We start from the raw sequence: 57,671 nt of genomic DNA, 5'->3' as shown, positions 1-57,671 counted from the left end.
TCTAAGAAATAAAAAACCTAATTTGCGTGCAAAAGGTTATGCAATAGCTTTTCGCTACGTCAGACCTTTTGCCACTTTCAAATCTACAAAGTTTTTTACTATTTCAATATCCTTCTTTTTTACCCTATTCAACCTTCAAATGGAACAACTTATCAACGAAAAAACTGCCGCTCAACAAAGCAAACAGATTTTCAACAATCCGCTTTTGGAGAAGCTCACGCGCACACATATTGCTGTGCCATTGGTAATTTTTTATGTTACAGCAGCCGTTTTGATGTACTATGGTAGCCTCTACTCGTCGCTTACGTGGAAGGAATTAGTGCCTGTTTTTATTGCCTCTTTCTTTCTTTTTACGTTGGTAGAATATTTGGTACATCGCCATGTGTTTCACATGTTGCCCACTACGAAGATGAAAGCTTGGATTGCCTACAATTTTCATGGCGTGCATCACGATTATCCAAAAGATAAGACGCGCCTTGTTATGCCGCCTGTGGTGAGCGTTTTGTTGGCTACGATTCTTTTTTCAGTTGCCTATCTTAGCATTGGCGATTGGGCGTTTGGCTTTATTCCGGGTTTTATTTCGGGCTATGCTTCTTATTTGGCGGTACATTATATCGTGCATGCGATGCGTCCGCCTAAAAATTTCTTGAAAGTCCTTTGGGTGCATCATGGGATTCATCACTACAAAGACAGCGAAGCCGCTTTTGGCGTTTCTTCACCACTTTGGGATTGGATTTTTCGCACTATGCCTAAAAAAACGTACAAATAAGAAAAGACTCAAAAATAGTTTGGTGTCTAAAAAAGCGAATCCACTTATCGGGTGGGTTCGCTTTTTTTCTGGTAACAAAATCTTGGATAACTTCGATAACTTTTCAGACTTTGATAATTTTTAGATTTGACCTTTAAAAACGGGAGTGGCTGCCCCAATAAGGTAGATGTTTTCAAAATGGTCGCCTTTTTTTTCAAAACTCACTTCTAATTTTCCCCCTAAAACCTCAACTTGAATTGGACTTTTCAAACCCTCTTTTTCAAAAGCCGCCAACGCGCAAGCCGTAACCCCTGTGCCACAAGAAAGTGTTTCGTCTTCTACGCCTCTTTCGTAGGTACGCACGCGCAGGGCATTGTTGCCGATTTGTGCCACAAAATTGACATTGGTGCCACCTTCAAATCGTGAGTCGTGGCGAATGGCTCTGCCTTTTTCTACCACTTCAAAATGTTCTAAAATTTCTGCCTTTTCCAAAAAGGCTACATAGTGAGGCGAACCTGTGTTTAAAAAATAATAGGCAGGCATCAAATCGTCTGCTCCCTGCTCGATTTGGCTTACAGGGTTCATTTTCAAATGCACTTTTAGTTCATTTTCTTGGCTGCTTTTATTGTTTTCTTTTTCTATAAAAGCCTGATGCAGTCCGTCGTAAGCCAAAAAAGTAGTTTCTCTTTCTATGATACCCAAAAAATGGGCAAAGGCTACGGCACAGCGTCCGCCATTGCCACACATCGAACCCAAATTGCCGTCAGCATTAAAATAAACCATTTCAAAATCTATTTTTTTAGCCGCTGCCTTGTCGCTTATCTTTTGAGAGGGCGCGTTTTGTATCAAAATTAAGCCATCTGCCCCAATGCCAAAACGTCGATGACAAAGGTGTGTAATCCATTGCTGCCTATTTTTTGTAGGGAAAGGCGAAGCAAAATCAAGCCCTCTGTTGTCTATCAGGATAAAATCGTTTCCTGTGCCTTGATATTTGTAAAATTCTATGCTCATTTTTTTTATGAAAATTTTATGATTTTTTTACAAAAAGAAGTTTTGTTTTTTGATGATTTTGAGAAAATGACTTTCTTGCTCCTTTCAGAAAGCAAGATAGCGAAAAAAAAGAGAGTGAGAAAATAGGCGGCGTGCTTTCTAAGTAGTCTTATTCTGAAAAAAAATTAAACCTATCAAAGTCTTGGTGCAGGACTTGAATTTTTATCGTCTTTTTCTTACATTTGTAAGTACAAAATACTTGGCGTAGCTTCTTATTGCTTCTTATTTTTGCTTCTGCCGCTCATTGTGCCTTTACACCCACTACCTAACATTTGTGTTTTTTAAAGCCAAACGACCATCTAAACTTCTTGAAAATGAAATACCTGCTTATTTTTTGTAGCCTTTTTGCTTTTTTAGGGCAGACAAAGGCACTTTTGGCACAAACTACTCCCTTTGAAAAGGCGGAGAGTCAGAAAAATAGGGTACAATATCGCAGTTTTGAGTGGGAATTTTATGCCTCCGACAATTTCGACGTTTATTTTTATGGGGGAAATGAAAGTTTGGCGCGACTTACCGCCCAATATGCCGAAGCCGAATTTCCGCGTCTGACCGATTTGCTTGGCTTTTCGCCTTATAGCAAGATTCGAATTTTTGTCTATCAGTCGGTAGAAGATTTGCAGCAAAGCAATATCGGGATTCAGGAGCAGGGATTTAGATTAGGCGGGCAAACTAATTTTGCAAAATCAGTAGTCGAAATTGCCTTTACCACAGATAGGGAAGCCTACCACAAGCAGCTCACGCGCGAGGTCGCTGATATGATGCTTTTCGAGATGCTTTATGGGGGCAATATTCGCGAGGTCTTACAGAGTTCGTATTTCCTAACGCTGCCCGATTGGTTTATTGCGGGGGCTTCTGCCTATGCCGCCGAAGGGTGGAGCTTGGAAATGGACAATTTTATTCGCGTCAATATTCACAACAAAAAGATAAAAAATATAGACAATTTTTCTAATATAGAGGCGCGTTTGGTAGGGCAGTCCATTTGGAATTATTTGGCAGAAAGTTATGGGAAAAACACAATTTCTAACGTTTTAAACCTAACACGTATCGTGCGAAACGAGCGGAGCAGTATTCAAAATACGCTTGGTATCAATTTTTCAGAATTTATCGACCGCTGGTATGAATTTTACAAAAAACAAAACGAACCACTATTTGCCCAACTTGTAAAGGCAAATCAGGTCTTAAAATTCGAAAGCAAAGCCTTGCAGCGCAAACAGTGGGAATTTTCACAAATTTCGCTTTCGCCCTATGCTACACACGCTGCTGCGGTGCGACATAAGGACGGAAAGTATGAAGTTTTGGTTCAGGATTTATCTAATAAAAAAGAAGAAATTGTACTCAAAGCGGGTATTTATGTAACCAATCAGGTTTCTAATCCGCATCTGCCTTTGGTGGCGTGGCATAAAAAATCGCAAAATCTACTTTGCATTTTTGTAAAAAATGGAAAGTATTATGCACAAATTTATTCCTTGCTCGAATCAAAAGCCATCAAGGTAGAAGCCCTTTCTAATTTGGACAATTTGGGCAGTTTGAAACAAATCGACTGGGCAGAAAATGGCGAAGACCTCGTGTTGGCGGCTACCCAAAATGGGCAGAGCGACCTTTTTCTATACAATCTTTCGTCTAAAAGTTTGAAAAATCTTACACAAGACAGGTTTGATGAAAAAGACCCTGTTTTCAAAGACGATAAAACGCTGCTTTATGTTTCGAATGAACAACAGGAGGAAATTTTGCAGCAAGCCGAAGCCTTTCGCGAGCAACTTTCCATTTTTCATCTCTACGAACTTGATTTGACAAACAAGCGCAAAACGCCGCTAACCAATCTAACTTCACAGATTGCACAACCCAGCCTCGACGAAAAGGGACAAATTTTCTGCCTTAGCAATCAGACAGGTATCAATCAACTTTACCGTTTCGAGCCTAATGATAAAAGTTTGATACAACTCACGAATTGGGCAGCCGCGATAGAAGATTACAGTTTTTCTAACCAAAAATTGATTTTATTATTGCGAAAAGAAGAAAAACGCCTGCCTTTTCTTTTTGAAAACATAAGTCTTGAAAACAGCACCTTTACCCCTAAATCGGCTGCACAATCGTTACAAGATTTGCGACTTCTAACCAAAATAAAAGAACTTAGGCGCAAACAAGAAGATAGAAAGGCAGAGCAAAATGAAGGGAAAATAGAGAAAAATCAGCAAATAGAAAAAGAGAAAATCATTGATAATCAGGCAGATAGTACCCAAAAAGTAACCGTTCAGGACACAACTTCCTATCAATTTGATACCTTCGGAAAAAAGGGAAAGGCTACGGTTCGCCTGCTGAAAGACTACGACTATTTCGCCAAACGTGCCGCCTCGGATAGTTTGCCCGACTTGCGCCTGCGTGGGGCTTATCGTTATGAAAGTAAATTTAGTATTGACCGTACAGTTACCACTTTTGCCTTCGATGCCCTTCGCAATTTCGGATTGCTTTTTGAGATGGGCATGGCAGACGACTTGGAAAATCACCGCTTTGACATGGGACTTTTCGTTACGGGAATCCTCAATTTTAGCAGTGGCATGGTTTATGGCGAATATCAATATCTGAAAAATAGATTAGACTATGGTGCAAGGATAGAACGTTTTGGGTACAGTTTTGCGACAACTTTGTATTCACAACAGTATAGCCTGATGCGTTTTTCGCCCAAAGTTGCTTATCCTATCAATATCACAAGCCGCATAGAGGTTTCGCCTTTCTTTGCCCAAACCCTTTTTAATACCAGCAGCGAAGCCGACCCCGCCATTCAAGCCTTTCCAAAAGTGGTGCGAAATTATGCAGGATTGCGACTTGAAGCCATTTTCGACAACAGACTCACCACAGGCGCGAATACCTACAAGGGAACTTTCCTCAATGCCAAAATAGAGCAATATGTTGGAAGAAATGCTACCAGCTTTGCTTTTTTACATTTAGAAGGCAAACATTACATCAAACTTTTCAAAAACATTACTTGGGCAATGCGCTTGGCTTATGGCAGTTCCTTCGGACAAGCACCGAAAACCTACCGTTTGGGCGGAGTCGATAATTGGGTCTTTCAGCGGCAGCCCGACCCTACGGAAGTAGCCCAAGAAGACCCCTTTTTCCTCGATTTGCGCAATCCTGATGCCTACCAGAATGATTATAGCGATTATCTATTTTTGCAATATGCTACGCCTTTGCGTGGTTTTGACTATAATGCGCTTTTTGGTACAAATTATTTACTTACCAATTTAGAACTGCGGATTCCCTTCTTAGACGTTTTTTATCACAAAAGCGTGCGTTCTAAATTTTTACAAAACTTACAACTTATTGCCTTTACCGATATAGGTTCGGCATGGACAGGCATTTCACCCTTCAATGAGCAAAACGCCCTCAATACGATAGAAATTGGTGGCAATGCAGGTGAGCCTTTTTATGCACGTGTTTCCAATTTTAAAGACCCTTTCTTGTGGGGCTATGGTGTTGGGGTGCGCTCGAAGATATTAAACTATTTTGCCAAGTTTGATGTCGCTTGGGGCGTTGATGACCAAGTGAGGTCGGGGGCAAAGTTTTATTTTAGTTTAGGATATGATTTTTAAAGAACTACTATGATACTTTTTGTTTCTAATTTCAAATCTAATTCTACTTGCCTTGTGTCCATTACCTTGCCTTTTTCACTCAAATTGTATCTGTTGGCAGAAGACCTCATTCGCACTGTACCACAACTACTGGCGGCACAGCGCAAAGCCTACTTAGGGGCAGGCGTGGCGGTATTGCTCTCGGTGCTGCTCGCTTTTATCGTAGCACAAGCGATTCCTTACGGAAAGGGGCGGCGTAGCAAGGCAAACCTTTATCGCCGAATTTGGTTTCTTATGATAGGGCTTGTGCCGCCGATAGGGTACTTTTTGTACCTCTTTTTCTTTTTTATCTCCAAGATAAAGAAACGCTATTGGCAGCATGAATTTACCAACACAGCTTTTTATTCGGTCTTGTTTATCTTTTTGGGTTATTTCCTGCTTTCCTATTTTTTGGGTAGGACGCTGAAAAACTCAAAATTTGGTGAGATTTTCAAGTTTTAGTATCAAATAGCCTTAGCCTATTATCAAGTATTTGAAAATCGAGGCTTTGCAGAGATTTATCTGTATCCTGAAAGGCGTATTGGGAAACTTCTTTTTCTACACATTATCAGAAAAATTATGAAAACAAAAAGAAATTGGCTTTTATTTTTTATCTGTCTAACAACCTTTTTGCATACGGCTTGTTATTCTTCTCAAAATCAATCCACAACTACCTTGGATATGCAAACAAATCTTGATACAACCCAGCTCGATACCCTAACCTTGGGGGCAGGCTGCTTTTGGTGTGTAGAAGCCGTTTTTCAGCGCGTCGAGGGCATCGAAAAAGTGGTTTCGGGTTATATGGGGGGGAGCTTGAAAAACCCCACTTATCGCGAAATTTGCACAGGGCGCACAGGGCATGCCGAAGTGGTGCAGCTCTTTTATAATCCCACCAAAATTAGTGTAGCCGAAATTTTGGCTATCTTTTTTGGCACGCATGACCCCACAACGCTCAATAGGCAAGGGGCAGATGTAGGAACGCAATACCGCTCTGCTATTTTTTACCACAGTCAGGCACAGGCACAGACGGCTACGCAAATTGTGGCAGAATTGGAAAAGGAAAAGATTTTTCCCGACCCTATCGTAACGGAAATTACGCCTGCGGCAGCTTTTTACAAGGCAGAGGATTATCACCAAAATTATTACAATGAAAACCAAAGTCAGCCCTATTGCAACTTTGTGATAACGCCTAAGATTGAAAAGTTGAAAAAATATTTTGCGGAAAAGCTAAAAAAATAGCAAAGGCGGCAATTTAGGCAGGATTTTGTTTAGAAATTTGAAAGCGGCAAAAAGGCAGCTATGAAGGCTTGCTTTTTTGCCGATTTTAGTTTTTTGGGTTTTTTGGCTTATCTTTGCGATAAGATAGCTACTTTTTGGGTCTTTGCTTCGGCTTGTTTGTAGGTCTGAAGTGGGACTTTTGAAGTTCTCCCTCACTCCTTTTTCCGAATGAATATGAAGTTTTATCTTTTGCCTTTGTTTCTGTTTTTGCTTTTTGTGCATCAAGCTTGTGGGCAACCTGCACCTACCGAAACGGTGCGTTTGGAGATGCTACCCAGCTCTGCCGATACGCTTCGCTACGATTGGCTCAAACCGCGCTATAATTTGTTGCAATTTTATAGCAAAAAAGCAATAGAGAATTTTCATCAGAAATGGAAACAAAGCCATCACCAGAAGCTATCTATCGCGCATTTTGGCGATTCGCACTTGCAGCCCGATATTTTTCCGGGGCAGCTTCGCAAAAGGCTTCATGCCCTACATGGCGATGGGGGCAGAGGTATTATGTTTGCCTACTCCACAGCCAAGACCTATTCTTCTATTGCCTACAAAACGGCGCACACAGGGGTTTGGCAGGCAGAACGCGCCCTGACGATTAAGCCCAAATTGCCGTTGGGCATTTCGGGCATGGCGGCACGCACGACACAGGCAGGTGCAACTTTGCAGTTTGTTTTTGAAAAAGAAGTTCCCGAACATTACGATATGGTCAAGATTTTTTGCCAACAAAAACGCAGCACCTTCGACCTTATCCTACAAATAGACGACACTGAAATTCCCATCAGTCTGGACTCGTCCGATGTCGCCTATCCCTTTGTGGCAATTCCGATTCCCAAAATACACAAAAAAATTGTACTTAAAACGGTACAAAATCATCAAGACGAAAACGAATTTGAGTTTTATAGCCTTAGTTTAGAATCCTCAGCAGATAAGGGCGCGATTCTGCACAATGGCGGCGTAGGGGCGGCGCGTTATCAGTCGCTTTTATACCAGAGCCTTTTTCCAGAGCAGCTTCCTGCCTTAGAACCCGATTTGGTTATTTTAGATTTTGGTACAAATGATATTTTATATTACGATAAAATAGACGAACATTTAGAGGCAGAAATTCGCCAAATTATCGCCCTGATTCGCCAGAAGACTCCACAAAGTGCCATTTTGCTCACAACGGCACACGATTTATATTGGAAAGGCAAGAACGTAAAATCGGGGCGTGCTTTTGCCGAGCTAATTCACAAAATTGCAAAAGATACGGATTGTATCGTGTATGATTGGTATTGGATTTTTGGAGGTAGTAGGGTGATGGCAAATTGGGCAGAGGTAGGGTTGGCACAAAAAGATAAAATCCATTTGAGCGCGTCGGGTTCGCGTTTGAAAGGCGATTTGCTTTTTGAAGCCATGAACAACACGATGGTTTGGCTGGAAGAACACAAAGAGGCGCAGTCTTTTGTCTTTGATGTGAGTAAAGAATTTGAGAGCGTAACGGCACAACTTCCGCTTTATGCCCAAACAAGCAAGGGAAACATTGGCACAACCAAGAGCCAACAGCAGGCACAAAAACAGACTCCTTCTAAAAGCCAGACCCTTGCCAAGACGCAAACCAAACCGCACTCACACACAATTAAATGGGGCGAAACCCTTTCACACATAGCACTTCGCTATGGCGTTACGATTTCACAGCTTAAAAAGTGGAACAAACTCGCAGGCGATAAAATTCGGGCAGGGCAGAAACTCATTATTTACACCCAAAAAATATTGAGATAGTGCCACAAAACTGCAAGCGGATTTCCTAAGTTTTCGCAGCGACGCATTTGGCACTTGTGCAGGAGAGGGTAAAAAATCCTTTTCCTGCCACTTTTTAGGTCGGAAAATGCCCAAAATTCAAATGAAAAAACTATCTTTGGAAACTGAAAAAGCCTAAAACTTATCAGAAAAACCTTCTGACGTTCTTTTTTTTGAAAGGCAGGGGCTTTTTTGGTTTTGTGTGTGTTTTTAATCGGATTTCCCAACTATCTAACCCGTTTTGTTTATGTCAAAAACAGTTTATCTCGTTTCGGCAGTGCGTACCCCTCTGGGCAGTTTTAATGGTTCTTTAGCCGCCGTTTCTGCCACTCAATTGGGTGCAGCCGCTATCAAAGGCGCATTGGAAAAAGCAGGTATTAGCCCTGATATGGTCAATGAAGTATTTATGGGCAATGTTATTTCGGCAAATTTAGGACAAGCACCTGCACGTCAGGCGGCTATGTATGCAGGGATTCCCAATAGCGTACCCTGCACGACGGTTAATAAAGTCTGTGCTTCGGGCATGAAGGCGATTATGTTTGCCGCGCAAAGTATCATGCTCGGACACAACGACATCGTTGTGGCAGGTGGCATGGAGAGCATGTCCAATATACCTTTTTATTTAGACAAAGCGCGTTTTCAGGGCTATGGATACGGACATGGCACACTCATCGACGGTTTGGTGCGCGATGGCTTAGAAGATGTCTATGACAAAAAAGCGATGGGCGTGTATGCTGATGCCACTGCCGAAAAATACGCCATCACGCGCGAGGAGCAAGACGAATTTGCGATTCTTTCCTACAAGCGTTCGGCGGCTTCTACCGAAAAGGGACTTTTTAAAGACGAAATTGTGCCTGTAAGTATTCCACAGCGCAAAGGCGACCCTATCGTTGTATCGCAAGACGAAGAATACAAGCGCGTAGATTTTAGCAAAGTGCCTACTTTGCGTGCAGTCTTTACCCCCAATGGCAGCGTAACGGCTGCAAATGCCTCTACTATCAACGACGGGGCGGCGGCTTGTATCCTCGTGAGTGAAGAAACGATGGTCAGATTGAGCTTAGAACCCATTGCTCGCATTGTTTCTTTTGCTGATGCTGCCCATGAGCCAGCTTGGTTCACAACTGCCCCCACTTTGGCTGCGCCCATTGCTTTGAAAAGAGCAGGTTTGAGCCAAAATGACATCGATTTTTACGAAGTCAATGAAGCCTTTTCGGTTGTTACCTTAGCTTTCAACAAAGTCTTGGGTATCGATGTCAATCGTGTGAATGTCAATGGTGGAGCAGTTTCGCTCGGACACCCCTTAGGTTGTTCAGGCGCACGTATCGTGGGCGCACTCTCGCATATTTTACACCAAAATAATGGCAAATACGGCATGGCGGCTATCTGTAATGGTGGCGGCGGTGCTTCCGCGCTGATTGTAGAGAAGGTCTAAAAGATTGCTTGTGAAGCGATAAAATAAAAAAGCTAACAGTTCTTTTAGGGCTGTTAGTTTTTGTCTAATTGTTTTTTAATAAAAATAATAAAAATCAAAATTGTAAAATAACAAGACTATGGCGACAAAAATTTCTTTCTTTAATCATAAAGGGGGAGTAGGTAAAACTACAAGCCTTTTCAACTTAGGTGCAATGCTTGCCAAGCGAGGTAAAAATGTACTTTTAATAGATGCAGATACACAATGTAATCTAACTTTACAAGTTCTTGGCATGGAGGGCTATGAAAATCATTACGAACACTATCCTAAAAACAATATAAAGAGCTATCTAGCACCCGCATTTGATTCACAACCTATTTTAATTTCTGCGGGGCATTGTATTTCCTCAAAAATTCCAAACCTACATGTTATGCCGGGAAGTTTGGATTTATCAGGTAGCGATACGCAATTAAGTATGTCATTTAATTTAAGTAGTTTTTTAACCTCAATGCAAAATTTACCAGGGTCATTTGATTATCTGATTCAAAAAACGGCTGAACGATATAATGCAGATTTTGTACTGATTGACTTAAATCCAAGTCTTAGTGCTATTAATCAAGATTTACTCATTTCAAGCGATTATTTCATTATTCCTACCTCGGTTGACTATTTTTCGGTACAATCCATTCGCTCCTTAGCCACTAAGCTGCCTGAATGGGAAACTTGGGCAAAAAAAGCAAGAGATGTGTTTAAAGATTCGTTTTATCCTCTACCTTTAAATACACCTAAATTTTTAGGATTTACTTGTAATAATTTTGTCCTTCAAGGAGGGGGAAAGCCGCAAGAAAATCACAGACAGATGATGGATAGAATTGGGAAAACTGTCGATGATTTTTTGATTCCAAATTTAAGAGAGGTAGGCATGTTAGTAGATGAGAATCTATATCATCAATATTCAAGACAAGAAAGAGAAACGCAAAGCAAATATTGTATAGTTGAGTTTTCTAACTACAATAAATTGAATGTCATCTCGCGTGAGCAAAACATTCCAATTTTCGAAGTTTCTAATGCGGAATTACGCGAAGACAATCAACGAACTACAAGGGATTGGTTTAAAGATTTATACGACTATTTTGCTAACGAAATTATAATTAGAACAAACAATGGAACAAGCAATTGAAACCTTCAAACTTAATATTGATAGCGTTAAACAACTTGATGCCATCTATCTATACTTGGAAGCGAGCAATGTGGGTAAGAACTTAGACCTATCAGAGATTTTAAGGGCGGAGATTGTTTTGGCAGTAAGTGCTATGGATAATTTTATTAGTGATTTATTGCTGATAGGTTTGGTTGATAACTTTGAGCAAAGAAAGCCTTTGAGCAGCGAGTTTGCCAAGTTCCGTTTGGATATGAAAACAGTTGTTAGGATTATGGAGGAGCCAAGTCAGCGAGAAAAAGCTGCAATATTGGGAGAGTACATTCGTAAATTCAACGAAGGCAATTCATACCAAGAGCCTAAAAATATAGTGAGTACACTAAAATTATTAGGAATTACTGACCTATGGAATAAAGTGTCCGTTATTATGGAGATTAGAAATCCTGCCGACGTGAGCAAAGAACTTGAAAATATTGTTTGGAATCGCAACAAAATTGCCCATGAAGCGGATTTTAATCCCCTCACTTTGAAAAAATACCCAAGGGTTAGAGAAGACACCGTTAAAGCAGTAGAGTTTATAGAAAAACTTTGCAAAGCAATTTATGAAATTGCGACAAGTTAAACCTACTACATTGCTAAAACAACAAACTTTTACACACATCTTTCTGCGCTATTTTATAGTTAGCTATCTCTATTTTACAATTTTCCCTGCTCTTCTTTGTGTAGGGCGGCTTTCTTGGGCTTTAAATTTTGGTCTGAATTGAATTTGATGAGAAAAAAGTGTAATTTTGCCTTGTGCTAATCGATATTCTCCTCGATATTCTCATCGTTTGCAATATTCTAAACATCATACCAAAATGACAAAAGTAACCGTAGTAGGTGCAGGCAATGTGGGCGCAACGTGTGCCGACGTATTGGCAGAGCGCGAAATCTGCAATGAAGTTGTGTTAGTAGATATCAAAGAGGGTTTTGCCGAAGGTAAAGCCTTAGATATTTGGCAAAAAGCTCCTGTCAATGTCTATGACACGCGCACTATCGGCGTTACAGGCGATTATAGCCGTACCGCTAATTCTGACGTAGTGGTCATTACTTCGGGCTTGCCACGCAAACCGGGCATGACGCGCGACGATTTGATTTCTACCAACGCCAAAATCGTCAATGCCGTAACCGAACAAGTGATTGCACACTCGCCTGATGCGATTATCATTGTTGTATCGAATCCGCTTGATGTCATGACTTATGCAGCACACGTAACTTCTAAAAAGTCGCGCAACAAGGTCATAGGCATGGCAGGCATTTTGGATACGGCTCGTTATCGCGCATTTTTAGCCGAAGCTCTCAACATTTCGCCCAAAGAAATTCAAGCCGTCTTGATGGGCGGACATGGCGATACAATGGTGCCACTTCCGCGCTATACTACCGTAGGCGGTATCCCCGTAACCGAACTTATCGATGCCGACAAACTCAACGCGATTGTAGAACGCACCAAAGTTGGCGGTGGCGAACTTGTTAAATTGATGGGTACTTCTGCTTGGTATGCCCCTGGTGCTGCCGCAGCACAGATGGTAGAAGCTATCGTAAAAGACCAACGCCGTGTTTTCCCTGTTTGTATCAAACTCGAAGGCGAATATGGTATCGATGATTGCTACTTAGGCGTTCCCGTTATTTTGGGTAAAAATGGCATCGAAAAAGTAATAGAACTCCAACTCACCGAAGACGAAAAAGCCCTTTTACAGACTTCGCGCAAGCACGTCAAAGATGTAATGGACGCTTACGATAAAATTGTAGCCGAAGAGATTGGCAAATAACACTTTTTGGCTTTTTCAAAGTCGTGCCACAAAAAAACGCAATCAGAAGCAAGGCTCTTGATTGCGTTTTTGTATCAGATTTCAAAAAACTGACCTTTGAAGCGTTCTGCTTGTTTTTTTCAAAAAGACAAACAGAACGCTTTTTTCAATTTTTTTCAGCTTATTTCGCCAATTCCAAATTGACTTTGTTGCCTTTGATTTTGGCTTTATTCATCAAACGGACGATTTTTTCAGACTCCGCCTTCGGTACTTCTACAAAAGAGTAGCTATCGAAAACATCAATAGAGCCAATTTCTCTGCCTTTGATGCCTGTTTCGCCTGCAATCGCACCCAAGATGTCGCCTTTACTGACTTTGTCTTGCTTGCCTACGTTGATAAACAGACGCGCCATGTCGCCACGCAAGTTGTTTGTTGTGCGCGTTGTGGTGCGGCTACTGCCACGGCTGGTGTTTCTATCGCCATAAGAAGAGCCACGTTCAGAGCGTCCTTCGGGACGGCTGCCATAACGGTCGTTGCGTCCGCGCCCTGTGTCTTCTGAACGTCTGTTTTTGCGGAAATCATCTGCAAAATCTATATCGCGTTTGTCCAACTGCAAGGACGTGCCTGCATGCAGGTGCAAAACGGCTTGCGCAATCGCCTGATTATCAAAGCCTTTTTCTGTAAGGGCGGCTAAAATTTCGGTTACTGCCTCTAATTGTGGAGAGAAAACAAAATCTTCCGACTGTGCTTCTAAAAGCGTTGCTTCAATTTTTGCCTCCAACTGACTCTTGCGCTTGGCAAGGATAGAGCGCGAAGAAGGAATGTTGCCCGCAGGAATGGGAGCTTTGGTGTAATGCTCGATGTCGCGCAATTTGAAGGATTCTTTGCCCGAAATAAAGGTGAAAGAAACCCCTGTACGACCTGCTCTGCCTGTTCTGCCAATTCTATGGACGTAATATTCTGGGTCTAATGGAATGTCGTAATTGATAACTGCTTCCACGTTTTCTACGTCAATACCACGTGCAGCCACGTCTGTCGCTACCAAAATCTGCACCTGCCCATGACGGAACTTGCTCATCACGATATTGCGCTGGTTTTGTGCCAAATCCCCATGCAAGGCTTCGGCGGCATAGCCTTTTTGAATCAAAAACTCGGCAATTTCGGCAGTCTTTTGCTTGGTGTTGCAAAAAATAAGCATCGATTGCCATTCGTAGAAGTCCATAAGACGTGTGAGAAGCTCATTTTTAAGGTGCGATTTTACCGAAAAATGACGCTGCTCGATAAGCTGACTGGTGAGTTCAGTCTTCGCCATCTTGACGATTTTAGGGCTTTTCTGGTGCTTTTTGGCAATCTCCATAATCGGCTGGGGCATGGTTGCCGAAAAGAGAATGGTTTGGCGTTCTTCGGGAAGTTGTTTCAAAATCTTTTCGATGTCTTCCTTGAAGCCCATGTTGAGCATCTCGTCTGCCTCGTCTAAGATAATGGTCTGAATGTGGTCTAAGTTTAGCGTGCCGCGTGTGATGTGGTCAATTACGCGCCCTGGTGTGCCGATAACGATTTGTACCCCACGTTGTAAATCCTTGATTTGGCGTGTGATAGATTCGCCTCCGTAGATAGCGGCGGCGAAAAGTTTGCTTTTATACTTAGCGATTTTTTTAATCTCCTGTGATACCTGCAACGCCAATTCGCGTGTAGGGCAGAGGATAAGAGCTTGCGTTTTTCTTTCGCTGGCGTTAATTTTTTCCACTGTGGGAATCCCAAATGCAGCCGTTTTGCCTGTTCCCGTCTGTGCCTGCCCGATAATATCGTTTCCTTCTAATAAGAAAGGAATGGCTTGCGCTTGGATAGGAGAAGGGGTTTCGAAACCCATATCAGCAATGGCGCGGTGTAGCTCCTCTGAAAGAGCTAATTCATTGAATTGCGTAACTGTCATTGAACTTTTTAAAGAAAATGTGAGATAAGCAGAAATGCGTATCTAAGAAAGAGAATACTGGATTTTGTAGGTTTTTACAAAATCGCGTGCTTTTTTATGGTCTGATACAAGCAAAAGGAGGGTCAGGCTTTGAAAACGACGCTGCAAAGAAATGGAAACTGCCCATAAACAGATGTTTCACCACAACCCTAAAAAGTGGAAAGCAGAGAAAGCGTAGGCATAAATTCTTAACACAAATCTTTGAAAGAAAGGCTAATTTCGTCAAATTCTGGTCTTATTTCCTATTCGCACTTGGCAGATTGGCATCTGTCAAGGCTTGGAATTTCGCTCGAATCGCGGTTATGGCATATCTAAAAAAGCACAGAAGCGCATTTCTGAATGAATGTTTTAATTTTTCAAACAAACAGAAGAAGCCACAAGCCCAAATCCGACGACTGAATTATGATGAATCTTTTGCACTTTAAATCATAGATGTTGCATCTATCTACACTTTTAAAAATTCACCGCCACAGAGGTTTTTGAAACCAAATTCGCCCATTTTGCGCACACTATAAAAGAATTTTTAGCACTTTTTGCCAAACTTTCTTACTAAGTTCTCTTGCCTAATTTTACAGACAATTCTTCTTAGTAGTGTGAGCAGGTTGCTTTAAAAAAAGCAGGCGATTTTTTTGATTTGTAAGCAAAGACAAGGGTACAAATCAAGCCAACAAAACGGAAAGGCTCAAAGCTTCTACTTTTCGCAAGGCAAAGGTAGGACTTTTTTTTGGAGCTGCCAAATTTTATTTGCTTTTTTTTGAAAGTTTTTTCAAAGCCCTGCCAAGCCCTTCTTGTGTTTGGCAGTTTAGCCCAAATTGTGCATCTTTGCCCTTTGCTTTTACCTGAAAGCAACAAAGATAAAATGATATATTTTCTATTTTAAAATCCTTTCTCAAATTATATGGCAGAAATTCGTCCCTTTCGCGCTTGGCGTTACAATCCCGCCCTCGAAATGCCTATCTCCGAACTTACTTCGCCGCTTTTCGATGTTGTATCAGAAAAACAGAGAAAAAAATTATACCAAAATCAATACAATAGTATTCACCTTTCCGTACCGCAGCCCACCGAAACACAGCCCAATCCTGCCCAAGCTGCCCTTGCGTATTTAGAAAAATGGAAAAAAGAAGGCGTAATCTTACAAGACGAAAAACCTGCCATCTATGTTTATTATCAATATTTTAGCTTGCCTTCTCGCTTTAATTCCAAAACGTATTGCAGAAAAGGATTTATTTCCTTTATCAAAACTTACGATTGGGAAGAAAAAATAATACTAAGGCACGAAAATACCATTCCTGCCGCCGTAAATGACCGCATCGAGCTTTTAGAAACAACGCTTTTGCATGCAAGCCCCACACATGGGCTTTACACCCTCGAACAATTTGACTTAGAACCTTACATGGACGCTGCCATTCAAAATCCGCTCTACGAAACCGAAGATTACCAAGGCGTGCGCGAGGTTTTGGCTAAAATTGATGACCCTCAAATTGTGGCTATTTTTGTAGAAAAAATAAAGGGACAGCAGATTATTTTAGCCGACGGACACCACCGCTACGAAAGTTCTTTGGTATTGCGACAAAAAAAGATGGCTGAAAAACTGGCGAAAGGCGAAACCCTAACAGGCAGCGAGGCTTTTCACTACCATTTAATGTATCTAACCAATTCTTGTTCAAATGATTTGCGCATTTTGCCTACACATCGCCTTATTCGCCAAGTGGCACAACTCGACGAGCGCGAAATTGTAGCACAGTTGGCGCAAGATTTTGACTTGAAGAACATAGAAAATAGCAGCGACCTCAACGAAATTATTTGGGGTAAAAAGCATACTTTCGGGCTTATCTTTAAAGAAAATACCTATCTTATTACACTAAAAAAAGATAAGATTCAAACTTTGGCATGGAACTTTCCCATAGCCGTTAAAGAATTAGACCTAACAATTTTACATTATTTTCTGATAGAAAAAGTATTAGGTATTAAAGGAAAAGAGCAGCGCAGTTCGCCTCATATTTCTTTTGAGCGCAATTTTACCGAATGTGTAACGCAGGTGATGAACGGTCAGGCGCAACTTGCCTGCATTACGAATGGCGTTACGATGGAAGAGGTCAAGGCAGTTTGTCAGAGTGGCTACACGATGCCGCAGAAATCGACTTATTTCTATCCAAAGGCGATTTGCGGATTTGTTTTTGGCAGTATCGCGCCCGAAGATTTTGGCAATTAAGCCCCAAAACAATTCGAAAACCATTGTCTAAGTTTTAAGTTATACCCTTTGAAAGTGGGAATTTCGCCCCTATCTTTGCCAAGATGGGGCTTCGCACTTTCAAATTTTTAAAGCCTAACTTGCTCTAAATCAATATTTTAGCACTGCAAAAATAAAAACAAAAAACAAAACATGGCTATCTCTATCTTAGTTGGAACAAATCGCCCGTTGGCACGCAGCCTCGAAATCGGACAATACTACCAAAAGCGTTTGCAGGCACGCGGCGAAAAGGTACAACTGCTTTCGCTTGATGAGCTGCCGCCTGATTTTGCCTTTTCTGCACTCTATCAAGCGCAGGGCAAAAATGAAAAATTTAATGCTTTTGTAGAAAAATTTGTAGCATCTGAAAAGTTTATTTTTATTGTGCCTGAATATAATGGTTCTTTTCCGGGAATTTTGAAAACTTTTCTTGATGGGCTGCCTTATCCAAGTCCGTTGCGCTACAAAAAAATTGCCTTAGTGGGACTTTCCACTGGCGTACAGGGCGCGACGCTGGCTTTGAGCCATCTGACGGATATTTTTCACTATTTGGTTGCCGAAGTGGTGGCGCATAAAGTTCGTATCCCCGAAGTGCATAAACAGTTTCAAAATCAGGATTTTATCAATCCTATTTATCCTAAAATCATCGAGGAGCAGCTCGATTTGCTTATTGGCGTGCCGCAGGTATAAATGATTTTTCAAATGTTAAAAATTTTGATATGAAAAAAACACAAAGCTATGACTTTATTATCGCAGGGACGGGCATTTCGGGTTTCGCCTTAGCGGAAGCATTGAGCAGAAGTCCTATTTTAGCACAAAAAAGAATTGCTTTAATTGATAAAGAAGTAAAAAAAGATAACGACCGTACTCTAAGTTTTTGGACAACTACGCCTACGCCCTTCGAAGATTGTGTCTTCAAAACTTGGAAGGAATTGGAATTTATTTCGCCACAAACCCAAAAAATAGAACGCCTCGAAAGGCTTTCTTATCAAACCATTAGAAGCAGAGATTTTTACAATTTTGTTAGGAAAAAAATACAAAATTTTTCTAATATAGAAATCATAAATGCCGAAATAGCAACGATAAGCGAAAACGAAACCTTTGCGGCGGTGCATCTAAAAGAGGGAACGGTTTTGCAAGCACCCTTTGTTTTTACTTCTCTTTTTAATCCAAAATCTTTTGATTTTTCGAAAAGCTACTATATTTTACAACACTTTTACGGTTATTTTCTGAAAATAGATACGCAAACCGAACCTGCCTTTACACCCGAAAGAGTCCGCCTTTTCGACCTGCGCCTGCCCCAAGAAAATGAGGTTCGTTTCTGTTACATTCTGCCTTTTTCTGCTTCGGAAGCCTTAGTAGAATTTACGATTTTTTCCGAAAAACTGCTTCCTACCCAAAAAAACTACAAAGACATTTTAGAAAATTATATCCATAACACTCTAAAAATCAAGCACTTTGAAATACAAGAAGTAGAAGAAGGCATTATCCCCATGACCGACTACGTTTTTCCCAAAAAGGGCGGCAAGCGCATCTGTCATATTGGCGTTTTGGGGGGAGCTGCCAAACCTACTACGGGTTATGCCTTCCTGCGCATGGTGCGCGAGGCTGCGGAGATAGTTTCAAGTTTAGAAAAATATAACTCACCTTTTTATAAGCCAAAATTTAACACACAATTCCTAACTTACGACCGCTTGCTTTTAGACATCATGCAGCGCGACGGGGGCGACATTCAGCGCATCTTTTCCTACCTTTTCAAAAATAATCGCATAGAAGAAGTTTTACTTTTTTTAGATGAAAAAACCAATTTTATCGAAGACCTTAAAATTATGGCTTCTGTGCCGCCATTGCCCTTTCTTACTTCTATCAAAAATTTAGCCCTTAGAAGGCGTTAGTTTGTTCTTTTTTTGTATCTTTACCTTTGTTTTCTTCGCTTTTAGAAAGCGGCGCGGCAGTCTTTTTCACAAGCCTTTTACGAAATTTATGCACTCTTTTTTTAAGTTTTTTTCTTTCCTTTCTCTTCCTTTGGGGAGGCGTTTTTTTTCAAAAAGTTGGATTTGGGTCGCCTTCCTTTTGGCAGGCAGTCCGTTTTCGCTTTTAAAGGCGCAAGAGGCTGAAAATGAGCCTACTTACTATCGCGAGCAATTTCTTTGGGGGCTAAATTTCAACACACGCGGCGGACTGATTGGGGGGATAAATTTGCGTTATAGCAAAGCCATTTCCGAAAGGAAATACCACACCTTTTCGATAGATTTGGTAGAAATCAAGCACCCGCGCGAACAAAGACGCGCCAGTCAGCTTACGGGGCAGTTTTTTATACCGGGCAAACAAAACTATCTCTACGCCTTGCGCGGACAATATGGCAGGGAAATCGTACTCTTTAAAAAGGCGCGTGAAAGAGGGGTGCAAATCAATGGGCTTGCCACAGCAGGGCTTAGTTTGGGCTTTTTAGTGCCTTATTACATAGAATATTTGCTTTTGCCGCCGCTTGTGCCTTTCGAGCAGACAGTTATTGAACAATTTGAACCAACAAAACACCCTTCTTTTAATTTAGTTCGCAATGGTATGGGCTTTGCCTACGGCTTAGGCGAAACGAAGGTATTGCTTGGCGGTAGTGCAAAGGCGGCTTTGGTCTTTGAGTATGGCTCTTTTGACGACAACCATGTCGGTTTTGAGGCGGGTATGATGCTCGATGCCTATCAAAGACGCGCCGTTTTGATGCCTTATGCCGATAATCAGGCACTTTTCCCGATGCTCTACATCACTTTTTTCTATGGCGTGAGCAAATAAAGTCGCTTTTTCCTGCCGTTTTGTCAGAAATTGGTTTTTCGGCAAAATTTTTAACCTCTCCAAACGGCGATTTTCTAATAGGTGCGAAAAAGATTTGCGAATTTGAAACAAACTTTTTATGTTTGGAAAACCGTCCTGCCTTTGTGGTGCTGCTTTTCACAAAAAAAACCGCTTCCTTGCCTTTTTTACTTTTTAAAACCTCTCAATAAAGTTCTATAATATGGAAAATTTCGGTTCAGAATTTAAAAAATATGCTACCAGACATCGTGGAATCCCCACTACGACGGTAGAAAGTTATATGAACATTACCTCGCAGATGTCGCACATCACCGCCATGACTCCCTACATTGTGGAGGAAAGACAGCTCAATGTGGCACAGATGGACGTTTTCTCGCGTCTGATGGTAGATAGAATTATCTTTTTGGGAACAGGCATCGACGACCAAGTGGCGAATATCGTCATGGCGCAACTTCTCTTTTTACAGTCGGCAGACCCTAAAAAAGACGTTTCTATTTACATCAATAGCCCTGGGGGGTCGGTCTATGCAGGCATGGGCATTTATGATACCATGCACTTTATCACGCCCGAAATTACGACGGTCTGCACAGGTTTGGCGGCTTCGATGGGGGCTGTTCTGCTTACGGCAGGTCAGAAGGGCAAGCGTGCCGCCCTTCCACACTCGCGCATCATGATTCACCAGCCTTTGGGCGGTATTCAGGGGCAGGCTACCGATATCGAAATTACGGCAAAACAAATTTTGATTATCAAAAAAGAATTAACTCAAATTTTGGCTGATTGCAGCGGACAAGACTACGATAAAGTTGCTGCTGACTGTGAGCGCGATTATTGGATGATTGCGCAAGAAGCCAAAGATTACGGGCTGATAGATGAAGTTTTAGGCAAAAGAAAAGGAAAGTAATTTTGTTTTCCTACTCAAAATGCACCCCCAAAACCTCGCCCTCATTATGGCGAGGTTTTTTTATCATAAAATATCTTTGAACTATGATACAAAATCTTTAAAATTAGTTTGGTTTTTTAATCCTCCCTATGGGGGAGGGCAGGGTGCAGTAATGTTAAGTTCTGTAAAAAGCCTTGTTTTATTACAGTTTTTTTAAATTTGACACGAAATGAAATTTGGACTTAAACCCTAAGGGTCTTCAAGACCCTTAGGGTTTGGGGCATAGGGCAAGTCAAATGTCTTGTTTCTATATTTGCACCTAATTCTTCAAAATTCTAAACAAACCAAAGGCTTGCGGTCAATTTTTCAGAATGGCACAAAAGCCGTATCTTTGCAGCCATCTGCAACTTATTTCGCCCATGACGACCTTTCAGGATTTCAAACTCAATCGCCAACTTTTAGATGCCCTTGCCGAAAAAGGCTATCAAACGCCTACGCCTATTCAAATCAAGGCGATTCCGCTGCTTTTGGCAGGACACGACCTTATCGGAGTCGCACAGACGGGTACGGGAAAGACGGCGGCTTATCTGCTGCCCCTTCTGATGAAGGTCAAATATGCGCAAGGCAGCCTACCGCGTGCCTTGATTTTAGCTCCTACGCGCGAGCTGGTGATGCAAATTGCAGAAAATGCCCAAGAATTGAGCCGTTATACCGACCTTAGAATTGTGCCACTTTACGGCGGTGTGGGCATGAAAGCCCAACGCGAAGCCGTCGCCGCAGGGGTAGATATTGCCGTTGCGACAACAGGTAGGCTTTTAGACCTCTACAAAGAAAATGCGATTAGCTTCAAACTTATTCAAACTATGGTCATCGACGAAGCCGATAGAATGATGGACATGGGCTTTTTGCCACAAATCCGAAGCCTATTGGAAGTTGTGCCTTCTAAAAAACGCCAAAACGCGCTCTTTTCCGCCACCATGCCCGAAAAAGTGACGGCACTAACACAGGAGTTTTTAGAATTTCCCGAAAGAGTAGAAATCACGCCACCTGCCACCACCGCCCAAACGATTAAACAAGGCATCTACGAAACGCCCAACTTTAAGACAAAAATCAACTTGCTGGACGCACTCTTGCAAGACAAAGAACAGTTTAAAAAGGTAATTATATTTACCAAAACCAAAGAATCTGCCAATAATATCCTCAAATTTATCCACCGCAAAATAGACCCCAACGTAAAAGTTATCCATAGCAACAAAGACCAAAATGCGCGTACTAATGCTTTTGAGGAGTTTCAAAAGGGCGATTTGCGCATCTTAGTTGCTACCGACGTGGCAGCGCGTGGCATTGATATTAGCGAGGTGTCGCACGTTATCAACTTTGAAGTGCCGATACAATACGAAGATTATGTGCATAGAATTGGCAGAACAGGACGCGCCGAAAAAGAAGGCGAGGCACTCACTTTTGTACACCCCGTAGAGCAGTATCATGTGCGGAAAATAGAAAAACTCATCAAAAAGAACATTCCTACCTTGCCGCTGCCCGAACAGGTGGTTATCGAACCCACGCCTTACGAAGAGCAGCAGGAAATTTTGAGGCAACTCGATTACATCAAACAGCGCGAAGACCCTACCTATCAGGGTGCTTTTCATAGAAAAAAGAGAAGACCTGCGCCTGTTGCTAAAAAAACAAAGCCTAAGAATGCAAAAAGCATTAAAAATAAGGGCGCAAAAGATACAAAAAGTAAGTTTAGAAAAACAAACTAAAAATAAGTTAGAAAGGTTTAATATCATACAGAAAATCCTTCACCTTAAATGCGTGCTACTTTTGTAGGGCAAAGGGCGAAGGATTTTTCGTTTCAATAGACGTTGGATACGATTGGGAGCTACGCCCTATTTGGGTTATTCGTTTATCGGTAGCTCTTTGGTATCTTTTAGCGTAGAAAGAATGACCATGCTTTGCATGTTGTCAATTTCTTCAATTTCGCTAATTTTATTCATAATCAGATGTTGGTACGCTTCAATATCGTGCGCTACTACTTTGAGGAGATAGTCGCTTGAACCAGTGATGTAGTGGCACTCGACAATTTCCTCGATTTGATTTATTTTTTGGATAAAAGAATCGTTAGTAGTTTTGTTGTGTCTGCTTAACTTGATGCTAATAAACGTAGTAACGCCGATACCCAATTTCTGGGCATTGAGTTTGGCATGGTAGCTTTCGATAAAGCCCGCAGCCTCTAATTTTTTGACACGCTCCAAAGTAGGGGCAGGCGAAAGGCTGACATCTTTGGATAGCTGTGCATTTGTAATTTTTGCATTTTTTTGTAAGATTGATAAGATTTTTTTATCAATCTGGTCGAGTTTGAAGTGAGGGGTAGAAGCGTTTTTGTCCTGCATGACTAAAATATAATATAAGTTTTGATGCTGCAAAGTTATGAAAAATTTGGTATCGTAGCGATAGAAAATGGTGTTTCTCTTTTTTGCACCCTAACAAAAGCCACGTAAGTTTTACGTAGAAAAACAAAATAAGTTGTCCCTACAAGCATTTTCTCTGCCGCCAAAAATGCTATTTCCTTACAATTTAAGATTTTTTGTAACACTTATTTTGTGTTTTACCCCTTTTTGAGCAAATTGGGCAAAAGTTAGAAAAAGTACAAAGTTGCATTTTTTTGCCTCCCTTGTCTATAAATGGTCTATATCTAAATAGCATAAAAAGTAGGCACAAGCGGCGTGTTGGGCTTTGTTTTTTTCTTTTTGTGCTAACTTTTGCGAGGCATAACCAAATGCAGTCCTTGTTTGTTTTTTAAAGACAACAGAGGTGCGAAAGGCTATTTTTCTTGAAAATCTGATAAGAAAACTTTAAAAGTGCAAAACTAATAAAAATATGACAAAAAAATATGACGTTATTGTGATAGGTGGCGGCTTGGCAGGCTTGGCAGCGACTATCCTACTTTCACGCGCTCAACTTTCAGTGCTTTTAGTAGAAAAAAACAACTACCCTTTTCATAAAGTTTGTGGTGAATATATTTCTAATGAAACTCTACCTTTTCTAAACTATTTAGGGGTGAATCCCTTTGCGCTTGGAGCTGTGGCGTTGGAGGAATTTGAGCTAACTGCACCCCAAACGCAGCCGCTTTTGCTCTCTTTGCCTTTGGGAGGCTTTGGATTAAGCAGGTATGTATTAGATAGTGCTTTGGCTCTCAAAGCAAAAGAAGCAGGAGCGGAAATTCTAACCCAAACGCAGGTAAAAAGTCTGACCGAAAATAGTAGAGGCGCGATTTGCCACACCACGCAGGGCGATTTTGAGGCGCGTTATCTTTTGGCTACCTTTGGGAAGCGTTCTAATTTAGATACCGTTTTAGATAGAAATGAGTATCAGAAAAAAGCAAATTATATCGGGGTTAAATATCATATTCGTTATCCAAAACAACCTTTTAATCGCATTTCATTGCATAATTTTGAAAACGGTTATTGTGGGATTTCACGTATAGAAAATGATAGCTACTGTCTGTGCTATCTTTCTCACAAGAAAAATTTGGCGCATCATAAAAAATTAGACCTGATGGAGCGCGAAATTTTGGCTCAAAATCCTTTTTTGGCTGATATTTTTCAAAATGCGACTTTTTTATACGACCACCCCTTAGTGATTCATCAAGTTTCCTTTGCGGCAAAAAATTTGGAGCAGCCCCAACTTTTATTTGCAGGTGATGCCGCAGGTATGATTGCGCCTTTGTGTGGCAATGGCATGTCGATGGCTCTTTTAGGGGGCGGCATGGCGGCAGGGCATTTGGTGGCACACTTGCAGGGCAGGATTTCTGCCGCCCAAATGGTCAGCGATTACAAGGCGGAGTGGCGCAAAACTTTTGCCTTGCGCCTTTGGGCAGGCAGAACCATTCAGCACTTTTTTGGCGACCTAAGACTTTCACGCGGCTTGATTTCGTTTTTTCGCTATCAACCTTTTTTAGCCAAACAACTTATCAAACTCACGCATGGCAATGTTCCTACAAGAAAAATTTATTAGTATTAAATAAATTTTATAGGATAAATTTTGCAAGATAAATTTTATAGAATAAGTTTTGCAGGATAATTTTTATTTTCCAATACAAAATTTAGAAAAAATATTGCCCAAGATGTCGTCAGGCGTGATTTCGCCTGTGATTTCTCCCAAATGTTTGAGAGCGGCTCTTAGGTCGGCGGCAAGCATATCGGTAGAAAGGTGCTTGTCTAAGTCAGTTTCTACTTTTTCCAAATAGCGGTCTGCCAGACTCAAACTTTCAAAGTGCCTAAAATTTGTAACCATTGTGTCGCCTGTCTTGAATCGGTCTGCTTCTACTTTGGCTAAGATTTTTTGTTGTAAAAGGGCTAAATTTTCGCCATGCAGAGCCGAAATAAGAATTGTATCTTCCTGATTTTCAAGTAGTTTTTTTATTTCGGGCTGAATCTTGTCGCTTTTATTGCCTACCATCAAAAGGGGAACGTGATAGCTAAGTGCTTCGGCTTTTTCATCTTCAAAATCTTTTTGTTTTCGTATTTCTTTTGCATCAAAGATATACAAAAGTAGAGAAGCCATCTTGATTTTTTCTTTGGTTCGCGCTACGCCAATCGCCTCGATTTGGTCTTCGGTCTGTCGTAAGCCTGCCGTATCGGTAAAGCGAAATGCCAAGCCTTCGATGATAAGTTCGTCCTCGATAAAATCGCGCGTTGTGCCTGCGATGTCGGAAACGATAGCTTTTTCTTCTTGAAAAAGGGCATTGAGCAGGGTAGATTTGCCTGCATTGGGTCTGCCTGCAATAACGGTAGGGATTCCATTTTTGACGGCATTGCCTAAGGCAAAAGATTGTACAAGTTTTTGTACGGTCTTTCTAATTTCGAGAACCAAATTTTTTAGATGGCTTCTATCGGCAAATTCTACATCTTCTTCACCAAAATCTAATTCTAATTCTATAAGTGAAACAAAGTTAAGAAGTTTTTCGGCTAAGGCTTCGATTTCTTTCGAAAAGCCGCCTCGCATCTGGTAAAGGGCTGCGCGGTGTGCCGTTTGCGTTTCGGAGGCAATCAGGTCGGCGACGGCTTCGGCTTGCGCCAAATCCATCTTGCCATTGAGGAAAGCACGTTGGGTAAATTCGCCTGCACGCGCCAATCTTGCCCCCTGACGGATAAAAAGTTGCATCAATTCACGAACAATATAAGGCGAGCCATGACAAGAAATCTCTACTACCTCTTCGCCTGTAAAGGAGCGCGGCGCACGATATAGCCCCACAACTACCTCATCGAGGGTCTGATTTTGTTCATCTACAATACGTCCTACGTGCAAAGTGTGTGAAGGCTGCTTGCTAAGGTCTTTGTTTTTAAAAAACTTCCCGGTCAAAGCAATCGCATTTTTACCCGACAGACGCAAAAGCGCAATCGCCCCACGTCCGTTTGGGGTAGCTACGGCAATGATGGTATCGTGAAGTTGGAAAGATGCAGACATAAAAATAAATTTTAAAGTGTTGGGTGCAAAGATAACAAAACGAACCGATTGGTGCGAAGCAAAAGTAAGATAGGAAAAATAGGCGTGTTTTCAAAACTCTTTTCGCCTTTCATCGATAAAATTTTGCACTTAGGGCTTTTCAGAAGGCTTTTAGTCTAAAAAGAAATAACTAAATCGCTCATTTTCATATCTTTAAGAAAAAAACGCTTCCCCCTTTTCATACAAAAAACAGACTGCGATGGCAATTTTGGCACTCCCTTCCTACCGTTTTACGCCTCCTCCGCTTAGGGTTTATCCTCATTTGGCGCATCGCCTCTATGAAGGCATTTTTTTAAATATTAGCACTTTGGCAGGGGAAATAACTTATTGTGATAGCCATTTTACTTTACTTTTAAAGCCTATTTCTTTTCATCATCAAAATCAAGGCTCACTTTATTGGGAGAGCAAAAAATGGCAGAGTTATCAGGTCTTGATTTTAAAACAGATAATCGCTCTACGGCAATTACCACTCAAAACGCTGCTTTTGGATTATAGCCTGCTCGATGAGCCACTGCCGCCGCCGCTGCACGATTGGCTCATGCAACGCGCTTGGACAATGTTTGCAGATGCAGGCTTGCGCCATTTAGCGGTGCTGCTGCCAAAATCTGCTCTTATCTGCCATCTGGAACACGATTTCGCGCTGGGGAATCGCCTCTATTATAGTTTCCAAACAAAACTATTTTGGGAAAGAGAAAAAGCCATCACTTGGCTTGAAAAACAAATCGTATAGGCACTCACTTTGACAGTAGTGTTAAGTTCTGCGAAAAGCCTCGTTTTATCAAATCAGAAACGAAATAAAATTTGGACTTAAACCCTAAGGGTCTTCAATACCCTTAGGGTTTGGGGCATAGGACAAGGCAATGCTTTGTCCCTACATTTGCGTTTGATTTTTAGAATTTAACATCATTGCTTACTTTGAAGGGGCAAGTGCCTTAATTTTGTGCATAAAATAGTGCATTTTAAACTAAAAGTAAAACTACTATTTGATATGCTTACTTTTCAGACTTGCTTGCGCCTGTGTAGGACGCGCTCCCACCAATTCGCCTACTTCACCTGTATTGATTTCGGCGGCGTTTGCTTCGTCAGTATCGATGTGCATTTCTAATTTTGCACCCTGCGAAACTCGAATAAGGACGTTTCCGAAAGTTAGGCTGCGTTCTTTATTTTTTACCTGCACTTCTACAATGTCTTTGTCTTCTACGCCAAATCGGGCTGCTTCTTCGGGGCTGATGTGAATATGCCGCCAAGCGCAAATTACGCCTTGTTTGAGTTTTAGTCTTCTGCCTGTTTGGGGGGCAAATAAAATAAGGCTGGGCGTATTGGCAAGGTCGCCAGAGGCACGTACAGGGGCATCTACGCCCAAAATAAATTCGTCGGTGCGCGAAATTTCTACTTGGTCTTCGTTGCGTGGCGGCATCAAGATACGGACGTTTTCAATTTTGCCCTTCGTGCCAATGAGGGTGAGCGTTTCTTGGGCGGCAAAATTTCCCTTTTGTGAAAGCTCTTTAAAAGGGCGAAGTTGGTAATTTTTCCCAAAGAGTTTATCTATGCTTTTTTGGCTTAGATGCACATGACGCGCCGAAACCGCAATGGGAATTTTCAAATCTTGATTAACCTTGTGTTTTTCTAAGGCAATGGGTAGGCATTGACGCGCAATTTCGAGCTGCTCATCTGTCTTGATGACTAAAAGTTTGTTGGGGCTGCGGCTTTCGCAAATATCCACAACGGGGTTTTGAAGCGAAACGGCGGCTTGCTGATTGGCAAAATCGTCTAAGTGCATGCCCAAAAAAGCCAAGTGCGAACCAATGTGTTGGCGCACCAAACGGCTATTTTCGCCAATTCCCCCTGTAAAAATAATGGCATCTACGCCGCCCATGACCACTGCATACGCACCTATGTATTTCAAGATTCGATGCGCAAAAACTTTGAGGGCTTGTTGGGCGGCATCATCGCCCTGCGCTGCTAAGGCTTCAATTTCTCTCAAATCGTCTTTGCCTGTCATGCCTTTTAGCCCACTTTCTTTGTGCAAAAGGTGGCGCATTTGGGCTGCGGAAAGTTCTTCGTTTTCCATCAAATCTAACAAAATCCCTGCATCAATATCACCGCTTCGGCTCATCATTGGCACACCTTCCAAAGGACTCATGCCCATGCTGGTTTCTACGGAACGCCCCCACTCGATGGCAGTTAGGCTACAACCGCTACCCAAGTGGCAACTAATTAGGCGCAAGCGTTGGAGGTCGGTTTTGAGGTAATCGGCGGCTTTGCGAGCCACGTATTGGTGGCTTGTGCCATGAAAACCATAGCGGCGAATGTGGTATTTTTCAACCAAATGCTGCGGCAGTGGGTAGCTATAAGCGCGGCGCGGCAGGGTATGATGGAAAGCCGTATCGAAGACGGCGATATGGGGCAGTTTGGGAAAGGCTTTCTTCGCCTTGCGAATCCCTACCAACTGAATCGGGTTGTGTTGGGGTGCTAAATAGCTAATTTGCTCGATGTCGCGTTCTACGGCGTTATCGATAAGGGTGGGCTGTTTGTGGTCGTCGCCATGCGCTACGCGGTGTCCTATCGCTATCAAATCCTGTGTTTTGCTGCGCTTCATAACGGCATCTAAGACTACATCGAGGGCGGCATGGTAATCGGGTAGTTTGGGGAGGGTTTGCTTCTTTTCTCCTATCCAAAGTTGGGGGGTAGCCGTATTGAGGCTTTCGAGAAGCAAAGTCAGCGGACGAGTGGGGGGCGTATTTTTTTTCGAAAACTGCAAAACGTCTGCTTTGATAGAGGAGCTACCACAGTTGAGTACCAAAATTTTCATACAAGAATTGTTCAATAGCGGCTAAAAGGTAGGAAAAATAAAAAGCGATAGGACACAACATCAGCTTTACATACCAAACTGTCCCAAGTCCATGTTGGGTAATAAGCCCGAAGTAGAATTTTGCAAAAAGGCTTTGCTTTTCTCCTCGGCTTCTTCTAAGGCTTTGTTGGTCGCTGCTACGATAAGGTCGGCTAACATCTGACGGTCTTCGGGTTTGCAAAGGTCGGGGTCTATTTCCAAACTTACCAACTGCTTTTTGCCATTGACAACGGCTTTTACCATGCCTGCTCCCGATTCGCCCTCTGCCGTAATACTACCTAAGGCATTTTGCGCTTCTTGTAATTTACTCTGAAATTCTTTCACCTTTCCGAGCATTTTCATCATATCTAATCCGTTCATCTTCGTAATATTTGGGTTTGAAAAGAAAAGGAAATCAAAACAACTGCCTTAGGCAATTTTTTGGCAAGATAGCGATTTTTTTTGTCAAAATTTGATTTTAGGGTAGGGGCGTTTAATTTTTGCCTACCTTTATCGCAATATTGCAATGAAATGATAGATATGCTACCATTTTCCTTTTCTTTTCTGAAAAATAAAAATACATTTTATAGCATTAAAAAGTTACGCTTCGGAGCTATCCTGTTCGCCTAAATAAACATGGTAGTAGTGTGCAAATGCTTCCTCTACGTACCAGCCAAAATACGCAGATGCTGTTACCATTTTTTGTACTATCGGACGGAATTTTGTTTCTAATTTTTCTGTCTTGATGAGTTTGCAGGCTTCTTGAAAAGATGTTGTCATTGAACTACAAAATGGCTCACTTACATAACCAGCATCACCATACTCGTTTGCGAATTCCTGCATGACTTCAACGCGATAGAGAAGCAACTCGATGACATCATCTTGAAAAATAGAAATCTTTTTGAACTCGCTAATTACCTTCCGACTTTCCTTGCTGCTTGCTCTTCCCATGCCTCTTTTTGAAAAATATTCTCCTCTGATTTTTCTTTTATATTCGCCCAACACTTTTGAGGTATCTTCGCCCAATTCAAGTTTGTAATATTCCTTTACATTTTCAAACTTAGAATACAGTTTTCTGATTTCCTTTTCCAGTTCCTCTTTGGTGAGTTCTTTTAAATACTTGTTCAATTCTTTTGTGATAGAGGTTGCCATTTTTTTAAGTTTAGTTTGGTAAAAAAAAGATTTTCGGACTAAGACTTTAAGCCTAAATAGGCGTTGTTGCAACGATAAAAGTCTTAAATGCACCCCACCCCAAACCCCGCCCCCATAGGGCGGGGCTTTTTTATCATAAAATATCTTTGCTTTGTTATGTGAAATCCCGAAAATTAGTTTGGTTTTAGAACCCTCCCCTATGGGGGGAGGGCAGGGTGCAGTGATGTTAAGTTCTGTAAAAAGCCTTGTTTTATCAAATTTGACACGAAATAAAATTTGGACTGACCCCTATTTTTGGGTCTGAAAATCCTTTTTTATTTCAATCTCACTACGGACAAGGCAATGCCTTGTCCCTACATTCGAACTTAATTTTTAGAATTTAACATTACTGGGGCAGGGTGGGGTCAGGAGGCTTGTGCAAAGCACAAAACCCCGTTTTTTGACCTTTTGACCGTTGTAACAACGCCCCTAAACACAAACATAAATGAAAATACATAGGATTGCAAAAAAACAGTACCTTGTCCCCACATTTGCACCTGATTTTTTGAATCTGACCCCACTGATAAAAAGGGCAGGTCATTTTCGCTCGTAGGAAGCAAGTTGGAAGGGCAAAGTCAGTATTTTTACTATCTACTTTTTAAATATTTTGGCAATCGTCCTGCTAATTTCATCTAACTTTTCTAAGGGTTCGATAAGAGCCAAGTCTTTCAGGTCGAGGTGTGAAGAATCGCCTACGCCTATCTGCATGGGATAGATTAAGATATAACTTGTATCTTTCAAATATTTATTGATGTAATGCGGTATTTTTTTCATTTTGTTATGATATGAAATTTTATCTTTTCGGCTTAATACAATGATTAAGTTGTCGTCCTTTTGTATTTTTCGTGCCAAAACCAAGAAATCCTCCCAGTCGTCGAAAAGTTCGAGTTCTGCCTCGATGGGCAGTATGAGCTGCACTTCTGCGATAAAGTCTAAGACGGCTTGTGGCGCGTAGAAAGTCAGGGTTGCGCCCGAATTTTTGGCAATATTCCAGACCTTTATGAGCCAAAAGGGGAATCCTATCTCTTTTTCGGCTTGCGGGGGGACGATAATAAAGTGCCTTCTGATGGTGGCGATAGGTTGTAAGGGCTTGTAAATCAGGGTTGTGATGTTACATTTTCCCAAGATGCCTTCCGTTAGATTGCCCAAAAAAGAGTCGGATAGTCCTTGTTGAATGTGTAGCCCCAAAATAAGGTCGGTGATTTGAAATTCGCGTATTACGTTTGTGATGCCATTCAAAACATTGGCATCATAGCGCGAAATTTCATGCAACTGCACGTCTGCGCTGGCGGCAGTTATGGCGGCTTTGTGCAAAAGATTTTTTGCTTTTTTGAGTGCTTGTGCGTCTGTGTTGTGGCTATTGATGATGTTTAGGGCATATAAGCCGTTCTTATTTTTTTCCGATTTTAGGGTCATGCCCAAATGAATAAGCTCGTGCAGGGTATTTTGGTTGCTAATTGGAATTAGAATCCGCTCTTTTCTTTGTTGTTCTTCATCTTCTAAAATGGTATCCTCGCTAAGGGCTATATTTTTTGCTCCTTTCTGTGCCACAAAAGAAGCGATTGTGCAGGTAAAGAGTATCATCAGAATTGTCCCATTAAGCACGCTATCGTTGAGCAGGCGAATAGGCTCGCCCGTCGGACTGTGGTCTATGATGATATTGTACCCTACCAAAACAGCCGCCAAAGTAGCGGCGGCTTGCGCATTGCTCAATCCGAAGACCAAACGCCTTTCATCTAAGGAAAAACCGTAGGTCTTTTGGGTGAGCCAAGCCGCTATAAATTTAGCACTGGTCGCGACAACTATCATAACCAAAGCGACTTTGAGCGTTTCTAAATCTTTGAAAAATACGCGGTAGTCTATCAGCATGCCCACGCCGATTAGAAAAAAGGGAATAAAGATAGCACTGCCCACAAATTCTATCCGATTCATAAGCGGCGAAGTACGCGAAATAAGGCGATTCAGTGCCAAACCCGATAAAAACGCCCCAATAATGGCTTCCACCCCTGCAAGTTCGGCTAAAACTGCCCCCAAAAAGACCATCACCAAGACAAAAACATATTGTGCAACACTTTCTTCTACCTGCTTGAAAAACCAGCGTCCGAGCAGGGGGAAAACCAAAAGCACAACACCACCAAAAAGGGTAAGGGAAAGTACCATTTGTAACCAAAACTGCCAACCCAAATTGCCTTTGGTCATGCCCACAATAATTGCCAAAACCAAGAGTGCCAAAGTATCCGTTATCATAGTACCTCCGACGGTAATGGTTACGGCTTTATTTTTTGCTACTCCAATTTGGCTAATTAGGGGGTAGGCGATAAGCGTATGAGAAGCATACATGCTTGCCAGCAGAACAGAGGTAAGCAGGGAGAATTGTAGGATATAAAAACTCGATAAAATCCCTAATATCATGGGGATAAAAAAAGTGTAAAGCCCAAAAACGACACTCTTGACGCTGTTTTTCTTAAACTCTACCAAATCTATTTCCAAACCTGCCAAAAACATGATGTATAAAAGTCCTGCCGTTCCCGATAAAATTATCCCACTGTCGCGCTCCATTAGGTAAATTCCCTTAGGACCGATAACCGCACCTGCCACAATTAAGCCCAATAGCGAGGGGATTTTTATCTTGCTAAGAAAAAGAGGGACTAACAAAATGATAACAAGGATAAGCAGAAAGCGCAGGACAGGGTGTTCTATCGGAAGCGTTTGTTCAAAGATATTTGCCAACATAGCGCAAGGCGAGGAGGAGTTTGGAAAATTAGAGTAAAAAGAAAAGGACAAATAGCATATAACTAATTGTCCTTTTTTAAAGCAAAACCAAATACGATAAATTTATTCATTTTTCAAATTTTGCACCAGCGAATAGAGCAGCAAAATATCCACTGCCCAACTATCCATTTCGCCATGTTTGGCTATCCATTCTTCGTCGCTCATGGCTTTGAGTGTTTCTTTTTCCTCTGCCGAAAGTGCCAATAGTTTGATTTGACTATAAAACTCCATCTGCATCGGATTCCATTCGGCAGAAGCCCCAAAGGTAGCTTCCCAATCGGCAAGGCTCTGTTTGCCCTTCCATGTTTCAATTTCTTCGGCGGAAAGCTGTGCTACTTTCGGATTTTGGGGGTCTAATTGCGCCTGTGCCTGTGTGCTAATCCAGCAACTGGCGCAGAGAACAAGTATAAAAAATAATTTTTTCAAGGTATTTTTGTTTTAAAGGATAGAAATGATAAGAGGCAAAAAGCAGCAAAGGCGCAGGTATCGCAACCTCATTTGTGCGTCTTTGTCTAATTGTTTTGAGAAGGCAGGTGAAAGTTGAAGGAACGACCAACTCTCCCCTTTTTATTTTTTATGATGATGTTTTTTTCCAAACTCGAATGTAAGCAAAAAAACGGCAATACCGTCAGAATGTTAAAAATTCTTAGTAAAAAAGGCTGCCAAGCCATGTAATTTTTGTGCTTCTTTTGAATTTTCGCGCTCAAAACCGAGTTCGTCCGCTTTTATCGTCCGAACAGACCACAAAAGACGGCGGTTTTGTGTATTTTTGTCCCACCTTCGAATAGGCGAAAAGCCCTTAAAAGTGGAACGAGGCTCTTTCCTCCTTAGCAAAAACCATGCAAGTCCCTTATTCTGCTTCCTACAATTTCCATAAAAATTAAAAACTTCCTACTATGTCCTTATCAAGCCCTATTTCTACCGAAGTCATACGAGAAAGAATCGCGGACATTCACGCAAAATTGGCAAATACAAACGCCCGCCTTATTGCCGTAACCAAGACGCACCCCGTAGAAGTCTTAGAAATGGCGTATCAGGCAGGCATGAAAGTTTTTGGCGAAAATAGAGTACAGGAGTTGCTTGCCAAACAGCCCTTGCTGCCAAAAGATATAGAATGGCATTTGATTGGCACTTTGCAGCGCAATAAAGTGAAATATATTGTACCTTTTATTACCCTTATTCATTCTGTCGATAATTGGGAACTTTTGGTAGAAATCAATAAGCGAGCCGCCGCCTTGGGGCGTACCGTAGATTGCCTCTTGCAGGTACATATCGCCAAAGAAGATACAAAGTTTGGCTTTTCGGAAGAAGAATTGTATCAAATATTTAAAGAAAAATCTTTTGACAATTTAGCGCATGTGCGTCTGAAAGGTTTGATGGGAATGGCTACTTTTACAGAAGACAAAGCACAAATTAGAAAAGAATTTGCTACTTTAAAAACACTATTTGACCAAATAAAAAACAACTATCAGTCACCTAATCTCGATTTTACCGAACTTTCTATGGGCATGAGTGGCGATTTTGAAATTGCCGCCGCCGAGGGCAGTACCCTTGTTAGGGTAGGAAGTGCCATTTTTGGAAGCAGATAAAGAAGCAGATAAATCGCCTTTGCCAACTTGTAAAATAGTCCTTTCTATCTTACTAAATACTTAAACTAAATGCTTGAAAATGAGCCTCTTGCCGAAATTTGCGCCTTTCCTGCAAAGCCCATTTTTAGGTCTTAAAAACAAGCTACAAAATAAAACCCTAAATAAAAATTATTTAGGGTTTTGACCAAGATGAAATTAAATTTTTCTAAAAAGCAGATTTCTACGAAAATTAGGCTTGTTTTGCTACCTGAATGTTCATCAAAAGGCGCACTTCGTCGCTTACCACTACGCCGCCAGCCTCTGTTACGGCACTCCAATTCAAGCCAAAATCTTTTCTGTTGATTTTGCCCGAAAGTTCAAAACCTGCCTTTACGTTGCCGTAGGGGTCTGTCGCTGTGCCGCCATATTCTACGGCTAAGGTTACGCTTTTGCTTACGCCTTTTATCGTTAGATTGCCTTCTAATGTATAAGTTGTATCACTTTTTTTAGCAAATTTGGTAGAAGCAAAGGAAAGAGTAGGAAAACTTGCAGCATTGAAAAAGTCGTCTGATTTCAAATGGGCATCACGCTGCTCTATGCCCGTATCGATGCTCTCTATTTGTGCCTCAAATTGGATAGAAGCTCCGTTGAAGTCGTCGCTTTCGACACTTAAAGAGCCTGAAAAAGATTTGAAACTTCCCGTAACGGTAGAAATGACTAAGTGTTTTACCTTGAATTGAACTTCAGAGTGTGCAGGGTCGATGAGCCAAGTAGTTGCCATGTTGTAAGAAATAATTGGTTTTGAAATATATTTTGTAAAGATTGCGATACCTGCCTTGTTCGGTCTTTGTGGGGTTTGTGTTGTATCAAATCAAAGACGAGCAGGTAGCGGCTTTCAGATATATGTACGTACAACTATTATTTTTGTTGTACCTACACTTATTTTTTTTAGAAAAAATCAACATCTTAGGAAAAAATCTTTTCTGCCACTCCTCCTGTCGCTTGGTTTGTCTTTTTCCTCGTTATTTTCTCTCTCATTTTTTCCATCATTTTTTGTCCTTTTGTAGCCTCCTTTTCAAGGCGTATCGCGCAATTTGTCTAAAAGTGCATTGAGCAGTTGTGCCTCCGAAGCAGACAGACCTGCCAAATGAGGATTGTCTTTTTCAAAATCATCATCAATCTCTTTTAAAAGAGCCAAGCCTTTTTCGCTGATATAGACCTCTATTTCACGCTTGTCGCGTTCCGAAGTTTGCTTGCTAACGTACTCTTTTTCAAGGAGTTTGTCTATGATTCGCGTCGTATTTGAGTTTCTATCTATCATACGTTCTTTAATATCGCGCACGCAGAGCGACTTAGGATTCTGCCCGCGCAAGATACGCAAGACATTAAATTGCTCATTCGAAATGCCAAAGGCTTTAAAACGTGGTAGCATACGGCTTCGCAACCAACTGGCAGTAAAGAGAATATTAAGATGGGCTTTCTGCATCTCACTTTTGAAATGGCTCATTTGAAGTTCGTCTTCTATTTTCATTTTGTATCAAAGATTGAATTGATAAAATTGTACCTACAACTTTTTTTTCTCACGAGGCTCTGCAAATATCGTACTTTTTTGTCTATTTTCCTAATTAGCTTCTAAATTTCTAATTTTTACTTCCCAAAAGTCAAAAATATTTTCTGACTTGGTATAGCCCCTCAATAGCTACCTTTTTTAGCTTTCAAAGTCGTACTTTTTTGTTTTTTTTAACATTTTTTTAGGCTTTTCGTTTGGCAATGCCGTTTTTTTACTCTACTTTGCAGACCCTTATGCCTGCCTTTGCTTATTGCTTCTATGAAAATGAAAAAAATGAAAGTTGTCTTAGCTGAGTTCCGCTTTTGTGTGTTTTTAGTTCTTGTTTTTCTTTATTTTTTCAAATCAGTTTCTGCACAAACGCCACAAACGGCACTTTTTCCCGATTCCACCTCGCTGCTGCTCCGCCTAAATTTTGCACAAGACAAAAAGGCGATGCAGGCTTTTTTTCCCATAGAAGCCTACGCTTACTTTGAAGACGAAACAGCAAACCTGCCTGCCAACGAAATTTTAAAGCAAAACTTTACTACCTTCAAAGGAAAAGAACCCAACGAAGCGACCCTGCACGTAGGAAATGGGAAAAATTGTATTTGGGTGAAATTAGATTTTTACAATGAAACTTCGGAAAATAACTGGATTTTAGAACTAAATGGGGCTTTGGCAGATGTAGAATTGTACGAAAAGGCACAAAATCAACTTTTGCTTCTCTACAAAACAGGGCTATCCCAAGACTTTGAGAGCCGCCCTATTCAAACAGATGCCTTCCTTTTTCCGCTACAAATTCCCACTTTGGAGGCAAAGACCTATTATGTACACCTTAAAAGCGACTATTTTCAGGGCAAAATGGGCATTGGGCAGCCTCTTTATTTTTACGAGCGCGACCACAAAATTGATATAATAGAAGGTATTTTATATGGTTGTTTTTTGATAATGCTTTTTTATAACTTTGTAATTTATTTATCAAGTAAAGAAAAACTTTATCTTTATTATGCTTTAATGCTTACTTTTTCTTTTTTAGCCATTATGCAATTAAGAGGGCATGGCTTCGAATGGCTCTGGCGCAATTTTCCCATTGTCAATCAATATGCCCCCATTTTTCACGCGGGGAATGGCTTTTTTAGTATTCTTTTTGTGCGTTATTATCTGAAAATGCGCGAAAATAGTCTTGTTTTTAATAGAATTTTACTTTTCTTTTCAGCCTCTTTTCTTTTAGCGATTTTGGCTGCCTTATTGGGGTTCAAAACTTTTGCCTCGCTTACCAACCAACTTTCTGCCCTTTTTTCCGCGCCTTTTACCCTTATTGCCGCCCTTGTTATTTGGAAAAAGGGCTTCAAATTAGCCTTGTATGTGGTTTTGGCTTGGGGGTTGTATCTAATTGGTATGATAATTTTTGTGTTGGCAGGCTTGGAAATACTCCCCTACACTACCTTTACCAAAAATGCAGCCCATGTGGGCGCATTGCTTGAAATGATTTTATTGGCTTTGGCTGTGGCGGCGCAGATAGATTTCTATAAAAAAGAGCATGCAAAGGCGCAGCGTGAATCTATGGAACTTTTAGAAGAAAACCAAAATTTGATTTCAGAACAAAACAAAGTTTTAGAAGCAAAAGTATCGGAACGAACAGAAGAGCTTAATATGCTGAACGAGGAACTGATACAAAATTTAGATAAATTAAATAGTCAAAATATTATCATCGAGCGCAAAAATCAAAACATTACCGCCAGTATCACCTATGCCAAAAGGATTCAGGAGGCAATGCTGCCCGAAAAAAGTTTTTTTGAACAGCATTTAAAAGAACATTTTATCTTCTTCCAACCGCGCGATATTGTGAGCGGCGATTTTTATTATGCTAAAAAAATTGTGCAAGCAGGGAGCGAAAAAATTATTTTGGCAGCGGTAGATTGCACAGGGCATGGCGTACCCGGTGCCTTTATGTCCTTGATAGGCAATGACTTACTAAATGAAATTATAGAATTGCGACAAATTACACAGCCCGACGAAATTCTCAATCAGCTACATGCCAGTTTGCATAAGTCCCTCAAACACCAACAACACAGCCAAATTGCAGATGGCATGGACATTGCGATTTGTTGTTTTGATAAAGAAGCCAACACGCTTTATTTTGCAGGCGCACGCAACCAACTTTTTTATATAGAAGATGGCAAAGGCGAATTTATTAAAGGCAATATCTTTTCGGTAGGAGAAAAAAATTACGAAAGAAAAGGTAAAATTATCTTTTCAAAACATACACTATCACTGAAAAATGCTTCTCATTTTTATCTATTTTCTGATGGTTTTGCCGACCAATTTGGGGGCGAGCGCAACAAGAAATTTACTTCTAAGGCATTGCGCGATTTGCTTTTTCAAATTCACGAACTGCCCATGACAAGCCAATATGAAATCCTGACCGAAACCTTCCACAAGTGGCGCGGCACACAAAGGCAGATTGATGACGTACTTGTCATGGGCTTTAAAGTGTAGAAAAGATGCAACTAAAATTTTTAGAAAGAAACGATATTGACAAAGAAAAATGGGATTTTTGTATTCAAAATAGTATCAATCCGTTGCCCTATGCCCTTTCTTGGTACTTAGATGCGGTAACGGCAGGGCGTTGGGCGGCAGTGGTAGGCTTGGAAAATGAGCGTTATGTGGCAGTGATGCCGCTGCCTTGGGAACGAAAATATTATATTCGCTATTTAAAACAGCCAATTTTTTGTCAGCAATTAGGGCTTTTTTCTATGCAAAAAATAGAAGAAGATTTATGGTTAGAATTTTTAAAAATAGTAGAAAAAAAATTTAGATATGCAAGTCGTTATCATTTTCACGTAGGTCAGGAAAAAGTCATCAATACATTGAAAAAAAAGTATGATTTTCAAACATTTTACACGCACCATTTAGATTTACAACTTTCTTACGAACAACTTTCAAAACGATACGACGCAGACAAACGCTACCATTTGCGTCAAGCCGCTAAAAAATACAAGGCAGGGCTTTTTCAGATAGGTTCAAATCTAAAACCAGAGCAGTTGTATGCACTCTTTGAAGAAAGCGTTAGTTCAAAAATAGTGGGAGGAATTGATAAAAAAGCAGCGATTATCTTTAAAAAATTATACCAAGTCTTAGAAAAAATAGCAGTTTGTCTAATTTTTATACCTTTAATCAAAATGAAATTGAGGCAGGTATTCTTATTTTTTCTTGGCAGAAATGGCACATTTATATTTTTAATGCAGGCAGGCAGAAATATAGAGCCAATCAAGGACGACTTTGGCTTTTAGATGCTTTTTTTCGCCACCAAAGTAGCAGTTTTTCGCCTTCCCTTTTCGATTTCGAGAGTGCGCAAGCCTTAGAAGTGGCATATTTTTATGAAAGATTTGGTGCGAGCAAAGTACCCTTTTGGGTGTGGCACTACAACCGCTTGCCTTTTTTCTTGAATTGGCTTTGGGCATTGAAAAAGACTTTGAAAGCCATCAAAAAGACAAAGTTTTTGTAGTATTCTTATACTTTTTCGTTCAAAAATTTCTTTTTTTCAAAAAGTGCGTTGGCGTTCAGACTTGTCTGTTTGGCTACTTTTTCAGGCGAACAGTTACATATTTCTGCAATTTTTTTAGCAATAAATTCTAAATAGGCAGGTTCATTTCGCTTTCCACGATACGGAACAGGAGCTAAATAGGGGGCATCTGTTTCCAAAACCAAATGTTCAAGCCCGACTTTGTGTAGAAAATCAGCCAGTCCGCTATTTTTAAAGGTAACAACGCCACCGATACCCATTAGAAAACCTGCCGCCTTGATGCGTTCTGCCTGTTCTTCTGTACCACCAAAACAATGAAAAATGCCACGCAAGTTATCATCATTTACTGATTCTATCAAATCTAAGGCTTCGTTTGTGGAATTGCGCGTATGAATGACAATCGGTATTTGGCGCATTTTTGCCCATTCTATCTGAATTTTGAAAGCCTCTTTTTGTTGTTCCATAAAAGTCGTGTCCCAATAAAAGTCCAGACCAATTTCGCCGACGGCTACAAATTCGCGCTTGTGAAGCCAGTCTTCTACGATATAAAGTTCTTTTTCAAAATCTTTTTTGACCGAACAGGGGTGCAAGCCCATCAGTGCCGTACAATAATCGGGGTTTTGAAGCTCCACTTCCATCATGGCATCGATGCTGGTGCTATCTACATTGGGGAGGTAGAGATGACTCACCCCTGCCTGACGTGCGCGATTGAGCGTTTCGGCTCGGTCTTTATCGAAGGATTTGTCGTAAATATGGGCGTGTGTATCAATAAAAGACATAGGAATTTTGATAGAATAAGATTTTAAATCGTTTTCAAAAAAGTTTATTTTGTATCGGACACCTGATAATGTGCCAAAATACCAAAGCTCGACAAGTTTGAGGTTTGGTCTAAATTATATCCTAAAATGCTAAGTATTTCTAATAAGCGTTCCTTACTTTGTGCCTCAATCTCTAAAAGGGGCGGAATGTTGGGATACTCGTCTATTTCAAAATGCAAATCTTGGTACTGAAAAGAAGTGCGCTTTTTAGAAAAGGAGCGAATAGGAACAAGACCTAAGTGCTTGATAATCAAGTCCATTTTTTCAAAATCTGTTACAAAAACTTCCTCTTCCTGCATTTCTTTGGCAAAACTATTTTCGCTATTGGGGAGGGCAGCTTTAAAGGTAAGTTCATTAGTTGTACCTTTTTTTCGCAGGCGCAATACTTTTTTTTCCGTCCCAAGTGTATTTTCGGGATAGTCGTAGTAGATGGCGGCTAATTCGCCTTCAAAAGTTTGGATAGCACCCAAACGGCGCAATTTTTCAATAACCTGATTTTTATCTATTTCTAAAATTTTAACTTCTATTTCGTTCATGTTTGAAAGATTCACCCTACAAAACGGTCAAGTTTTATAGGGTTGTTATTTTTTTAAATCAAAATATAAAGCAGCGCAGCCAATACGACCCAAAGTATGCCCATAAAGTGCCAATAAGTACGCACCATTTTGAGTTTTAGGTGTTCATAAGGGTTTGTTACTGCAATTAGAACCTGTACCGAGTCTTTTCCCTTGCTGTATATCTGAAAGGCGTAGTATGCCAGATACAAGACCCCTGCCAGAAGGTGCGCCAAATGCAGCCCCGAAATGATGTAGAGATAAGCACCAGAGGCGTGTCCTGAAAGTTGTGTGCCTGTTTGGTAAAGATGCAGCCAGCCCATGACTTGAAAAAGTGCAAAGATACCGCCCAAAATGTTGGTGATATTGAGATAAATCGCCATCTTTTCGAAATTATCGCGGAAAAAACTTTGGCGAGCCTTTTCTATCGCAAAACTGCTCAATAAGATAAAGAAACTACTTGCTGCAAACTGCCAAGGGTAGCGCGAAAATTCCGCCTTTACACTCTCTTCGGGCAGCGGACTAATGGCTAAAAGCAGTAACAAAAATGAAAAAATGGTTACGATACTGGCAATTCCTAAATAGAGCATGATAAGATAGGGGTGCTGTCTTTCTACTCTTCTAAGCAGGTTTTGTTCGTGAAGTTCGAGGTCTTTTTCTTGCCTTTGCATATCATAAGACTTGAATAAGGTAGGGAATAAATTTGACGGAAAGAAAGGGCGATACGATTCTAAGCATAAAGATAGGACTTTTGTTGTGAAAAGTCAAGTTAAAAATGCAAAAGGCGAAAAAAATAATAGCAAACAGACTTTTAAGGGCAGCAAAAATGAAAAAATAGAGGCAAGGGGTTTGAAAAAATAATAAAAGTAACAAAAAAAAGCCACTTTTTTAAAAGTGGCTCTTTTGTATTTCTTGTAAGTCTTATCTATTTTTTAGCTCGATTGCTTTAAACAGTCAAACGCTATAAAATAGACGTGTATAAGTGGGCGCAATAGGATTCGAACCTATGACCCCCTGCTTGTAAGGCAGGTGCTCTGAACCAGCTGAGCTATGCGCCCTTTCGGGGATTGAAACAAAAATTGTTTCTTTTTTTGTTTTAGAACCTTTCGTTCCGCTTTGATGACACAAAGGTATAGCCTTTTTTTGTAACCTCCAAATTCTGACGACATTTTTTTTAGAAAAAAAGCAAAAAAAAAGAGGCTTAAAAAAAAGTGTCTGAAAATCAGGTAGTTTGTTTGGGGTAATATTTTAGCTCTTGGCAGGCTTTTGGGTGAGAGCAACGGCACTAAAAAAAGTGCTACCCCAAAGGCGTAGCACTTTATTCGATTATGATTCACCTAAACAGAATAAAAAATAACAACAAAAACCGTTTTTTAGCTCGCCATAGAACTGATTTTTTGTTTGGCAAGCCAATTTTGCGCCGCTTCTATGCTTCCAAAAGTGGCATCTATAAAATCGGGCGAATTGTCGCGAGCAGCATCATAGACCTTTTCGGTCGTGATTTCCACAAAAGCGTCGTTGGGCTGCACCACTGCCACGCGCTTTAGCCCTAAAGTTATCGCACGCGGAAAGAACACTTGCGCGATATAATCGCTGGCTTGTTTATTGATGAGCTTCATCTGGGTATGGTCGGCAAGGGCTTTGTGAAAACGTTTCTTCATCAAGAGTTGAAGCACTGCCCCTAAAAGCGTTTCCCATTGCTCTATTTGTAGAAAGCCTTTGGGTTGAATTACATAGTAGTCGGCATTTTCTTGGTAATAGATTTTGCCAAACTTTTCCTCGAAGTGTGTGATGGTAGTCATGCGTAAGTTTTTTGTTTGTGAAGGACGTTTCGTAAAGGCACAAAGGTGGATTACTGCAAGGTTCAACAAAAAGCAGTATCCATCTTTTTTTGTTGAAGCTTCGAGTTACGCTTTCATAACACAAAAAACAGAAAAGTGTTTAAGGCGGAGTTCTTTTTTCCCTTTTTTATTTTCTCTCTTGTTTATTTTTTTATCAGTGGGCTGTTCAGAAAAGTTTGAACAAAACCTGCCTTTTGCGCATGCTGCATCATTTGTGCAGTGTGAGGGGTCAGGACAAGGTCAAGATTGTTTTTTTCTTTTAAATAAGCGGCTAATTTTCTAATTTTATTGCGTCTTTTTAAATCGCCAATGTCGCGGATATAAATAGCCGATACGCGCTTCGGGTATTTTAGGGCAATGCGAGTATAGACTTCTGCATCTTTTTGTCCGCTATCGCCTAAAAGTACAAAAGAAAGTTTAGGATAAGTTTGTAAAATCTGTTTTATTTTGTCTATTTTATGAAAATGATTTCCCGTACCTGATTTCCAAACCTTCCAACTCAAATCTTTTTTTTGCAGCAAAAAAGGGGCTTGCGGAATATTTTGGTGCTGACAAAAATCTTCTAATAGGTCGTACAAATTCCATTCGCTACTCGAAACATAAAAAATTGGATTTTCTTTCTGACCATTATAGCCTTTTTTCAAGGCTTGATAAAAATGAACGACACCTTCCATTGGCTTTCGGCGGTGCGCATGGCGGGTCAGGAGTAGGTATATTTTTTTTAAGGGCTTGGTGGCGTGCGAAAGTAGGAAGGTATCGTCTATATCGGAGATGATACCAAACTGCGCCTTTTCTGATTGCGGCATCAAGACCTGCGCCTCTACGGGGTAGTAAATGGGGTCTTGGGTTTGTTTGTCTAAAAGTTGGATATGGGCTTTCTGCCACGTATAGGGCTTGGATTGCGCTTTTTCTTCTTTCGAAAGGGGGATACAGACTTCAAAGAAGCCATCTTCGTCGGTTTGTGCTAAGGCATCGCGCCCCAAAAAAGAAACCTGTACGGGCATTTCGGGAATGGTATCGCTCAAATAGCGTTTGAGCATAGCCAAGAGATTGCGGTGGAGGCGATTTTTGCGCTTGGTCTTCAAAATGCCACTATTTTCCAATACGCGCCCTCTGATGCGTACCATGTGTTCGTTGCCAAAGCTATGATAGGGCATGATAAGCGGCTCATCGAGCCAGCCCAAGTAGTGTTTGAGGCTTAGTTTGAGGCGTTTGGCAGGATAACGCGCCATGCGCCTGACGTTGCGATACAGGTTGCGGCTTTTGTGCATGTCAAGAAAGATTGCGAATCGCGTGTGCTAAACTTTGGGCTTTTGGCTCTCTTTGTGTCTATTTTCGTAGGGCTTCTTGGCTTAGTCGGAAGAGGTGATGCGGTATTTATCGCGCAATTTTTTGAGTTGTCTTTCTTTGATGGACTGCAAATCGGCTTCGATGTCTTCTATCCATTTTACTTGGTTGTACTTGCCGTCGGGGTGCTTATCGCGGTAGTAGGTGTAGGTAAGTCCTTGCTCCTCGTAAATTTCTTTGTATAAATCTTCGATGATGACAAAATTTTCCGCAATGTTTTGTTTCAATTCCGCCATGCCCTCCCTTTCAGGCATCACGACGGCTTCTATGCCCTGCATGTCGGCAAAGGAAATGGTGCTGTACGCGCTGCTATTTTTGGCGGCTTCAATTTGGCGTTCAAATTCGCGAAAAGCGGCTTCGTCTATAAAAAAGCCGTCAGAGGCATCTTCGGTGATGACAAAGCCTACGACGGCTTCGTTGCTTGCCAAACTTCTTAGCATTAACTCCTGTTTCCAATTATTGACTTTGTCGCGCTCACTGCTGCTCATGGCTGTCCAATCTTTGCCCATGTATTGCGTCCAGAGGGTAGAATCGGTGGGCTTATCCAGCAATTTGCCCCAAACCACAGGTTTTCCCATAGGGTCTTCTATCCATTCGTCGTCTTGTGCAAAGACCGTAGAAGCCGACAAAAACGAAAAAGCCAATACGCAGACCCAAAGTTTAGCAAAAAAAGCAAACGAATGGGCAAACAAGGAGGGTAGGTTGTTTTTCATACGATAAAAAATTTGAATAGTTTTGATAACGACAAGGGTAGGATTGGTGTCCCTTGCAGGATAGGAAGGCGGAGCTGCCTTTGAGAAGTGGCAAGTGCAAATAGAGAGCCTTTGTGCGCAAGTGGCTTCTAACTTGTGTCGGTGCTTAGGTTTCGATTGTTTAAAATTCGACCAAAGATAGCTATTTTTGGTCTTTCTTACAACCTTTTTTCCAAAAGCGGGCTTTAAATATGTAATTTGCTCGTGGTAGCCTCTGCAAAAATCGCATCTTTTTTGTCGGAGTGGCTTTTTTTATCAAAATAAAAAGTTGTTTCCTCGCCTACATGGAGGGAATTGGTACAAAGTAAGCCTACGCGCTTTTGCTTCGGGCTTGCTTTTTTCTGCTTTTTCTGCTTATTTTTGTTGGTCAATATCCTTATTTCTCTTTTTTATGTCAAAATTTATCGCTCTTTTTTTAGGTAGAAAAAAAACGGTAGGTCTTTTCTGGATTGTGCTTTCCCTATTTTTTTCGCTCTCTTTGCGTGCCGTTCCCGATACCCTTTTTTTACAACAAAACATCACCAAATACTACCAAAAGCATCAATACGATTCGGTAATGCCCTTTCTTTGGCAGTTGGAACAAGCAAAAACTCTTTCTAACATAGGCAAGATAGACGCATATCTAAAATTAGGAAAAATAAAAGTCGAACATTATAGCCAATATGATAGTGCCTTATTTTATTTCGAAAAAATTAGACCGCTTGCAAATCTCCAAACAAAACAAGGACGCAAAAATATCGCCCAAGCCGCCCTCAATAGTGCTATCGCTTTTCGCATGAAGGGCGATTACGACAAAGCCTTCGCCCAAGTATTAGAAGCCGAAAAGATAGCCGCAGCATTGGAAGATGAGGAACTAACCATTTCTGTTCTCAATACCAAAGGGATTCTCTATCGTTATCAGAAAGAGTATGAAAAAGCACTTATTTATTATCGCGAGGGTTTAGAAAAGGCGCGTTCCTACCTACAAAATCAGACCGATTCTGCCAAAGAAAGAGTGGGCAAAGAGTGGGCTTTTCATTTTTACAACAACCTTGCCCTTACCTTCAAACAGCTTGGCAGATACGATTCGGCGTTGGTTTTGATAGAAAAAGCACTCGAATTGGGTAATGAAGTGCTGCCCGAAAAAGCCCTTTATCCACACTACGGCAATGCTGCCATGCTCTATAAGCGCGTCGGCAAGCTCAAAGAGGCACAAATGCTCCTGACCAAAGCGATAGCCATTGCCCAAAAAGGCGAAAATACGGCAAATCTGGGCGCACTTTACATCAACTTGGCACATATCGAGATGGCACTGCAAGAGTGGAATCAGGCAATCGCCGCCGCCGAAAAAGGCAAACAATTAGCACTCGAAGCCCAACACAAGGAGTGGATAAAAAATGCCTACGGCACTTTGGCAGAAGCTTTTGCAGGGAAAAAAGATTATCAAAATGCGTATTTCAACTTAGCCGAAAAACTTTTTTGGGTCGATTCTCTGTTTGGCATAGAAAAGACCAACGCCGTCGCTCAAATGGAGGTGCGCTATGAAACGGAAAAGAAAGAAAAAGAAATTTCACAGCAACAAAACCAAATTTTAGCCTTAGATTTGGAAAATGAGCGCAAAGAAAAAGTCTTGATAAGCGGCGTGGGTCTGGTCTTGCTGCTGCTTGCCTTTGGTCTGGTTTTGTATAAAAAACAGCAAGCCAAAATCAAGAACCAAGCTTTAGCGAAGGAAAAGACCGAATTACAACTGAAAAATACCCTTTTGGAACAAGAAGTCCTCGAAGGGCAGTTGCAATACCAACAGCAACTTTTGGCGCGTAAAAATCAGGAGCTTCTTTCCTTTACCATTCTTTTGGTGCAAAAACGGCAAGCCTTAGAAGAAGTGGTAGGGCAGATTGAAAAAGAAGACATTGATGCCAAAATCAAGAAGCGGATTCAAATTCTGACCCATAACGAACAAAGTTTTAGCCAAGAGTGGGAGGAGTTCCAACGCCGCTTCGAGCAAGTCTATACCGATTTTTTCCCCCGCCTCAAAAGGCAGTTTCCTGCCCTAACGCCCAACGAATTGCGCCTCTGTGCCTTGCTTCGCCTCAATCTTAGCACCAAAGAAATGGCAGTCTTGCTCAATATCTTGCCCGATAGCGTCAATATGAGCCGCTACCGATTGCGCAAAAAATTTGAACTTAATACAGATGAAAATCTGATAGATTTTATCATGTCGCTCTGAAAATGAGCGTAGAGGCGGCAGGGCAACTGTTCTTTTCTAATCTTTATTAAAATTTAGCACTAAAATTTAGCTCCTTTATGCGCATCATATACATGGGAACGCCCGATTTTGCCGTTCCGTCCTTAGAAATTTTGGTACAAAACGGCTACAAAGTAGTAGGCGTAGTTACCGCTCCCGACAAGCCCGCAGGCAGGGGGCTTAAAGTGCAGGAATCGGAGGTAAAACAGGCGGCTCGCAGGCTTAATTTGCCCATTTTTCAGCCTACCAACTTGAAAGACCCCGATTTTCAGGCAGAATTGAAGGCTTTGAACGCACACCTGCAAATTGTAGTGGCTTTTAGAATGTTGCCCGAAGCGGTTTGGAATATGCCGCCGCTGGGAACGCTCAATCTGCATGCCTCTTTGTTGCCCCAATATCGCGGTGCTGCCCCTATCAATTGGGCAATCATCAATGGCGAAAAGGAAACAGGGCTTACTACTTTTTTCCTTCAACACCAAATTGATACAGGCGATATTATCCTACAAGAAAAAGAAGCCATACAAGAAGACGACACCGCAGGGACGCTCTATGATAGGCTCAAAATCAAGGGTGCGGAGCTAATTCTCAAAACGGTTAGGCTGATAGAAAAAGGCGATTATACGCTGCAAAAGCAAATCATCAAAGACCCCGAAAGCCTCAAACCTGCCCCCAAAATCTTTACCGAACATACCTTTATCAATTTTAGGCGAAAGGGCGAGGATATTCTCAACTTTATGCGCGGACTTGCGCCCTACCCCATGGCACGTATGCGCCTCAACGACAAAGCCTACAAAGTCTTCGAAGCCGATTTTATAGAAGATGATGCCCCCAGCGAACTTATGATGGGTGAATTTCGCACCGACGGCAAAAGTTTTTTGCATATCCGAATCCCCGACGGCTATTTGGCAATACAGCAGTTGCAGGCAGAGGGCAAAAAGAAAATGAGCATCAGCGAATTTTTACGCGGCAACAAGCTATAATTTACCTTTCACAAAATAAAATCCTAACAATATTTTTAACAATATTTTTATTTTCTTTTTTAAAAAAATACTATGCCAACTTTGATTACCTATAATCTCAATGGCTTTCGTGCAGCAGTGAAAAAGGGCTTTTTAGAATGGCTTGAAGCCGAAAACCCCGACATCGTGTGCTTACAAGAGGTGAAGGCTACGCCCAAGCAGTTAGAAAAAGAGCTTGCCTTTTTAGCCAACTTAGGTTATGAAAGCTACTTTTTTCCTGCCCAAAAAGCAGGGTATAGCGGAGTGGCTATCCTAACCAAAATCAGCCCAAAAGCGGTCGTTTATGGCATGGACAACCCCAAATATGATGCGGAAGGGCGCGTGCTGCGTGCCGACTTCGATACCTTTTCGGTCGTGAGCGTCTATATGCCTTCGGGAACTTCGGGCGATAGCAGGCAGGATTTTAAGTACGAATGGTTGGAAGATTTTACCCAATACATCGAGGCTTTGCGCAAAACTATCCCCAATCTTATCCTAAGCGGCGATTACAACATTTGCCACAAGCCCATCGACATCAATTTCCCTAAAAAGCACGAAAAAATGACGGGCTTTCTGCCCCAAGAACGGGCGTGGTTTGATGATTTCATCAACTTAGGTTGGGTAGATGCTTTTCGCGTCTTTTCGCAGGCGGCAGAGCAATATACTTGGTGGAGCTATCGCAGCAAAGCGCGTGAGAAAAATTTGGGCTGGCGCATCGACTACCATTTAGTAACTGATAGTTTTGCCCCTCGTCTGCAAGATTGTCAAATTCGCAGCGAGGCTGTTCATTCCGACCACTGCCCTGTTTGGCTTTCTTTTGTCTAATTTTTGTCTGATAGACCTTTCAAAATTCAAAACCTATCTACTTTTCAAAAAGTAGATAGGTTTTTCTAAAAACTACTGAATGGGTTTCACTTCAAAACCTTCCTTCTTCAAAAGTGCGATAACGCCTTCTTCGCCTCCCAGATGGGCTGCGCCAATGGCGATAAAGTGCGTTTTTTCGGCTATTTTGGGTGCAATGCGCTCTGCCATCAGGTAGTTTCGTTTGAGCAGGAGGTTTTCATTGAGCTGTAACGAACTACTTTGGGTTGCAATTTTTTGAAGTTCGTCCAGATTTTCTTCGGCATACCAGTCGAGCATTTTTTCAATAGTAGGGTCTTTGCCGCCATTTTCTTGGGCATTTTTCAACCCTTCTACACTTTCGACCAATAATTTTGCCTGCTCCTGCAAAGAAATAGAGGTAAAGGCATCGAGCTGTTCGCCCAACGTTTCCAATCCTATTACTTCTTTGCCTTCTTCTTTTGCCTTCCTTTGTAGGTACAAATCCAGCGGCGGTCGGCTACTCGAATCGGCACTCGCCGTCTTTTTTGCATTGGCAGCATCAGAGAGAAAGACCACTAAAAAAATAGGCTGTATTTTATCCATCATCGCGACCATCATGGGCATTTTGGCTTGTAGGGCAGTTTTTACTTCCTGATACTGTGCCGAGTCGAGCAACGCTTTGAGCGTGGTATCGCCTTTGATAAACATTTTAGGCATCATGGCTGCCGCAGAAGCATTGGGGTCTATGTCCAAATCCATTTCTCCTGCCAAGACTTCGCAGGTATTGAGGTAAGGCGAAATTTTTTCTATATGTGTGTAGGCACGCGCGTCGCTTACGTGCATAGTGCCGTAGAGGTAGGAGGGTTTGGTTAGTCCTTTTCCTGTAATTTCCCAAAGCAGTTGTGCTTGAAGTGGAAAGGCGCAAAAGAAAAAGAGGGCAAAAAGCAGTGTTTTTTTCTGTGTCATTTTCTAAAATAGATTGATGAGTTTGGAGGTGTTTCCTTAGAAAGGCGATACAAGAGAAGCCAAGTCTAATATTTTTTTTCCATATTTTTTTGTCAGAAGTGGCGATTCCGCTCTCAAAATCCTATCTGACGTAGCAAAGAGCCGTTTTGCGTATTTTTGAAGTACAGAAAATAGCGGCATTTTTTAGCAGGCATCAGGCTCAAAGTGAAGTTCAAATAAAAAACCCTCTCTAAATAGGGAGGGCTTTTTCAGTATGAAATAGTACGGTTGGGATACTATTTATCGTAAAAGCGAAACAAAATAGTTGGGGCGCGGAACGCAATGCTTTCTTTCTCTGTTGGTGCTATGGAAGTTTCCTTGTGTTTTCTCTCTGTTTTCTCTTTATTTTTTCTGCATTTTTTCTTTTGAGGAGGCTGCCCCGAAGGTTTGACAAATATACACCTGTGTCGCAATATTGGTTTGCTTTCTTTCCTATACAATCGCTATACAAGCTCTACTTTTTTTCAAAAAACCGTTCTTTTCTTTCGGTGGCAGGTTTTTATTTTTTAGATTCGATACGACAAACTTTGTGTAAGTGCTTCTTTTTCAAGATTTTAGAAAATCAAAGCCCTATACAGTGCGTTTTTAAATTTAAAAGTAAATTTTTAAATAGTGTTGTTTTTTGAAAAAATTATATAAAATTAAAACAAATAATAAAGTGAAAAACATTTTTGATTAGAACCTGTAAAACGGGATAGCGTCCTTCTTTTTTCTGCAAAGGTTGGATTTATGGTGGCATTGCCTTATCTTTACTCTTATTACTCGACTTCTATTTTTAGATAGCCTTTATGAACACAAGTACGAAAAAAAAATTGCGCAAAGGAGCTTTTGGGCTTTTTTTCGTGGCGGCAGGTCTGCTACTTCTCTTTTTGGTGTTGCGATATTTTAATTTGGTTTTTGTAAGCCATGAGCCTTTCAGGGTTATCCCCGAAGATGCGGTTTATATGATAGAAACAGAAAATCCGATGGAGGCGTGGCAGAAAATTAGCGAAAGTGCCATTTGGAAGCACCTTTCCAAACAAGATAGCCTCAAAGATGTAGCAAGTGCGGCACAGACGCTCACCGACTTTATCCATGAGCAAAAAGAGTGGCTGCAATGGGTGGCAAAACGCGATGTCGTTATTTCGGCGCACCTCTACAATCAGAAAGAATATGACTTTTTATATGTCGTAGATTTGCCTATTAAAATAGAATCACAATTTCAAAACTTAGTGAGTCCTTATTTGAAAGAATATGGGCAGACCCTCGATACGGCTTCTTACAAGGCGTATCCGCTTTTTTTGTTTGAAAATAAGGCTGATAAAAGCGTCTTGACAGTAGCTTTTATAGATAATCTTTTGGTTTGTTCTTATACGCGCCTTTTGGTAGAAGCTGCCATAGACCAACATTTTGCCCCCTATTTTAGCGACCAAAAACAGTTTAAGATGGTCGAATCGAACCTTTCCAATAATGGTATCGGAAATTTGTATGTTAATTATCGCTACTTGCAAAACTACATGCAGGCGGTCTTGGCGCAGGACAATCCCTATATGCAGAGCATTGCAGAGGCGACACTTTTTTCGGGAGGCACTTTGAAGACAAAAGAAAACGACAAGCAAACACTTCTTTCTTTGGACGGATATAGCAGTCTGAACGATACCTTAGCCACTTATTTGCGTGCGCTTGCCCTTTCGGGGAATGGCAAAATCACTGCGCCTCGCATTATTTCGCAAAGAGCGGCTTTCTATTTTAGTCTTACTTTTGATAATTTAGAAACTTTTACTACCAATTTTCAATCGCTATTAAAAGATTCCGATACAGTGCAGTACAATTCCTATAAACGTAATGTAGAACGGGTAGAGTCTTTTTTAAAGATAAGTTTAGAGGAGCATTTTTTCTCTTGGGTAGGAAATGAAATTGCCGTTGTCCAGACCGAACCGCATAGCAGCGGCAGAAAGGCAAATGATGAATTTGCCCTGATTATCAAGACCAAAAATATCAATGAGGCAAAAAAGAACCTGCAATTTATTGCCGACCAAATTCGAAAACGCTCACCCGCCAAATTCAAAACCTTAGAACATCGTGGGCATAAGATTAGCTTTTTGGCGATAAAAGGTTTTTTTCAGTTTATTTTAGGAAAATATTTTGATAAAATTGAAAAACCGTATTTTACCATCATAGAAGATTACGTCATTTTTAGCAACAGCCCGACCACCTTACAAGGCATCATAGACGACTACCGTATTCGCCTTGTCCTGACGGAAGACGCTGATTTTCAGACCCTTTTTCAGGAATTTGACCAAAGCTCAAACTTTTTCTTTTATACCAAGACTCCAATTCTGATGCGCTCGATGGTCAGTATGGTAGAGCCTGATACGTGGAAAAGTATGAAAAGAAATGAAGATTATCTTATCTGTTTTTCACAATTTGCCCTACAACTAAGCGAATCGCGCGGAAATTTTGATACCCGCTTGGCTACCCTTTTCGAGATGCCACAAGAGGTAAGGCAGAAAGAGCAATTAGTTTTGGCACTAAGGCGCGAAAAATTGGACAATATCCCCATTACTTCGCAAAGTTCGCTTTTAGATAGAATGACCGCCTTTCTGGGCAGCGAGCAGGAGCAAACAGAGGCAACCGAAGAATTGATGGGCAGTTTACAGGATTTGTTAAATATCAATCCGCAGGAAATGGTCGATATTTCCGAAGTTGGCTCGGCAGATTTTTACCGAATCCGCAAGACTTTGGAACGCACCGATGAGGAAGGAAAACGGCTCAAATTTCAGATACGGGGCGGCAAAAAAGACGGCTTTTATCGTGTCTATCAAGACGGAAAATTGCGCATCAGTGGCAACTACAAAGATGATTTGCCCGATGGCGTATGGAAATTCTATGACGAAAACGGAAAAATGATAGAGCGAAGACGCTATAAAAACGGAGAGGAGCAAAAACTGCAAACTAAGTCGCTTTTCTAAAACCAAAAAAATGCAGCAGGTTCGAATTTTATCTGAAATAAAATTTGGCTTGAAGCCTATTTTGGCTCTGAAAACCTTTTTTTATTTCAATCTCCCTTCGGACAAGGCACTGCCTTGTCCCTACACTTAAAAAAAACCTCGCCGACGGGCAACGCCCTCGGCGACGGTTCAAAAATTTTTATTCCACCAAAAGCGAAACCCAATTTTTATAGGTTTGGTCTTTAAATTCTATCAGGTAGAAATACGTGCCTGCGGCAAACCCTTTTCCGTCCCATTCGAAGTTTCTATCCTGACTTTCAAAGACCAACACACCCCAGCGGTTGAAGATTTTGATGCCTACAAACGGATTATCGCAGGTATTGAGGGGTAGGTTTGGAATCCTGAAAGTGTCATTGAAGCCGTCGTTATTGGGGGTAAAGACGTTGGCAGGTAGGAAGTTTTCTACTTGAATGTTGTCGCGTACCGTAATGCGCACCGAAAGCGGCGCAGAGGCACGCAAGCCGCACTTGGTTTCATCTTCCACAATGAAAAGCGTTTCTACAGTCTTTTCACTTGCGCCGTCCAAAAAGCTGCAATCGGGAGTCCAGCTAAAAGTGCTACTTTGGGTAGGCAGCCCTTCTACATTTTCAAACTGCATGCCCAAGTCTGCCAAATTAAACCCTACCCCAAAACCAGAAAGGCTAATACGCTCGTTGTCGGCATCATCGCCTATCAAGTCGAAACTAATATTTGTACCCACAGGGACATCTACGATAAAAACGCCATTGAGCGAATCGGTCAGGGTTGTCGCAATCGTTGGGGGCGTATTGCGTAAATCAGGCGTGAGCAAAATTTCTACGCGGACGGTATCGGTTAGGATTCTATCACAGTTGCCGATGTCGGTAACTAAAAATTCTACCAAGTAAGTAGTGTCGCGATTATTTGCACCCAAATTTTCACAAGCGGGAGTCCAGCGGAAGGGACTGCTAAGAGGGGCTTGTCCGAAGCTATTTTCAAACTGCATGCCCAAATCGTTTAAATCATACCCAACGCCATAGCCTTCTAAGCCGATAAAGTCTAAGTCGGGGTCGTCGCCAAAGACGTTGAAGGTAAGGGGCTGATTGACTTCGGCGCGGACACGATAAAGCCCTGCGGCGTTGTCGAAAGTAAGGGAAGTGGAAACTTCGGGTGCTTCGTTGGGGCGTGCTGCATAGCGGAGGCGTATCAAGACCAGCGCGGTATCTGCCAAAATAGGCTGACAATCCACTTTTTCGGTAGCGATAAAGCGCAAGAGAAATTCCCTTTCGTTGCGCCCTTCCAGATGCTCGCAAAGGGTCTGCCATTTGAAGGGCGAAACAAGCTGTGGCACGCCTTCTACGTCTGTAAATTCCATGCCGAAGTCGGCAAAATTAAACCCAACGCCTTCACCGCTTAGGAGTAGGTAATTGTTTTCGGGGTCGTCTGCAAAGACATCAAAATTGACCTGCTGCCCTACTTCTACCTCTATTTCATAGCGTTCTTGGGCAGGATTGAAGACCAGCGAAGTGCTTGCTTCGGGTGCTTGGTTGTTTGGATTGGGAGGCATCACGACTAAAATCACGATAATTTCCTCGTTGAGCGAATTTTCGCAGGGATTTTCGTCGCGGATTTGGAAGCGCATTTCTATCGGCTGCCCTAAGTTGATTTTTTCTACCAAATCGCAAGGCGTATTCCACACAACTTCGGTTTCTAAGATAGGAAAGCCCTCTACGGGGGTAAATTGAATCCCTAAGTCGGCAAAATTAAACCCAACGCCATTTCCTGTGATAAAGATTTTGTCGTTATTAGGGTCGTCGCCAAAGATTTTAAATTGATAGGGTACGCCCAAAGTGAGCGTGTCGCGGTAGGTTTTGGTGGCGGCTTCGAAGTTGGGAATGTCGGTCGTGATAAGTGGCGGCAGGTTGGGGCGCGGCAGCAAGACCACAACCACACGCAGCGTGTCGGCGTTTTCGGCTACACCACACGCGTCGAAATCGCGGACGATAAAGTCCATGATAAATTCTTGTGCCACTCTTGGGTTGTCCAAATCCTTACAAGAGGTCTGCCAAGTGAAGGTGGCGTTGAGGGGCGAAAAGCCATTGGTGGGTGCAAAGGTAATATTGCGCCCATCTGCACTAAAATTAAAGGGCAGAAAACTAAGCGCAAGGCTATCGCCTTCGGGGTCGGTGGCGTTGATGGGAAAAGTAACCGTTTCGCCTACAAAAACGGAATCGTATCGATACACGCCTGCCATGGGGTCGAAATCGAGGTTGGTCGTAATTTCGGGCGGTAGGTTTTCGGTAGTGTCGCGAATGACTTTTACATTCAAACAGGTTTCTGCCATCATAGCAGAATCGCAAGCCCGCTCGTCTTGGGCTTGAAAACGAATGTTGTAGATGCGCTCGGTTTCGTCGGGGTTTAGGGCATCACAAGGCGGCTGCCACGTAAAAGTGCCTTTGATGGGGGCGCACCCTTGCCGCCTGTAAAATTAGAGCCTGCGGGCAAATCGCCCAAAGCGGAAAGGCTGATGATGTCGTCATTTTGGTCGTCGCCCGTAACTTCTACCGTCAGCAGTTCGCCTATCTTGACGGTGGCTTCATAACATTGCGTTACGGGGTCGAAGACGGCATCAGTGATAATGGTGGGCGGCAAATTGGGCGGCACTACGATATTGACCAGCACGCGCACCGTATCCATAAGCGGCACAGCACAACTGTTGTCTTCAATCACAAAATCCACGATATAGGGTTCGCCACTCGGATTGGGGCATTTCGGAAAACAGGCATCTATGGTCAGGACATCGCCTGCGCCATTGACCGTTCCTATGGTTTGCTGCAAAATTCCCCCTGCGTCATCAAAATTGACAGGGAGCGCACGCACCTTGATTTGCGAATTGACATCTATATCGGTGATAAAAAGTTTGCCACAATTATCTTCGCCTGCTTCAAACTCTAAAACTGTGCCTTCGGTATAAAAATTAGGCGAATCGTTGGATTTGTAGCGTGCTTCAGGCGCGTTGGCGGTGGGGCAGTCGATGACCAAAAGCTGGTAGTCGCGGCGCACTTCGCCAATTTTCTGTCCGTTTCTAAATTCTTCTATCAAAACGGCAAAAACATAAAGCCCTGTTTGTGAGGCAGTTACAGATAAAATGCCGCTATTGCTAATTTGCAGGGGCGGACTGCCCGGTATCATATTGCCTACGCCAATGCCGCCGATAAACTGCACCGTTGGATAGGGGGCAGGGCTTGGTTCGGGTCTGGGGTCGGAAAAACTGCTATTGCCACTCAAAGGCGCAACTAAGCTATAACGCAACTCGTCGCCGTCGGCATCTGTACCGCTAAAATCAAAGAAAAAAGGCTGATTGACACAGGCATAATCGGAAAGAGGCGGAAAAATGGCAGGCGAAGAATTGAGAAAGCGACCGCCATTGCGCACTAAGGGGGGAAATTCTAAGTACATGGTCTGCCCTGCAAACTGTGGGTCGATGATGTTATCGATGATATTGTTCCTACAACAACGCTCCCAAACCATATAATAGCCCGCAGGCTCGGCAAAACTATTGGGGTCTAAAGTTACTTCCAAAGAATAATAAATATGGCGCACCTTCAAATCGCCGATAGCACAAAGCGGTTGAGTATAAGGCACTAAATTATTCGAGCGCAAGGGCAATTCTACGCGCAGCCGCTGCTGATTGGTAGCCTTCGAAAAAATGCCGATAATCGCTGTCGGATAGATGGCATCGGGGTTGCCATTGACATCGTCGAAGTATTTGTTGAGTCCGATTCGGTAGCGATTGCCACCCAGATGCACCATTTCAAGTTCGCCACCTACAATGTGAGTCGCCGTCGCTGTTGGTAGCAGGGCAAAAGCCAAAAAGAGGCTATAAAGCAGCGTAAAAAGGGTAAGCCGATACGTCGTTTTCATAGATTTTTATTAAAAACTGTTAGATTCTTGCAAAACCCGCTACAAAGGCAGGTAGGAAAGTGGGGTTCGAAATGCGAATAGGGTCAATTCTATGTCAATAGTACGAAAAAAAACAGACTTGTGCAACGCTCTGTTTTCAAACTGCCCTATATTTCTTTATTTTTTCCTTCAACCGTCGACGAGGCTGTTAGCCGTCGTCGAGGTTTTTGCTTGTAGCGCGAAGCTCCCGCTTCGTCATCCAACCGTCGACGAGGCTGTTAGCCGTCGTCGAGGTTTTGCTTGTAGCGCGAAGCTCCAGTTTCGCCATTCTGTTTTTTTTAGACCTCGCCGACGGGCAACGCCCTCGGCGACGGTTCATTTTAGTTCAAATTCTGCCATTTTGTCCTGAAAATAACGGTGTTTTTATTTTTTCGCTACAAAAAAGTAGTAATTTGTAAAAATAATTAAATTCGCCTTTTCTGAAAAAAAAGTGCCACTATTGCGCGTATAGGGATATGATGATTTTGTTTTGATGTTTTTTGCTAAAAAGAGTAGCATTAAAAAATTGGAGTGGCTGACTTTCTGTCAATAGTTTTGTAAAATAGTTACAAATCTTTCGACTTTGGGGTAAAAAACGCTTCTTTAAAATTTTTTCGACTATTTTTGGGCTTCGATTTGGATTTGAAAAAAGTCTTTCCTACCTTTGTGATGTCGCCAAAAGGGGGCTTTAAAGTGGTACAGACCACGTTCTTTGAAATAGTTAATCGACTGCTCTTAAAAACCCTCTTCCATTAAAACAAGGATTGCGACT

At 41.7% G+C, this 57,671-nt stretch carries 45 protein-coding genes and 1 tRNA gene; 24 read left to right on the top strand and 22 right to left on the bottom strand.

Annotated features, from left to right (window positions below; all coding sequences use genetic code 11):
• Window positions 1–139 precede the first annotated feature (139 nt).
• Entirely contained in the window at window positions 140–769 is a 630-nt protein-coding gene (locus G500_RS0118225; protein ID WP_027003585.1) for a sterol desaturase family protein, read from the top strand.
• A 120-nt stretch (window positions 770–889) separates the two neighbouring features.
• On the opposite strand, the gene dapF is transcribed toward G500_RS0118225, so the two are convergent.
• Complete coding sequence (gene dapF / locus G500_RS0118220; RefSeq protein ID WP_027003584.1) at window positions 890–1,759, bottom strand: diaminopimelate epimerase; 870 nt, start codon at window positions 1,757–1,759, stop codon at window positions 890–892.
• Window positions 1,760–2,112: 353 nt separating this feature from the next.
• On the opposite strand from dapF, the gene G500_RS0118210 reads away from it, so the two are divergent.
• From G500_RS0118210 to mdh, 8 genes are all read left to right on the top strand, one after another.
• Window positions 2,113–5,388, top strand: a complete 3,276-nt coding sequence (locus G500_RS0118210; protein WP_027003583.1) for a BamA/TamA family outer membrane protein — start codon at window positions 2,113–2,115, stop codon at window positions 5,386–5,388.
• A gap of 9 nt (window positions 5,389–5,397) precedes the next feature.
• The gene (locus G500_RS0118205) at window positions 5,398–5,868 is read left to right on the top strand and encodes a hypothetical protein (protein WP_027003582.1); all 471 of its coding nucleotides are present in this window, start codon (window positions 5,398–5,400) and stop codon (window positions 5,866–5,868) included.
• Between the two features lie 219 nt (window positions 5,869–6,087).
• A complete protein-coding gene (msrA, locus tag G500_RS0118200; RefSeq protein ID WP_035758063.1) occupies window positions 6,088–6,645 on the top strand; it encodes a peptide-methionine (S)-S-oxide reductase MsrA in 558 nt (185 codons plus the stop codon).
• A gap of 213 nt (window positions 6,646–6,858) precedes the next feature.
• Window positions 6,859–8,439 (top strand): GDSL-type esterase/lipase family protein, encoded by a 1,581-nt coding sequence (locus tag G500_RS26290; RefSeq protein ID WP_035758020.1) that lies wholly within the window; start codon window positions 6,859–6,861, stop codon window positions 8,437–8,439.
• Between the two features lie 265 nt (window positions 8,440–8,704).
• Window positions 8,705–9,889, top strand: a complete 1,185-nt coding sequence (locus tag G500_RS0118180) for an acetyl-CoA C-acyltransferase (protein WP_027003578.1) — start codon at window positions 8,705–8,707, stop codon at window positions 9,887–9,889.
• Between the two features lie 118 nt (window positions 9,890–10,007).
• The gene (locus tag G500_RS0118175) at window positions 10,008–11,048 is read left to right on the top strand and encodes a ParA family protein (protein WP_027003577.1); all 1,041 of its coding nucleotides are present in this window, start codon (window positions 10,008–10,010) and stop codon (window positions 11,046–11,048) included.
• Window positions 11,032–11,649 carry a HEPN domain-containing protein gene (locus G500_RS0118170; RefSeq protein WP_027003576.1) on the top strand — a complete coding sequence of 206 codons (618 nt, stop codon included), beginning with the start codon at window positions 11,032–11,034 and terminating at the stop codon, window positions 11,647–11,649. Before G500_RS0118175 ends, G500_RS0118170 begins: the two co-directional genes overlap by 17 nt.
• Before the next feature lie 235 nt (window positions 11,650–11,884).
• Window positions 11,885–12,835 (top strand): malate dehydrogenase, encoded by a 951-nt coding sequence (gene mdh / locus G500_RS0118160; protein WP_027003575.1) that lies wholly within the window; start codon window positions 11,885–11,887, stop codon window positions 12,833–12,835.
• A gap of 160 nt (window positions 12,836–12,995) precedes the next feature.
• Here the strand turns inward: mdh and G500_RS0118150 are convergent, their stop codons facing one another.
• Window positions 12,996–14,747, bottom strand: coding sequence for a DEAD/DEAH box helicase (locus G500_RS0118150; RefSeq protein WP_027003574.1), 1,752 nt, complete (start codon window positions 14,745–14,747; stop codon window positions 12,996–12,998).
• A gap of 937 nt (window positions 14,748–15,684) precedes the next feature.
• Here G500_RS0118150 and G500_RS0118135 point away from each other — a divergent pair.
• The 6 genes from G500_RS0118135 (at window position 15,685) to G500_RS0118100 (ending at window position 22,467) form a co-directional block, all read left to right on the top strand.
• The gene (locus G500_RS0118135; RefSeq protein ID WP_027003571.1) at window positions 15,685–16,998 is read left to right on the top strand and encodes a DUF1015 domain-containing protein; all 1,314 of its coding nucleotides are present in this window, start codon (window positions 15,685–15,687) and stop codon (window positions 16,996–16,998) included.
• A 171-nt stretch (window positions 16,999–17,169) separates the two neighbouring features.
• Window positions 17,170–17,706, top strand: coding sequence for an NADPH-dependent FMN reductase (locus G500_RS0118130; RefSeq protein ID WP_027003570.1), 537 nt, complete (start codon window positions 17,170–17,172; stop codon window positions 17,704–17,706).
• Between the two features lie 29 nt (window positions 17,707–17,735).
• Window positions 17,736–18,911, top strand: coding sequence for a lycopene cyclase family protein (locus G500_RS0118125; protein ID WP_027003569.1), 1,176 nt, complete (start codon window positions 17,736–17,738; stop codon window positions 18,909–18,911).
• An 88-nt stretch (window positions 18,912–18,999) separates the two neighbouring features.
• A complete protein-coding gene (locus G500_RS24150; protein WP_154657220.1) occupies window positions 19,000–19,806 on the top strand; it encodes a hypothetical protein in 807 nt (268 codons plus the stop codon).
• A 220-nt stretch (window positions 19,807–20,026) separates the two neighbouring features.
• Window positions 20,027–20,725: an ATP-dependent Clp protease proteolytic subunit gene (locus tag G500_RS0118110; RefSeq protein WP_027003567.1), complete on the top strand. Its 699-nt coding sequence runs from the start codon at window positions 20,027–20,029 to the stop codon at window positions 20,723–20,725.
• A 350-nt stretch (window positions 20,726–21,075) separates the two neighbouring features.
• The gene (locus G500_RS0118100) at window positions 21,076–22,467 is read left to right on the top strand and encodes a DEAD/DEAH box helicase (protein ID WP_211220172.1); all 1,392 of its coding nucleotides are present in this window, start codon (window positions 21,076–21,078) and stop codon (window positions 22,465–22,467) included.
• Window positions 22,468–22,602: 135 nt separating this feature from the next.
• Here G500_RS0118100 and G500_RS0118095 read toward each other — a convergent pair whose 3' ends face one another.
• A complete protein-coding gene (locus G500_RS0118095; protein WP_027003565.1) occupies window positions 22,603–23,097 on the bottom strand; it encodes an Lrp/AsnC family transcriptional regulator in 495 nt (164 codons plus the stop codon).
• 487 nt (window positions 23,098–23,584) lie between these two features.
• Here G500_RS0118095 and G500_RS0118090 point away from each other — a divergent pair, with 487 nt between their 5' ends.
• A complete protein-coding gene (locus G500_RS0118090) occupies window positions 23,585–24,721 on the top strand; it encodes an NAD(P)/FAD-dependent oxidoreductase (RefSeq protein ID WP_027003564.1) in 1,137 nt (378 codons plus the stop codon).
• A gap of 69 nt (window positions 24,722–24,790) precedes the next feature.
• On the opposite strand, the gene mnmE is transcribed toward G500_RS0118090, so the two are convergent.
• A complete protein-coding gene (mnmE, locus tag G500_RS0118085; protein WP_027003563.1) occupies window positions 24,791–26,173 on the bottom strand; it encodes a tRNA uridine-5-carboxymethylaminomethyl(34) synthesis GTPase MnmE in 1,383 nt (460 codons plus the stop codon).
• 238 nt (window positions 26,174–26,411) lie between these two features.
• On the opposite strand from mnmE, the gene G500_RS0118075 reads away from it, so the two are divergent.
• Window positions 26,412–26,942, top strand: coding sequence for a hypothetical protein (locus G500_RS0118075; RefSeq protein ID WP_027003562.1), 531 nt, complete (start codon window positions 26,412–26,414; stop codon window positions 26,940–26,942).
• A gap of 249 nt (window positions 26,943–27,191) precedes the next feature.
• Here G500_RS0118075 and G500_RS0118070 read toward each other — a convergent pair whose 3' ends face one another.
• The 5 genes from G500_RS0118070 to G500_RS0118045 form a co-directional block, all read right to left on the bottom strand.
• Window positions 27,192–29,024, bottom strand: a complete 1,833-nt coding sequence (locus tag G500_RS0118070; RefSeq protein WP_027003561.1) for an acetate/propionate family kinase — start codon at window positions 29,022–29,024, stop codon at window positions 27,192–27,194.
• 66 nt (window positions 29,025–29,090) lie between these two features.
• Window positions 29,091–29,423, bottom strand: coding sequence for a YbaB/EbfC family nucleoid-associated protein (locus G500_RS0118065; RefSeq protein ID WP_027003560.1), 333 nt, complete (start codon window positions 29,421–29,423; stop codon window positions 29,091–29,093).
• 219 nt (window positions 29,424–29,642) lie between these two features.
• Window positions 29,643–30,194: a DUF6155 family protein gene (locus tag G500_RS0118055; RefSeq protein ID WP_027003559.1), complete on the bottom strand. Its 552-nt coding sequence runs from the start codon at window positions 30,192–30,194 to the stop codon at window positions 29,643–29,645.
• Between the two features lie 630 nt (window positions 30,195–30,824).
• A complete protein-coding gene (locus G500_RS0118050) occupies window positions 30,825–32,966 on the bottom strand; it encodes a cation:proton antiporter (RefSeq protein WP_027003558.1) in 2,142 nt (713 codons plus the stop codon).
• A 102-nt stretch (window positions 32,967–33,068) separates the two neighbouring features.
• The gene (locus G500_RS0118045) at window positions 33,069–33,431 is read right to left on the bottom strand and encodes a hypothetical protein (RefSeq protein WP_027003557.1); all 363 of its coding nucleotides are present in this window, start codon (window positions 33,429–33,431) and stop codon (window positions 33,069–33,071) included.
• Between the two features lie 470 nt (window positions 33,432–33,901).
• On the opposite strand from G500_RS0118045, the gene G500_RS0118035 reads away from it, so the two are divergent.
• Complete coding sequence (locus G500_RS0118035) at window positions 33,902–34,594, top strand: YggS family pyridoxal phosphate-dependent enzyme (RefSeq protein ID WP_035758014.1); 693 nt, start codon at window positions 33,902–33,904, stop codon at window positions 34,592–34,594.
• Between the two features lie 229 nt (window positions 34,595–34,823).
• Here G500_RS0118035 and G500_RS0118025 read toward each other — a convergent pair whose 3' ends face one another.
• Together G500_RS0118025 and G500_RS0118015 are read right to left on the bottom strand one after the other, a co-directional pair.
• Window positions 34,824–35,354, bottom strand: a complete 531-nt coding sequence (locus tag G500_RS0118025) for a YceI family protein (RefSeq protein ID WP_027003555.1) — start codon at window positions 35,352–35,354, stop codon at window positions 34,824–34,826.
• Between the two features lie 294 nt (window positions 35,355–35,648).
• On the bottom strand, window positions 35,649–36,104 hold the full coding sequence (locus tag G500_RS0118015; RefSeq protein WP_027003554.1) for a MarR family winged helix-turn-helix transcriptional regulator: 456 nt from the start codon (window positions 36,102–36,104) through the stop codon (window positions 35,649–35,651).
• A 303-nt stretch (window positions 36,105–36,407) separates the two neighbouring features.
• On the opposite strand from G500_RS0118015, the gene G500_RS0118010 reads away from it, so the two are divergent.
• Complete coding sequence (locus tag G500_RS0118010; RefSeq protein WP_211220171.1) at window positions 36,408–38,621, top strand: 7TM diverse intracellular signaling domain-containing protein; 2,214 nt, start codon at window positions 36,408–36,410, stop codon at window positions 38,619–38,621.
• Window positions 38,622–38,626: 5 nt separating this feature from the next.
• Entirely contained in the window at window positions 38,627–39,415 is a 789-nt protein-coding gene (locus G500_RS0118005) for a hypothetical protein (RefSeq protein WP_027003552.1), read from the top strand.
• Window positions 39,416–39,635: 220 nt separating this feature from the next.
• Here G500_RS0118005 and G500_RS0117995 read toward each other — a convergent pair whose 3' ends face one another.
• The 8 genes from G500_RS0117995 to G500_RS0117955 all read right to left on the bottom strand — a co-directional run bounded on the left by G500_RS0117995 (window position 39,636) and on the right by G500_RS0117955 (window position 45,331).
• Window positions 39,636–40,427, bottom strand: a complete 792-nt coding sequence (locus G500_RS0117995) for a TatD family hydrolase (RefSeq protein ID WP_027003551.1) — start codon at window positions 40,425–40,427, stop codon at window positions 39,636–39,638.
• A gap of 44 nt (window positions 40,428–40,471) precedes the next feature.
• Complete coding sequence (gene cyaB, locus G500_RS25275) at window positions 40,472–41,002, bottom strand: class IV adenylate cyclase (RefSeq protein ID WP_051203847.1); 531 nt, start codon at window positions 41,000–41,002, stop codon at window positions 40,472–40,474.
• A gap of 53 nt (window positions 41,003–41,055) precedes the next feature.
• Window positions 41,056–41,691: a cytochrome c oxidase subunit 3 gene (locus tag G500_RS24140; protein ID WP_051203844.1), complete on the bottom strand. Its 636-nt coding sequence runs from the start codon at window positions 41,689–41,691 to the stop codon at window positions 41,056–41,058.
• Window positions 41,692–42,003: 312 nt separating this feature from the next.
• Window positions 42,004–42,078 (bottom strand) — tRNA-Val (locus G500_RS0117975).
• Window positions 42,079–42,393: 315 nt separating this feature from the next.
• On the bottom strand, window positions 42,394–42,822 hold the full coding sequence (locus G500_RS0117970; RefSeq protein WP_154657219.1) for a hypothetical protein: 429 nt from the start codon (window positions 42,820–42,822) through the stop codon (window positions 42,394–42,396).
• A 182-nt stretch (window positions 42,823–43,004) separates the two neighbouring features.
• Window positions 43,005–44,132, bottom strand: a complete 1,128-nt coding sequence (locus tag G500_RS24135) for an App1 family protein phosphatidate phosphatase (protein ID WP_051203842.1) — start codon at window positions 44,130–44,132, stop codon at window positions 43,005–43,007.
• An 81-nt stretch (window positions 44,133–44,213) separates the two neighbouring features.
• Window positions 44,214–44,921, bottom strand: coding sequence for a hypothetical protein (locus tag G500_RS0117960; RefSeq protein ID WP_027003548.1), 708 nt, complete (start codon window positions 44,919–44,921; stop codon window positions 44,214–44,216).
• Window positions 44,922–45,145: 224 nt separating this feature from the next.
• Window positions 45,146–45,331 (bottom strand): hypothetical protein, encoded by a 186-nt coding sequence (locus G500_RS0117955; RefSeq protein WP_027003547.1) that lies wholly within the window; start codon window positions 45,329–45,331, stop codon window positions 45,146–45,148.
• A 20-nt stretch (window positions 45,332–45,351) separates the two neighbouring features.
• Here G500_RS0117955 and G500_RS0117950 point away from each other — a divergent pair, with 20 nt between their 5' ends.
• The 3 genes from G500_RS0117950 (at window position 45,352) to G500_RS0117940 (ending at window position 49,007) form a co-directional block, all read left to right on the top strand.
• Window positions 45,352–47,166: a tetratricopeptide repeat protein gene (locus tag G500_RS0117950; protein ID WP_027003546.1), complete on the top strand. Its 1,815-nt coding sequence runs from the start codon at window positions 45,352–45,354 to the stop codon at window positions 47,164–47,166.
• A gap of 77 nt (window positions 47,167–47,243) precedes the next feature.
• Window positions 47,244–48,164 carry a methionyl-tRNA formyltransferase gene (fmt, locus tag G500_RS0117945; protein ID WP_027003545.1) on the top strand — a complete coding sequence of 307 codons (921 nt, stop codon included), beginning with the start codon at window positions 47,244–47,246 and terminating at the stop codon, window positions 48,162–48,164.
• 72 nt (window positions 48,165–48,236) lie between these two features.
• Complete coding sequence (locus tag G500_RS0117940) at window positions 48,237–49,007, top strand: exodeoxyribonuclease III (RefSeq protein WP_027003544.1); 771 nt, start codon at window positions 48,237–48,239, stop codon at window positions 49,005–49,007.
• A gap of 72 nt (window positions 49,008–49,079) precedes the next feature.
• Here G500_RS0117940 and G500_RS0117935 read toward each other — a convergent pair whose 3' ends face one another.
• Window positions 49,080–49,970 carry a TraB/GumN family protein gene (locus G500_RS0117935; protein ID WP_027003543.1) on the bottom strand — a complete coding sequence of 297 codons (891 nt, stop codon included), beginning with the start codon at window positions 49,968–49,970 and terminating at the stop codon, window positions 49,080–49,082.
• A gap of 827 nt (window positions 49,971–50,797) precedes the next feature.
• Between G500_RS0117935 and G500_RS0117925 the strand changes: the two genes are divergently transcribed.
• The gene (locus tag G500_RS0117925) at window positions 50,798–52,960 is read left to right on the top strand and encodes a DUF3352 domain-containing protein (protein ID WP_027003541.1); all 2,163 of its coding nucleotides are present in this window, start codon (window positions 50,798–50,800) and stop codon (window positions 52,958–52,960) included.
• A 178-nt stretch (window positions 52,961–53,138) separates the two neighbouring features.
• Here the strand turns inward: G500_RS0117925 and G500_RS0117915 are convergent, their stop codons facing one another.
• Window positions 53,139–55,304 (bottom strand): T9SS type B sorting domain-containing protein, encoded by a 2,166-nt coding sequence (locus tag G500_RS0117915; protein ID WP_086047961.1) that lies wholly within the window; start codon window positions 55,302–55,304, stop codon window positions 53,139–53,141.
• A gap of 71 nt (window positions 55,305–55,375) precedes the next feature.
• Complete coding sequence (locus G500_RS25270; RefSeq protein ID WP_051203840.1) at window positions 55,376–56,881, bottom strand: hypothetical protein; 1,506 nt, start codon at window positions 56,879–56,881, stop codon at window positions 55,376–55,378.
• Window positions 56,882–57,671: the final 790 nt, after the last annotated feature.

Source organism: Hugenholtzia roseola DSM 9546 (assembly GCF_000422585.1).
In the GTDB taxonomy this organism is placed as follows: Bacteria; Bacteroidota; Bacteroidia; order Cytophagales; family Bernardetiaceae; genus Hugenholtzia; species Hugenholtzia roseola.
The sequence above is the reverse complement of the archived record's forward strand: the minus strand, read 5'-3'. Positions and strand labels throughout refer to the sequence as shown.

Bases quoted from the DNA above. Each gene is read 5' to 3' on its own strand.
- G500_RS0118225 (WP_027003585.1), top strand. From the start codon at position 140: ATGGAACAACTTATCAACGAAAAAACTGCCGCTCAACAAAGCAAACAG.
- dapF (WP_027003584.1), bottom strand. From the start codon at position 1,759: ATGAGCATAGAATTTTACAAATATCAAGGCACAGGAAACGATTTTATC.
- G500_RS0118210 (WP_027003583.1), top strand. From the start codon at position 2,113: ATGAAATACCTGCTTATTTTTTGTAGCCTTTTTGCTTTTTTAGGGCAG.
- G500_RS0118205 (WP_027003582.1), top strand. From the start codon at position 5,398: ATGATACTTTTTGTTTCTAATTTCAAATCTAATTCTACTTGCCTTGTG.
- msrA (WP_035758063.1), top strand. From the start codon at position 6,088: ATGCAAACAAATCTTGATACAACCCAGCTCGATACCCTAACCTTGGGG.
- G500_RS26290 (WP_035758020.1), top strand. From the start codon at position 6,859: ATGAAGTTTTATCTTTTGCCTTTGTTTCTGTTTTTGCTTTTTGTGCAT.
- G500_RS0118180 (WP_027003578.1), top strand. From the start codon at position 8,705: ATGTCAAAAACAGTTTATCTCGTTTCGGCAGTGCGTACCCCTCTGGGC.
- G500_RS0118175 (WP_027003577.1), top strand. From the start codon at position 10,008: ATGGCGACAAAAATTTCTTTCTTTAATCATAAAGGGGGAGTAGGTAAA.
- G500_RS0118170 (WP_027003576.1), top strand. From the start codon at position 11,032: ATGGAACAAGCAATTGAAACCTTCAAACTTAATATTGATAGCGTTAAA.
- mdh (WP_027003575.1), top strand. From the start codon at position 11,885: ATGACAAAAGTAACCGTAGTAGGTGCAGGCAATGTGGGCGCAACGTGT.
- G500_RS0118150 (WP_027003574.1), bottom strand. From the start codon at position 14,747: ATGACAGTTACGCAATTCAATGAATTAGCTCTTTCAGAGGAGCTACAC.
- G500_RS0118135 (WP_027003571.1), top strand. From the start codon at position 15,685: ATGGCAGAAATTCGTCCCTTTCGCGCTTGGCGTTACAATCCCGCCCTC.
- G500_RS0118130 (WP_027003570.1), top strand. From the start codon at position 17,170: ATGGCTATCTCTATCTTAGTTGGAACAAATCGCCCGTTGGCACGCAGC.
- G500_RS0118125 (WP_027003569.1), top strand. From the start codon at position 17,736: ATGAAAAAAACACAAAGCTATGACTTTATTATCGCAGGGACGGGCATT.
- G500_RS24150 (WP_154657220.1), top strand. From the start codon at position 19,000: ATGCACTCTTTTTTTAAGTTTTTTTCTTTCCTTTCTCTTCCTTTGGGG.
- G500_RS0118110 (WP_027003567.1), top strand. From the start codon at position 20,027: ATGGAAAATTTCGGTTCAGAATTTAAAAAATATGCTACCAGACATCGT.
- G500_RS0118100 (WP_211220172.1), top strand. From the start codon at position 21,076: ATGGCACAAAAGCCGTATCTTTGCAGCCATCTGCAACTTATTTCGCCC.
- G500_RS0118095 (WP_027003565.1), bottom strand. From the start codon at position 23,097: ATGCAGGACAAAAACGCTTCTACCCCTCACTTCAAACTCGACCAGATT.
- G500_RS0118090 (WP_027003564.1), top strand. From the start codon at position 23,585: ATGACAAAAAAATATGACGTTATTGTGATAGGTGGCGGCTTGGCAGGC.
- mnmE (WP_027003563.1), bottom strand. From the start codon at position 26,173: ATGTCTGCATCTTTCCAACTTCACGATACCATCATTGCCGTAGCTACC.
- G500_RS0118075 (WP_027003562.1), top strand. From the start codon at position 26,412: ATGGCAATTTTGGCACTCCCTTCCTACCGTTTTACGCCTCCTCCGCTT.
- G500_RS0118070 (WP_027003561.1), bottom strand. From the start codon at position 29,024: ATGAAAATTTTGGTACTCAACTGTGGTAGCTCCTCTATCAAAGCAGAC.
- G500_RS0118065 (WP_027003560.1), bottom strand. From the start codon at position 29,423: ATGAACGGATTAGATATGATGAAAATGCTCGGAAAGGTGAAAGAATTT.
- G500_RS0118055 (WP_027003559.1), bottom strand. From the start codon at position 30,194: ATGGCAACCTCTATCACAAAAGAATTGAACAAGTATTTAAAAGAACTC.
- G500_RS0118050 (WP_027003558.1), bottom strand. From the start codon at position 32,966: ATGTTGGCAAATATCTTTGAACAAACGCTTCCGATAGAACACCCTGTC.
- G500_RS0118035 (WP_035758014.1), top strand. From the start codon at position 33,902: ATGTCCTTATCAAGCCCTATTTCTACCGAAGTCATACGAGAAAGAATC.
- G500_RS0118025 (WP_027003555.1), bottom strand. From the start codon at position 35,354: ATGGCAACTACTTGGCTCATCGACCCTGCACACTCTGAAGTTCAATTC.
- G500_RS0118015 (WP_027003554.1), bottom strand. From the start codon at position 36,104: ATGAAAATAGAAGACGAACTTCAAATGAGCCATTTCAAAAGTGAGATG.
- G500_RS0118010 (WP_211220171.1), top strand. From the start codon at position 36,408: ATGAAAAAAATGAAAGTTGTCTTAGCTGAGTTCCGCTTTTGTGTGTTT.
- G500_RS0118005 (WP_027003552.1), top strand. From the start codon at position 38,627: ATGCAACTAAAATTTTTAGAAAGAAACGATATTGACAAAGAAAAATGG.
- G500_RS0117995 (WP_027003551.1), bottom strand. From the start codon at position 40,427: ATGTCTTTTATTGATACACACGCCCATATTTACGACAAATCCTTCGAT.
- cyaB (WP_051203847.1), bottom strand. From the start codon at position 41,002: ATGAACGAAATAGAAGTTAAAATTTTAGAAATAGATAAAAATCAGGTT.
- G500_RS24140 (WP_051203844.1), bottom strand. From the start codon at position 41,691: ATGCAAAGGCAAGAAAAAGACCTCGAACTTCACGAACAAAACCTGCTT.
- G500_RS0117970 (WP_154657219.1), bottom strand. From the start codon at position 42,822: ATGACTACCATCACACACTTCGAGGAAAAGTTTGGCAAAATCTATTAC.
- G500_RS24135 (WP_051203842.1), bottom strand. From the start codon at position 44,132: ATGCACAAAAGCCGCAACCTGTATCGCAACGTCAGGCGCATGGCGCGT.
- G500_RS0117960 (WP_027003548.1), bottom strand. From the start codon at position 44,921: ATGAAAAACAACCTACCCTCCTTGTTTGCCCATTCGTTTGCTTTTTTT.
- G500_RS0117950 (WP_027003546.1), top strand. From the start codon at position 45,352: ATGTCAAAATTTATCGCTCTTTTTTTAGGTAGAAAAAAAACGGTAGGT.
- fmt (WP_027003545.1), top strand. From the start codon at position 47,244: ATGCGCATCATATACATGGGAACGCCCGATTTTGCCGTTCCGTCCTTA.
- G500_RS0117940 (WP_027003544.1), top strand. From the start codon at position 48,237: ATGCCAACTTTGATTACCTATAATCTCAATGGCTTTCGTGCAGCAGTG.
- G500_RS0117935 (WP_027003543.1), bottom strand. From the start codon at position 49,970: ATGACACAGAAAAAAACACTGCTTTTTGCCCTCTTTTTCTTTTGCGCC.
- G500_RS0117925 (WP_027003541.1), top strand. From the start codon at position 50,798: ATGAACACAAGTACGAAAAAAAAATTGCGCAAAGGAGCTTTTGGGCTT.
- G500_RS0117915 (WP_086047961.1), bottom strand. From the start codon at position 55,304: ATGATGGCAGAAACCTGTTTGAATGTAAAAGTCATTCGCGACACTACC.
- G500_RS25270 (WP_051203840.1), bottom strand. From the start codon at position 56,881: ATGAAAACGACGTATCGGCTTACCCTTTTTACGCTGCTTTATAGCCTC.